Origin of the sequence: Burkholderia sp. Bp9142 (assembly GCF_003853415.1) — a bacterium.
In the GTDB taxonomy this organism is placed as follows: Bacteria; Pseudomonadota; Gammaproteobacteria; order Burkholderiales; family Burkholderiaceae; genus Burkholderia.
Window position 1 is genome coordinate 167304 of the sequence record NZ_QTPP01000009.1, and the last position, 55312, is coordinate 222615.

Genomic DNA, 55312 nt, shown 5'->3' on the forward strand with positions numbered 1-55312 from the left:
CCTCGTCGCGCCGCATCCCGTGCAGGTCGATCTGCGCCTGCACGATCCACGCGCCGCTGCGCAGCTTGCGCACGACGTCGCGGCTGATGCCGGGGCGGTGGTAGTACAGCGAGTCGTCGCTGTCGAGCAGCGTTTCGGGATCGAATTCGTCGGACAGCGTCGCGTTCAGCACGGCTTCCTCGTCGCGCTGCGTCTGCTTCGGCACCGGGTCGGGCGGCGTGCGGCCGGCCGCCGCGCGCGGCGGTGCATTGAGCGGCTGGATCGCGCCGATCTCGTTGCGGAACAGGTTCGCGTCGGCTTCCGCCTTGCGCTCGGCCTTGGCCGTTTCGATGCGCTCGCGTTCGCGGCGATCGGCTTCGCCTTGCAGCGACTTGCGCAACGCGCCGAGGCCCGCGAGCCCCTGGCCGCGCAACACGGCGGGATCGGGGGCGGGCGCCGGCGCGGCGGGCGCCGGGTTCGCGGGACGGGCGGCGATCTGCCGCTTCGCGGGATCGCTCGGATGGGGCTGGTTCTTCGCCATGATTCGGTAACCGGGCAGGCGCGTTCGGACGCGCGGGCACAAAAAAAGCCGCTGCGCGGCGGCAGCGGCTTTCCGGTCAAGCCCGCTTCGCGGCAGCGGACGCCATTGTAGCGCCCGGCGCGCGAAGGCTTGACGCTTACTTCTTGTCGTGCAGGCTTTCGAGGTAGCGCTGCGCGTCGAGCGCGGCCATGCAGCCCGTGCCGGCGCTCGTGATCGCCTGGCGGTACACGTTGTCCTGCACGTCGCCCGCGGCGAACACGCCCGGCACGCTGGTCGACGTCGCGTTGCCGTGCAGGCCGCTCTTCGTCAGGATGTAGCCGTCCTTCATCTCGAGCTGGCCCTGGAACAGGTCGGTGTTCGGCTTGTGGCCGATCGCGACGAATACGCCCTGCACGTTAAGGTCCTGCTTCTCGCCGGTCTTCACGTTCTTGATGCGCAGGCCCGTGACGCCCGACTCCTCGCCCGTCACTTCGTCGAGCACGTGATCCCACTTGATGTCGACGACGCCTTCCTTTTCCTTCTCGAGCAGGCGGTCGATCAGGATCGGCTCGGCGCGGAACTTGTCGCGGCGGTGGATCACCGTGACCTTCTTCGCGATGCCCGTCAGGTAGAGCGCTTCCTCGACGGCCGTGTTGCCGCCGCCGATCACCGCGACTTCCTGGTTGCGATAGAAGAAGCCGTCGCAGGTCGCGCAGGCCGACACGCCCTTGCCCATGAACGCTTCCTCGGAAGCCAGGCCGAGATACTGCGCGGACGCGCCGGTCGCGATGATCAGCGAGTCGCACGTGTATTCGCCCGAATCGCCGATCAGCCGGATCGGCTGTTCGTGCAGCTTCGCGGTGTGGATGTGGTCGAATACGATTTCGGTGTTGAAGCGCTCGGCGTGCTCCTGGAAGCGCGTCATCAGTTCCGGGCCTTGCACGCCCCTCGCGTCCGCCGGCCAGTTTTCGACGTCGGTCGTGGTCATCAGCTGGCCGCCCTGCGCGATGCCGGTGATCAGCACCGGGGACAGGTTGGCGCGTGCCGCGTAGACGGCAGCCGTGTAGCCGGCGGGGCCGGAACCGAGAATCAGGACTTTGGCGTGTTTGGGCGTGGGCATGTGCGAATCCGTAAAAGGCGGCCGCGGCGGGCGGGGTAAGGCTCGCCGGACGATCCGGGTTGACCGGGATGCCGTCATAGATGGGTATCAGACGCGCATTATAAAGGCCCCGTTGCTGCGCTGCCGAACGAGAGTTTCAATCGTGGCGATAGCGTTCCCCGGTGGCCGGCCCGCGGCGGCGGGGCGGGCAGGGCGGGCGAGGCACGGCGGCCGCCGCCCGTGGCGGCGCATTGCCGCAGCCGGGCGCCGCGCGCCTGTCGGCGATACGCGTCGCATGTGCGGTGTGCGCGCCAGGCACCCCGGCCCTGTTATGTAACCGTCATTTACACTTGACGCCCCGGTGCAGCGTTTACAATAAGCGCGATCGAACGACAGGCGGGCGCGCGGCCCGTCCTCTTTATACGGATTCATGGCAAAAGCTCCTTATTCCGCCCAGGCACAGGCGTTGCCGCACCGGATGTCGAAGCTCCTCACGGAGATCCGCTGGATTCTCCAGGTCGCGCTCTGCGCTTTTCTGGTGATGGCCCTGTTGAGCTACAGCCGGCGCGATCCGAGCTGGACGCACGCCGCGCAGGTGGACCACATCTCGAACTGGGCCGGCCGCGTCGGCGCGTGGACGGCCGACATCATCTTGCTGCTGTTCGGCCTGTCGGCCTACTGGCTGATCGTGCCGCTCGGGCGGCGCATCGCGGTCAACTACCGGCGCATCACGCGTCACGAGGCGGCCGTCGACGAACCCGAGCGGCCGATCGGCTGGCTCACCGAGATCCTCGCGTTCGTGCTCGTCGTGCTCGCGTGCGACGGCATCGAGGCGCTGCGGATGTGGTCGCTGAAGGTGCAGTTGCCGCGTGCGCCGGGCGGTGTGATCGGCGAGGCCGTGGCGGGTGCGATGTCGCACGCGTTCGGCTTCACGGGCGGCACGCTGCTGCTCCTGATCGCACTCGCGATCGGCCTGTCGCTGTACTTCCGCTTCTCGTGGCTGTCGGTCGCCGAGCGCGTCGGCGGCGCGATCCTGTCCGCCGTCAACGTCGCGAAGCTGCGCCGCGAGGCCGAGCGCGACCGCAGGCTCGGCGAGGCCGCGGCCGTGCGCCGCGAAGGCAAGGTCGAGGAGGAGCGCGTGCGCATCGAGGATCACGAGCCCGTGACGATCGTGCCGCCGGTCGTCACGCCGGCGAAGTCCGAGCGCGTCGAGCGCGAGCGCCAGGTGCCGCTCTTCACCGACCTGCCGGGCGATTCGACGCTGCCGCCGGTGTCGTTGCTCGATCCCGCGCCGAAGACGCAGGAAGCGATTTCCGCCGATACGCTCGAATTCACGTCGCGCCTGATCGAGAAGAAGCTGAAGGACTTCGGCGTCGAGGCGAGCGTTGTCGCCGCGTATCCGGGCCCGGTCGTCACGCGCTACGAGATCGAGCCGGCCACCGGCGTGAAGGGCAGCCAGATCGTCAACCTCGCGAAGGATCTCGCGCGTTCGCTGTCGCTCGTGTCGATCCGCGTGGTCGAGACGATCCCCGGCAAGAACTACATGGCGCTCGAGCTGCCGAACCAGCGCCGCCAGACGGTGCACCTGTCCGAGATCATCGGCTCGGAGGTCTATGCGGCGGCGTCGTCGGCGCTGACCCTGAGCCTCGGCAAGGACATCGGCGGCAAGCCGGTGTGCGCGGATCTCGCGAAGATGCCGCACCTGCTGGTCGCCGGCACGACCGGTTCGGGCAAGTCGGTCGGGATCAACGCGATGATCCTGTCGCTGCTGTACAAGGCGACCGCCGAGCAGGTGCGCCTGATCCTGATCGATCCGAAGATGCTCGAAATGAGCGTCTACGAAGGCATTCCGCACCTGCTGTGCCCGGTCGTCACCGACATGCGCCAGGCCGGCCATGCGCTGAACTGGACGGTCGCGGAGATGGAGCGCCGCTACAAGCTGATGAGCAAGCTCGGCGTGCGCAACCTCGCCGGCTACAACAACAAGATCGACGACGCGGCGAAACGCGAGGAAAAGATTCCGAATCCGTTCAGCCTGACGCCGGACGATCCCGAACCGCTCGGCCGCCTGCCGAACATCGTCGTCGTGATCGACGAACTGGCCGACCTGATGATGGTCGTCGGCAAGAAGGTCGAGGAGCTGATCGCGCGGATCGCGCAGAAGGCGCGTGCGGCCGGCATCCACCTGATCCTCGCGACGCAGCGCCCGTCCGTCGACGTGATCACCGGCCTGATCAAGGCGAACGTGCCGACGCGGATCGCGTTCCAGGTGTCGTCGAAGATCGACTCGCGCACGATTCTCGACCAGATGGGCGCCGAATCGCTGCTCGGGATGGGCGACATGCTGTACCTGCCGCCGGGCACCGGGCTGCCCGTGCGCGTGCACGGCGCGTTCGTCGCCGACGACGAAGTGCATCGCGTCGTCGAGAAGCTCAAGGAGCACGGCGAGCCGAACTACGTCGAAGGGCTGCTCGAGGGCGGCACCGCCGACGGCGACGAGGGTTCGGCCGGTGCGGGAACCGGCGAAGGCGGCGGCGAGTCTGATCCGCTGTATGACCAGGCAGTCGAGATCGTCATCAAGAATCGCCGCGCATCGATTTCGCTCGTGCAGCGCCATCTGCGGATCGGCTATAACCGCGCGGCGCGGCTGCTCGAACAGATGGAACAGTCGGGGCTCGTGTCGGCGATGTCGTCGAGCGGCAACCGCGAAATTCTTGTGCCGGCGCGCGACGCGGAATGAGTCCGCGGCGCCCGCGGCGCCGGCCACCCAGGGAGAAAACCGCATCATGCAGCAACTTTCGTTCGTTCCTTCCCTTCGTTCGACGCGGCGCTGGCTCGGCGCGGCGTTCGCCGGCGCATCGCTGATGCTCGCGGCGACGCACGCGTTCGCGGGCGGCACCGAACAACTGAAGGCCTTCGTGTCGCAGGTGCGTTCGGCGAAAGGCGACTTCACGCAGCAGATCGTCAAGGCCCCGGCCAAGGGCGCGAGCGCTGCGCAGGCCGCGCCGAAGCCGAACGACAATTCGAGCGGCACGTTCGTGTTCTCGCGTCCGGGCAAGTTCATCTGGACGTACCAGAAACCGTACCAGCAGGTGCTGCAGGCCGACGGCGACAAGCTCTACGTGTACGACCGCGACCTGAACCAGGTCACCGAGCGCAAGCTGAACGGCGCGCTGGGCGCGAGCCCGGCCGCGATCCTGTTCGGCAGCAACGATCTCGACAAGAACTACACGCTGCGCGATGCCGGCGAGAAGGGCGGCATCGAGTGGCTCGAGATGCTGCCGAAGGCGCAGGACACGCAATTCCAGCGGATCGGCATCGGCTTCCGCAATGGCACGCTCGCCGCGATGGAGCTGCACGACGTGTTCGGCAACGTCACGCTGCTCACGTTCACGAACATCCAGACGAACCCGCCGCTGAAGGGCGATACGTTCAAGTTCGTCGTGCCGAAGGGCGCGGACGTGATCAACGGCTGACCGGCGCCGCACCGTTTTCCCGACACGGGCCTGCCGGCGACGGCAGGCCCGTGTCGTTTCCGGGCGGGCACCGGGCGCGGCGGCGCAGTCGTGCGGCTGTCATAATGTCGGGTCCGGCGGCCGGTTCGGCCGCCATTGTTTGATCGGGAGCGAGGGTTCATGTCCGACCTGTTTCAAGTCGAGCCGCGCCGGCCGCTCGCCGAGGCGCTGCGGCCGAAGACGCTCGCCGAGGTGATCGGCCAGACGCACCTGCTGGGCGAAGGCAAGCCGCTGCGGCTCGCGTTCGAATCCGGCAAGCCGCATTCGATGATCCTGTGGGGGCCGCCCGGCGTCGGCAAGACGACGCTCGCGCGCCTCACCGCGCTCGCGTTCGACTGCGAGTTCATCGCGCTGTCCGCGGTGCTCGGCGGCGTGAAGGACATCCGCGAGTCGATGGAGCAGGCGAAGGACACGCTGAACCGCACCGGCCGCCACACGATCCTGTTCGTCGACGAAATCCACCGCTTCAACAAGGGGCAGCAGGATGCGCTGCTGCCGTTCGTCGAGTCGGGGCTCGTGACCTTCATCGGCGCGACGACCGAGAACCCGAGCTTCGAAGTCAATTCGGCGCTGCTGTCGCGGGCGCAGGTGTACGTGCTGCAGTCGCTGAACGACGACGAGATGCGTCAGCTGCTCAAGCGCGCGCAGGAAATCGCGCTCGACGGCCTCGCGTTCGACGACAAGGCGATCGATACGCTCATCGGTTACGCGGACGGCGACGCGCGGCGCTTCCTGAACCTGCTCGAGCAGGCGCAGACGGCCGCCTCGTCCGCCCGGGTCACGACCATCGATGCCGATTTCGTCAGCAGCGCGATGACGCTGAACGCGCGGCGCTTCGACAAGGGCGGCGACAATTTCTACGACCAGATCTCGGCGCTGCACAAGTCGGTGCGCGGTTCGAGCCCGGACGGCGCGCTGTACTGGTTCTGCCGGATGATCGACGGCGGCGCGGACCCGAAATATCTCGCGCGGCGGATCGTGCGGATGGCGTGGGAAGACATCGGTCTCGCCGATCCACGTGCGCTGCAGGTCGCGAACGACGCGGCCGAGACCTACGAGCGGCTCGGCTCGCCCGAAGGCGAGCTGGCGCTCGGGCAGGCGGTGATCTATCTCGCGTGCGCGGCGAAGAGCAACGCGGGCTACAACGCGTTCAACCAGGCAATGGCGTTCGTGAAGCAGGACAAGTCGCGCGAGGTGCCCGTGCATCTGCGCAATGCGCCGACCAAGCTGATGAAGGAACTCGGCTACGGTCATGCGTATCGCTACGCGCACGACGAGCCGAACGCCTATGCAGCCGGCGAGACCTACCTGCCGGAGGGGATGCGTGAGCCGCGCTGGTACAAGCCGGTGCCGCGCGGGCTCGAATCGAAGATCGCCGACAAGCTCGCGTGGCTGCGCGAACTCGACCGCGAGGCCGGCAAGAAGGACTGACCGGCCAAGCGCGGCCGGGTGGCCGGCGCCGTCTGGAGCGCGTCAGCGCCTGCGGCCCGGCTGCTTCTTCCAGTATTCGAACGGCTCCTCGTGGCATTCGATGTCGAGTTCGGCGACCCGTGCGTGCAGGCGCTCCTGCGCATCGGCGATCGCGAGGTTGTAGATCGCCGGCGCGATTTCCTCGACGAAGAAGTGCAGCAGCGCGCCGGCCTGGATGTTGCCGATCGGCTCGTCCATGTTTTCTGTGAAATAGCGTTGCAGCGACGCGATCGCGCGGTCGCGGACATCCTTGTCCAGTTCGATGGCCATCGGGTTCCCTCGGGTGATGGTGATGCGAAGGCGGGTGCGTTGCCCGCCGCGTTGCGCCCGGCCGGGGCGGCCGTTGCGCGCGGCGCGGCGGCATCGCACGGCGCGCCTCGCCGGGTGCCGACGCGCAGGCCGACAATGCGATACTGCCACGCCCGTCGCGCGTTTGCGGCACTGTCCATCCGGCCAGTGCCGTGGCGGCCCCGCGGTGCGTTAGAATTCCCGTCTTACACAACGATTTTCCAAGTCCTCCCATGCTCGACATCCAGTTGCTGCGCAAAGACCTCGACGGCGTCGCGAAGCGCCTCGCCGATCGCGGCTACACCCTCGACGTCGCCGCGTTTTCCGCACTCGAAGCGGAACGCCGCGCGATCCAGACCCGTACCGAAGAGCTTCAGGCGCGCCGCAACAGCCTGTCGAAGCAGATCGGCGCGATGAAGGGGAAGGGCGAGGACACGTCGGCCGTGATGGCCGAAGTCGGCGGGATCGGTGACGAGATGAAGGCGTCGGAAGCGACGCTCGGCGAGATCCAGGCGCGCCTGTCAGACCTGATGCTGGGCATGCCGAACATCGCGCACGAAAGCGTGCCGGTCGGCAACGACGAGGCCGACAACGTCGAGGTGCGCCGCTGGGGCACGCCGCGCCAGTTCGACTTCGAGGTGAAGGATCACGTCGATGTCGGCACGCCGCTCGGCCTCGATTTCGAAACCGGCGCGAAGCTCGCCGGCGCACGCTTCACGATGCTGCGCGGCGCGATCGCACGCCTGCATCGCGCGCTCGCGCAGTTCATGATCGACACGCACACGCTGCAGCACGGCTACAGCGAGACGTACACGCCGTACATCGTGAACCCCGAGATCCTGTACGGCACGGGCCAGCTGCCGAAGTTCGCGGACGACATGTTCCGTGTCGAGAAGGGCGGCGCCGAGAACACGATCACGCAATACCTGATCTCGACGTCCGAAATTTCGCTGACGAACACCGTGCGCGAGTCGATCGTCGAAGGCGCCGCGCTGCCGATCAAGCTGACCGCGCATTCGCCGTGCTTCCGCTCGGAAGCCGGCTCTTACGGCCGCGACACGCGCGGGATGATCCGCCAGCACCAGTTCGACAAGGTCGAGATGGTCCAGGTCGTCGCGCCCGACGCATCGTACGCGGCGCTCGACGAGATGGTCGGCCACGCTGAAGCGATCCTGCAGAAGCTCGGCCTGCCGTACCGCGTGATCACGCTGTGCACGGGCGACATGGGTTTCTCGGCCGCGAAGACGTTCGACCTCGAAGTGTGGCTGCCCGCGCAGAACACCTATCGCGAGATCTCGAGCTGCTCGAACACCGAGGCGTTCCAGGCGCGCCGGATGCAGGCGCGTTTCCGCAACGCGCAAGGCAAGCCGGAGCTCGTGCATACGCTGAACGGCTCCGGCCTCGCGGTCGGCCGCACGCTCGTCGCGGTGCTCGAGAATTATCAGAATGCCGACGGTTCGGTCACGGTGCCGGAGGCGCTGCGTCCGTACATGGGCGGCATGGAGCGAATCGAAGCGCCTGTACAGGCGTCGTGAGATTGCTCCGCGATCGGTTTTCGAAGGCCTCGCAAAAAATTTGAAAAAAGGGCTTGTGAGGTTCAAAGAGATCGTTCTATAATCTTTTCTTTCCCGGACACGACCAACCGGGAAATGAAGCAGGAAGGAGAGGTGGCAGAGTGGTCGAATGTACCTGACTCGAAATCAGGCGTACGGTTTCCCCGTACCGTGGGTTCGAATCCCACCCTCTCCGCCAAAATACGAAGCCCCGTGATCCGGAAGGATCACGGGGTTTTTCGTTTGGGTCGTGCTGTGGTGAACGTGGCAAGGCGGGGCTGCGTCGATGCCGATGCCCGATAGCACAGGCATGCGCTCCGTCCGGCATTTGCTTGCCGGCGCCCCGCTTCTGATCGTCGCCGGATCATCACTAACATCTCGCTCGCCCACGGGATTCACGCCGCCGCTTTCCCGCTTCAGCCTTCGTTTCGCGCGCCGTTTAACGGTGGGCGTCGACCTCACGCGTGACGTCGACGCGGCCGGCTGCGACGATCTCGCCGACCGGGAGCGCGCTGTCGTGCATCACGACGCGGCCGGATACCGCGCGAGCACGCGCGCGCGGATCGATGGCTTGATGTTCGACTGCGCCATGTTGTCGCCGTAGTGCGCGACGACCCGCGGATTCATCACGCGATACCAGAGCGGCGGCACATAGGCGAACAGGATCATCGTCGCATAGCCGGCCGGCAGTTGCGGCGAGTCGTCGAAGTGGCGCAGCGCCTGGTACGAGCGCGTCGGGTTCGCGTGATGGTCGGCGTGCCGCTGCAACTGGTACAGGAACAGGTTGGTGACGACGTGATTGCTGTTCCACGAATGCTGCGGCGTGCAGCGTTCGTAGCGGCCGCTCGGCAGCTTGCGGCGGCCGAGCCCGTAGTGCTCGACGTAGTTGACGACTTCGAGCAGCGACGCACCGTACACGGCCTGGATCACGAGGAACGGGATCACGACCTTGCCGGCCATGGCGATCGCGATGCCCCACACGACGGCGGTCATCGCCCACGCGTGCAGCACCTCGTTGCGCCAGGTCCACGGCGAATGCCCGAGCCGCTCGAGACGCGTCGTTTCGAGCCGCCACGCCGAGCGGATGCTGCCCGTCACCGTGCGCGGCAGGAAGGCCCAGAACGATTCGCCGTAGCGCGCGCTCGCCGGGTCCTCGGCCGTCGCGACGCGCACGTGATGGCCGCGGTTGTGCTCGACGAAGAAATGCCCGTACGCAACCGGCGCGAGCGTGACTTTCGCGAGCCAGCGCTCGAAGCGGTTGGTCTTGTGCCCGAGTTCGTGCGCGGTGTTGATCGAGATGCCCGTCGCGGCACCGAGCGACAGCGCGAAGCCAGCGTAGTCGTACCACGCGAGCGCATGCGTGCCGACGATCCACGCGCACATGAAGAACGCGATGTATTCGACCAGTGTCGCGAGATAGACGATGTAGCGGTAGTAGCGCACCCGTTCGAGGTGCGGGACGACGGCTTCGGGCGGATTGTCGCGATCGTCGCCGATCAGCGTGTCGAGGACCGGAATCACGCCGAACGCGAACAGCGGGCCGAACCACCAGAACACGTGAAAACCCGTCGACAGCGCGAGCTGGGCCGAGAGGATCGGCAGCGTGATCGTCACCGCGCCGAGCAGCCACAGATAACGTTTGCCATCCGACCAGCCAGGGGCTGATTCGTCGGTCATTGCCATTGTCTCCCTCCTATTGGGGCCGGCGCCTGCGCTTGCGGGCGCGGCGGCCCCGTGTACGCGTTCATCATCGTTCGAATCGTTGTCGGTCCGCGGCACGGCACGCGGCACCGGATCGGTGGTCCGGTTGTGCCAGTTATACGACCGTCGCGCACGCTTTCCAAACTCTGGTGCTAGGCGTGAAGCTCCAAACGGCGGGCCGTGCATGACGCGGGTCGGGAAGGGCCGGAAAGGGGGGGATTGAAACAGGCCGGCAGATGCACGATACGTTCATGCGACCGACGTTCTCGTCAGATGAATGCGTGACGCGACACGCGCGCAACGGGAGGACGGTCTGCAACAAATGTTGCAATGCAATAAGCATGGCGTGACGGCACGCGGCGGCACCGCTCTTTTGCGTGCTGATATGACGGCCGCGGCGACGTAACGCCGGCCCTTCGCCGCATGAATGCCGTGCATGACAAGGCGAGCGGGGCGATGCGTCCGACGTCGCGGTTCTGCGTGCCATGCGTCTTTGCGCTCGCCGCGCCGATGCTGCACCTGCACACCCGCACGTGCGCGGCACCTGCTGCCTTTCGATCCGCGCTGTCATTTGAAAATAACGATTTGACTCATGCCCCGCTTTCGGTTGAAGCTACTAGCTTGCTGTCCGAAGGGGGCTGTGCCTGCATGAGTTCGACCTTGACCGTTCGTCGTATCGCTGCCGACCAGGGCGGTGTGTATCGCGAACTCCGCGCCGCATCGCTGCGTGAGCCCTACGCGCCCGGCGAAGCGCCGGAGGCCGAATTGCTGAACGTCGATTCCGACGCGGCGGCGGCCATCGCCGCGCTGCGTGCCGTGTCCGACGAGTCGACGACTTTCCTGCTGTACACCGAAGGCCATCCGGCCGGCATGATCGGCGCGTATTTCGACAATACGCCCGAACGGCGCGCGTTCGTCAGCGAGCTGTGGGTCGCGCACGCGGTCCGCCACCTGCGCGGCGGCGTGCTGCTGCTCGAAACGGCCACCGCGTGGCTGGCCGAACGCGGTGCGCAGGACGTCTACGCATGGATCGCCGATGCGAACCGCAACGCGATCCGTTTCTACGAACGCGCGGGTTTCGGCAACACGGGCGAGCATGCGCCGATCGTGCGGATGCCCGGCGCGATGAAGTCGTTGTTCGTGTCGCACTTCAACACGCCGTGACGCATGCACGCGCGGGCCGCCCGGCGCGATGAAGGCCCCGCCGCCCGTCCGGCTGCCCGCCTGCCGGTTGCGCGCTCGCCGCGACCGTTGCCACCCGGTTCCCCAAAAATAATGGCCGCACGCGTGGACGCCTGTAAAATACGCAAAAATTTTTTGCAGAGTGTCCATGTCGCTTAAAAAATCGCCATTCTTCGAGCTGCGCAGCGGATCGGTCGATACGTTGCTGTTCACCGTGAAGACGACCGATCTCGATGCGTTGCGTACCGAACTGGTCAAGCGCTTCGAAGCGACTCCCGAGTTTTTCGCCGATGATGTCGTTGCGATCGACGTCCGCCGCCTCGCGGAAGGCGAGCGTGTCGCGCTCGCCGACATCCGCCAGATGCTGAACGACGTGCGGATGCGCCCGGTGGGCGTCGTCGCGCTGGCCGCGCAGGGCTGGGCGGGGGAAGCCGGCCTGCCGTTGCTCGAGGCGCGCGATCGCCGCGTGTCGGCCGCGAAGCCGGCCGACGAAGCGGAGCCGGCGGCTGCCGTTGCTGCAGCCGCTGCCGTAGCAGCCGAACCGGCGCCGGAGCCTGCCCCGACGCCGATTCCGGCGGGCGGCCAGACGCTGGTGATCGACCGGCCGCTGCGTTCGGGACAGCAGATTTACGCGAAAGGAGACCTCGTGGTGCTTGCGCCGGTCAGTCACGGCGCCGAGATCATCGCGGAAGGCAACATCCACATCTACGCGCCGTTGCGCGGCCGCGCACTCGCGGGCGTGCACGGCAATCACGACGCGCGCATTTTCTGCACGTGTCTCGAACCGGAACTGATTTCGATCGCGGGTATCTATCGAACGACCGAGAACCCGTTGCCCGCCGACATCCTGGGCAAATCGGTACAGATCCGGCTCGAAGAGGAAAAACTGATGATCGAACCGCTGCGCCTGACGTGATTCACGCGGCACGCTCCGGATCGATCGGCTCTCATTGACGAACACAGGGTATTGGGTAAATGGCAAAAATCATCGTGGTGACTTCGGGCAAGGGCGGCGTGGGCAAGACGACGACCAGCGCGAGCTTCGCGTCCGGCCTCGCGCTGCGCGGCCACAAGACGGCCGTGATCGACTTCGACGTCGGCCTGCGCAACCTCGATCTCATCATGGGCTGCGAGCGTCGCGTGGTGTATGACCTCGTCAACGTGATCCAGGGCGAAGCGAACCTGAACCAGGCGCTGATCAAGGACAAGAAGTGCGAGAACCTGTTCATCCTGCCGGCGTCGCAGACGCGCGACAAGGACGCGCTCACGCGTGACGGCGTCGAGAAGGTGCTGAACGACCTGGTCACGATGGACTTCGAATACATCGTCTGCGATTCGCCGGCCGGTATCGAGGCGGGCGCGCTGCACGCCATGTACTTCGCGGACGAAGCGCTGATCGTCACGAACCCGGAAGTGTCGTCGGTGCGCGACTCGGACCGCATCCTCGGCATCCTGTCGTCGAAGACGAAGCGCGCGTCCGAAGGCAAGGATCCGATCAAGGAACACCTGCTGATCACGCGTTACAGCCCGAAGCGCGTGAGCGAAGGCGAGATGCTGTCGCTCGAGGACATCAGCGAGATCCTGCGCATCAAGCTGATCGGCGTGGTGCCCGAATCGGAAGCCGTGCTGCACGCATCGAACCAGGGTCTGCCGGCCGTGCATATCGACGGCACCGACGTCGCGGAAGCGTACAAGGACGTCGTCGCCCGCTTCCTCGGCGAGGACAAGCCGCTGCGCTTCACCGATTACCAGAAGCCGGGCCTGCTGCAGCGCCTCTTCGGCAGCAAGTAACGGAGGCCGTCCATGTCCATCCTTTCGTTTCTCCTCGGCGAGAAGAAGAAGTCCGCATCGGTCGCGAAGGAGCGCCTGCAGCTCATCATCGCGCACGAGCGGGTCGGCGGCCGGCCGCCGGCCGATTACCTGCCGGCGCTGCAGAAGGAGCTGGTCGCGGTCATCTCGAAGTACGTCCATATTTCGAACGATGACATTCGCGTGAGCCTCGAGCGTCAGGACGATCTCGAAGTGCTCGAAGTAAAGATCGAGATCCCGCAAGCCTGACCTTTGCTGGTGTCCCTCCGCACGGCGGCGCATGCCGCCGTGCGCGTCTTACGCCCTGTTGCACTTTCGGGCTCGCCGTAACACGGTGTCTGTCGGCCGTTGGTCGACCTCCCGCATTGAACGAAGACGCTCGCGTCAATTGTCAATCAGGAGGTTGTGATGGCTGTCTCTATTGTTCAACGTCGTATCGTCTCGCTCGCGCTGTTCGCCGCGGGCCTGTCAGCCGTCGCCGCGCCGCTCGCCGCACGCGCAGACGAGATCCTCGTCGGCGCGCCGGTGCTGGTGCAGTCGGGCCGGATGGTCGTCGCCGAACCGGTGGCCGCGCCCGCCGAGGAAATCGTCGTCGTCGCGCCGAACGCGCCGCCGCCCGTGCGCTACGAGGTCGTGCCCGATGCACGCGTCGGCTATGCGTGGGAGCGCGGTCACTGGCGCTGGGATCATGGTCGCTACGTCTGGATCGGCGGCCACTGGGAAACCGAGCGTATCGGCATGCACTGGGTGCCGGGCCACTGGGATCAGCGCGGCCCGAACTGGTTCTGGACCCGCGGCCACTGGGCTTGACGGAGGCGTGCGATGAAACGAACCGCCATTGCCATCGCGCTCGTCGCGATCACGCTTGCCGGCTGTATCGTCGTGCCGGCGCGGCCTGTCTACTATCGGCCGGCGCCGGTGGTGATCTACTGAGCTACTGGGCGTCGCGCGGGCCGCCCTGCGCGTGCCGCTCGCCGTCGCCTTCCTCGCGCAGCGTGTCGAGCGGATCGGCGGGTGCGGCAGCCGCATCCTGCGGCTCGGTGACGCCAGTCGAAGCCGCCGGCGCCGCAGCGGCTGCAGCCGCAGTTTCCGCAGCGGCGGCGGGCGGCGCGAGATAGCGCTGCGCGAGCGTCTCGTAGAGCGGCGGCGCGAAGAAGCGCGCCATGCGGCTCGACACCAGCGCGGTCGCCATCAGCGAAATCACGAGCGCATGGCCGTTGATCATCTCCATCACGATCACGAACGACGTGATCGGCGACTGCGTGACCGCCGCGAGGTAGCCGACCATCGCGAGCGCGATCAGCATCGGCAGGCTCATGTCGCCGAACGCGATGTGCAGCAGGTTGCCGAACCCGGCGCCGATCGACAGCGACGGCGCGAAGATCCCGCCCGGGATGCCCGGCAGGTACGACGCGACCATCGACACCATCTTCAGGAACGGATAGAACACCGACAGCTGTTCATGGCCGTCGAGCAGGCCGCGCGCCTCGGCATAGCCGCTGCCGAACGTCGTGCCGCCCGACACGAGGCCGACGACGGCGATCACGAAGCCGCACAGCGCGGCGAACGCGATCGGGCGCTCGCGATACAGGCCGAGCAGGCGCGCGGGCAGCCAGCGCCCGGTATTGAGCAGCAGCCAGCTGAAGAGGCCGCCCGCGATGCCGGTCACGATCGCGGTGACGAGCACGGCGACGGCGAGCATTTTCGGAAAATGCTGGCCGGCGTCGATCGTGCCGAAGTACGTGTAGTTGCCGTTCAGGCCGAGTGCGACCACGCCCGCGAGAATGATCGCGGTGATCAGCACGCCGCTGGCACGGGCGGAGAAGCTGCGGGTCAGTTCCTCGATCGCGAACACGATCCCGGCGAGCGGCGTATTGAACGCGGCCGACAGGCCGGCCGCCGCGCCGGCGAGCACGAGCTGCCGTTCGATCTGCGCGTTCGAGCGCGGGTAGAAGCGCCGCAGGTTGAACATCAGCGCCGCGCCGACCTGCACGGTCGGCCCTTCGCGGCCGATCGTGAAGCCGCCGAGGATGCCCATGAACGAGATCAGCACCTTGCCGAACAGGATGCGCAGCGTCAGCAGCCGAGCGCCGAATGCGCCCGGGCTCGCATGCAGCGTCGCGATGACCTGCGGGATCCCGCTGCCCTCGGCGCCCCGGAAGAAGCGGCGCGTGACCCACGCCGATGCCGCTGCGATCGACGGCGTGAGCAGCAGCGGCAGCCACGCGGCGTGGTCGCGCATCGTGCGGAAGGTGTCGTAGCCCCAGTCGATCAGCCGCGCATACAGGACGGCCGCGAGGCCCACGGCAATCGCGCCGAGCCAGAACACGCCGTACTGGCGCCAGATCCGCAGCGAGCGGCGGGTGAGGGCGGGAAACAGGGCTGGAAGCGCGAGGCGTTGCATCGGCAGCGGGCCGGGAGGGCAAAGAACGCATTATAAAAAGAACCGGATGCGCCGGGGGCTCGACAAACTTTCACAAAAGCGATGCACTTTGTTGCAAATGTAATGATGGTGTAATGTGCGCGCACGACAACCGTCGTTAGCATGACGCATGGCCTGCCATTCCCCACAGGAAACGTGAAACGCATCCTTATCGTGAAAGTGACGTCGCTCGGCGACGTCGTCCAGACGCTGCCGGTCGTCGCGGACCTCCATCGTGCATTTCCGGGCGTGACGGTCGATTGGGCCGTGGACGAGTCGTGCGCCGAGGTGGTGCGCTGGCACCCGGGTGTGAGCGCGGTGCTCTGCGCGCCACTGCGGCGGTTCAAGAAGCTCCGGAACGGCGGCGACCTGAAGGCGATTTCCGCGTCGATCGGCGCGCTGCGCGCGCACCGCTACGACGCCGTCATCGACCTGCACGGCGTCTACAAGAGCGCGATCATCTCGGCACTCGCGCGCGCCGCGCGCCGCGTCGGCTACCAGACGCAGGATCTCGGCGAGACGGGCGCCCGTTTCGCATACTCGCATCGCTTCGGCCCCAGGCCGGACTGCGACGCGTGGCATGGCATGCGCGTGAGCGCCGGCGAGGCGCTGGGCTATGTCCCCGAAGGCATCGCCGCGTACGGGATCGTCGCGCCGCAGGATGTGACACTGCCGGCCGCCGTGACCGACGGTGCGCCGTTCATGCTGCTGTTTCACGCGACCTCCAATCCTGACAAGCAATGGCCGGCCGACCACTGGGCCGCGCTGGCCACGCAGATGATGGCGCGCGGCGTGCGCGTGCTGCTGCCTTGGGGATCGGCGGCCGAACATGACGATGCGCAGGACATTGCCGCGCGCGCGCCGGGCGCGATCGTGCTGCCGGCGATGTCGGTGCGGGAACTGGGCGCGGCGATCGGCCGGGCCGCGCTCGTGGTGGGCGTCGATACAGGATTCGTGCACATGGCGCATGCCCTGAAGCGCCCGACCGTGATGATTTTCGTCGCGACGTCGCGCCACCATTGCGGCATCGGCGGCGCGCCGAATGCGCTGTCGATCGGCGAGCCGGGCGTGCCGCCGTCGGTTGAACAGGCCCTCGACGCGATCGATGCGGTCGGCCCGGTCTATGGCGCGTTGCGTGATCGGCTGACGGCCTAGGGTCTGCGCAAGCCGCTATTCACGTGAACCGGCCCCGGGGAAGCGGGGCCGGGCGTTCAGGCGAGCAGCGCTTCGACCGTGATCACCGCGGCGATGGCTGCCAGGTTGGCGAGCAGCGCCTCGAACAGCAAACCGCGCCAGGTTTTCGGCCGAAAGCGTGCCGCGAGCAGCAGAGCACCGCCCGGCGCGAGCGCCAGGATCAGGACGAGGTCGGCGTTGTCGAGAAGGATGGTCATCGCGGCGGCTCCTTCAGGGACGGATCCCGGGGGGCGCGCGGCGGCGCACCCGGGATCGAGCATAGGCAGCGCCCCTCGTCGCACAACCCGGGTCGTCCCGCAGGCTCAGACGAGCGAGGCGTCGCGGGTTTCGCGCATCAGCAGCACGCCGCTCAGGCTGATCGCCGCCGCCACCGACACGTATCCGCCGACCCACGACAGGCCGCCGTGCGCGGCGAGCAACTGAGCGATGTACGGCGCGATCGACGCACCGAGGATCCCGCCGAGGTTGTACGCGACGCCCGCGCCCGTATAGCGGACGTTGGTCGGGAACAGCTCGGGCAGCAACGCACCCATCGGCGCGAACGTCACGCCCATCAGGAACAGCTCGAGCGTCAGGAACAAGGCGACGAGCGGCATCGAACCGCTGCCGAGCAGCGGTTCCATCGCGAAGCCGGACAGCAGTGCGGCGATCGCGCCCACGACCAGCACCGGCTTGCGGCCGAAGCGATCCGAGGCCCACGCCGAAAGCGGCGTCGCGAGCCCCATGAACACCACCGCGAAGCACAGCAGGCCGAGGAAACCCTGGCGTGGAATATGCAGCGTCGACACGCCGTACGACAGCGAGAACACCGTCGAGATATAGAACAGCGTGTAGCAGACCACCATCGCGAGCGCGCCGAGCAGCGTCGGCCGCCAGTGTTGCGAGACGAGCGTCGCGACCGGCACGCGCACGCGCTCGTTGCGGTCGAGCGCGGCCTGGAACGCCGGCGTCTCGGTGATCTTCAGCCGCACGTACAGGCCGAGTGCGACGAGCACCGCGCTCACGAGGAACGGGATGCGCCAGCCCCAGCTGCGGAACTGTTCGTCGGACAGCGACAGCGCGAGCGCGAAGAACAGCCCGTTCGACATCAGAAAGCCGACCGACGGCCCAAGTTGCGGGAACATCCCGAACCAGCCGCGCTTGCCTTGCGGCGCGTGCTCGGTCGCGAGCAGCGCCGCGCCGCCCCATTCGCCGCCGAGGCCGATCCCCTGGCCGAAGCGCAGCACGCACAGCAGCACCGGCGCGAGCGCGCCGATCGTGTCGTAGCCGGGCACGAAACCGATCGCGGTGGTGGACACGCCCATGACCAGCAGCGATGCGACGAGCGTCGATTTGCGGCCGATGCGGTCGCCGAAATGGCCGAACAGGAACGAACCGATCGGCCGTGCGATGAAGGCGATGCCGAACGTGACGAATGCAGACAGCGCCTGTGCGGTCGCGGAGCCGTGCGGGAAGAACACGGGACCGATGACGAGTGCCGCGGCGGTCGCGTACACGTAGAAGTCGTAGAACTCGATCGCGGTGCCGATGAAGCTTGCGAACACGATGCGCCGGTGGCTGACGGCGCCGGCCGAACCGGTTGCGTGTGCAACGGCCGGGGGAGATGCGGACATGGATGTCTCCGTTTTTTCATTGGGGCGGTCGGCTGAGCGTGTGCTCGGGCAGGCGGACGCCTGCCGGGAGCAGCCGAGCGGACGATGCAGCAGCGGGGTGGACGCGCGCCGTGGCGCGGACGTCATCCGCCGGTCGACGATGGAGACGGATAGGTCGCCGCCGCCCGGTGCCGGCGTAGTCGCATGCCGGGTGCGGCGCGCGAACGCATGCGCGGGAGGGTGGCCGCGCGATTGCGGAAAATTATAGCCAGCGCCGCGACGTAGCGGCAATTGCACGCGGCGCGAGGTCAGTCGAGCGATTGCGCCTGCGCCGACGCGGTGCTTTGCAACTGGAAGTGGCCGTCATCGTTGAACAGCCAGCCTTCCATCATCTCGACCCGACCATTGCCGTCGAGCAGCTTCGATGGCGGTGGCGGCAGCGGTGCCGAGCGGCGCAGCGACGCGAGCGCGAGCGCTTCCGCTTCGCTGTCGCCGTTGCTGCGATAGACGGATGCGTTGACGAGGCGGCCGGTGCGATCGACGGTGAACGCGACAACGACGAGCGAACGCAGCATCGCCTGCGGCGTCCCGTGCGATACGCCGGACGGATTGTGCTCGGCGACGCATTGCGCGACTTCCACGCGGTACTGGTCGCGATTTGCGCTGCGGATGACCGACGGAATCGTCAGGACCGAGCGCAGCGACGGGGGCGGTGTGATCGTGCAGGCAGCAAGCAGCAAGGCGGCGACCAGCGCGGCGATACGCAGCCGGTCGACGCCCGGGCGGGGAAGAGGGGGCATGGGAGGTGAACCGGAGGGTGACTATAAAAAAATGATAGGCGCCCGGGCGCGATGCGTTATCGGGAGAAACGCATAACGCGCGATTGCGGATGATGACCAGGGCAGGCACGACGTATGCGCATGCGATTCATGCGCCGACGCGCAGCGTAGCCCAGGGCGGCGCGCGATGCGAATTGAAATGCGGCATGAGCGATTCGCGTGCGGCGGCGGCCGCGCGGCCGGCCCGCTCAGTAGCCGTGTGTCACGAGCGACAGAACCGACAGATCGGGATGCGTGCCGTCGATGATGCTCTTGCCGATGTGCACGGCTTCATGAACCGCTTCGTCGATGCTCGCGAAGCTTTCCTCGCCGTCCGCGTGGAATGGCACGGCATGATCGGGCAGCGCGGGATTCGCGCCCGGATGGCATACGTAGCCGGTATAGGTGTAGCGCGCGTCGGTACCGGGGACGAGGCCCGGCACCACATGGATCTCGAAGCCTTCGTAATCGACGTGATCCGTCGCTGTCGACAGTTCGGTCATGGCGGTCTCCGTGTGCCGCACGCATGGATGGCGCGGGCGGCATCGAGTCGCGGCGGCGGTCGTGTCGCCGTGCTGATCGAATTCTAGGCGATGGCGGCCCGGGCCGGGAGGCTTCCCCGTATCGCCCGCGGCAACGTCGAGCGTGCCTTGTCGCGCGTTACCGCGTGCAGCGCGCGTCCTTGCGCTGCACGACGAGGATCACGGGATACTTCTGGCCGTGCTCGAGTTCCACCGGCGCGACGACCGTCAGCGTCGCCGGGTCGGAATCGTCGTACACGCTGACCTGCTCGTTGCGGATATACGTCACGCCGGTGCAGTTCGACGCGCGCCCGTCATCCGACACCTTGCACTGGATCTCGTTTTCCTTCAGGTAGTTGTACGGCGTCGGGCTCGCGAGATATTCGCGCAGGCTGCGCGGCGAGCCGCCGACGCCCTTCACGTACGCGATCGCGCACGACGGCGTTGGCGCGTCGGTGCCGGACGCGGAATCGGCGGCCGCAGCGTGCGTGCTGACGGCGGCCAGCAGGGCGACGAGCGACGAGGCGATGAAGGGCTTCATGACGTGGGTTTCCCGTTTCGCGAATCGGAGCGCCGGATTGTAACGGCATCCGGCGGGACGCGTCGGCCTGCGGGGCGGGCACCGCGCGCTGCGTGCGGCGGGCAAACAAAAACCCCGTCATTCGATGAATGGACGGGGTTTGGCGAACTTCCTGGCGGAAGCGGTGAGATTCGAACTCACGGACAGTTTCCCGTCGCCGGTTTTCAAGACCGGTGCCTTAAACCGCTCGGCCACGCTTCCACACGAGGCGGCATTGTAACCGAAATGCCGCCTCGTTCCGCTTCAATCGTCGCGCAGGAACAATTCCTGCAGGTCGTTGAGGAAACGCTGGCCGAGCGGCGTCGGCGCGATCTGCGCAAAATCGCGCGTGATCAGCCCGCGCCGCTCCGCTTCCTTGAGTGCCGGCTCGATCGTGCCGATCGGCAGGCCGGTGCGTTCGACGAAGCTGTGCACGGGGAAGCCCTCGACGAGCCGCAGCGTGTTCAGCATGAACTCGAACGGCAGGTCGCGCGCGCCGACTTCACGCTCTTCCTGTATCGGCGTGCCGGCCATCGCCTGTTCGATGAAGGTCGCCGGATGCTTGTAGCGCGCCTGCCGCAGGATCCGGTTCGGGAACGACAGCTTCGTGTGCGCGCCCGCGCCGATCCCGAGATAGTCGCCGAAGCGCCAGTAGTTCAGGTTGTGCTTGCACTGATGATTCGGCTTCGCGTACGCGGACACTTCGTAGCGTCCGTAACCGGCCTCGGCCGTGCGTTCGTGAATCCATTCCTGCATGTCGGCCGACGCATCGTCGTCGGGTACCGCGGGCGGAAACTTCGCGAACATCGTGTTCGGTTCGAGCGTCAGGTGATACAGCGACAGATGCGGCGGTGCGAACGACAGCGCGGTCTCGATGTCGGTCCGGCATTCGTCGAGCGTCTGGTTCGGCAGCGCGAACATCAGGTCGAGGTTGAAGTTGTCGAACGTCTTCGCGGCGATTTCGACGGCCGCGCGCGCCTGTGCGGTGTCGTGAATGCGCCCGAGTGCTTTCAGATGGCCTTCGTTGAAGCTCTGGATGCCGACCGACAGGCGGTTCACGCCGCTCGCGCGGAACTGCGCGAACTTCGCGGCCTCGAACGTGCCCGGGTTTGCCTCGAGCGTGATCTCGGCATCGGCATCGAGCGGCAGCAGCGCGCGCACGTCGGACAGCAGCCGGTCGAGGCCGGCCGCGGACAGCAGGCTCGGCGTGCCGCCGCCGATGAACACCGTATGCACCTGCCGGCCCCAGACGAGCGGCAGCGCCTGCTCGAGATCGGCACGCAGCGCGTCGAGATATTCCGTTTCCGGAAACCGCTCGCCCTTCCATTCGTGCGAGTTGAAATCGCAGTACGGGCACTTGCGCACGCACCACGGAAAATGCACGTACAGCGCGAGCGGCGGCAGCGACGTGAGCCGCACCTGCCCGGGCGACGTGAACGTCGCGACGACGCGCGCGCCGGTTTCCGCTGCCTGGCTCATGCGTCCTCCGGCTGCGAATGCGTGACGAAGACGATCATGCGGGTTCCTCTGCAAGCCGCGCGAGCAGCGCTTTCAGCGCGAGCGCGCGATGGCTGTGCGTGTTCTTCACGGCCGGCTCGAGTTCGGCCGCCGTCGCGCCGAGCGACGGCAGGTGGAAATACGGGTCGTAGCCGAATCCGTGCTCGCCGCGCGGCGTGTCGACGATCTCGCCGATCCAGCGACCTTCGGCGAACAGCGGCTCGGGATCGTCCGCGTGGCGCACCAGCGCGAGCACGCAGCAATAGTATGCGCGCCGGTCCTCGACGCCGCGCAACTGCTCGACGAGGTACGCATTGTTCGCCGCGTCGCCCCTGGCGCCGCCCGCGCGCTGCGCGTAGCGCGCCGAATAGACGCCCGGCGCGCCGCGCAGCGCGCGCACGCACAGGCCCGAATCGTCGGCGATCGCCGGCAGGGCGGTGAGCCGCGACGCATGCCGCGCTTTCGTCAGCGCATTCTCGATGAACGTGCCGAACGGCTCTTCCGCCTCGGGCACGGCCAGGTCACCCTGCGGCACGATCTCGATGCCGAGCGTCGAGAACAGCGCGGTGAATTCGCGCAGCTTGCCGGCGTTGTTCGACGCGAGCACGATGCGCGACAGCGGCGCGAGGGTGCGATCAGACATGGCCGGCGCCCAGCACGTCCTTCTGCAGTTGCACGAGCTGGCCGATCCCGTTTTGCGCGAGGTCGAGCAGCGCGTTCATCTCGGCGCGCGAGAACGGCACGCCTTCGGCGGTGCCCTGGACTTCGACGAAGCCGCCGGCGCCCGTCATCACGACGTTCATGTCGGTGTCGCAGCGCGAATCTTCCGCGTAGTCGAGGTCGAGCACGGGCGCGCCTTCGTACACGCCGACCGAGATCGCGGCGACGTGGTCGGTGATCGGCGAACGCGCGAGCTTGCCGGCCGCGATCAGCTTCGATACGGCGTCGTGCGCGGCGACGAAGGCGCCGGTGATGCTCGCCGTGCGCGTGCCGCCGTCGGCCTGGATCACGTCGCAGTCGATGTGGATCGTGCGCGCGCCGAGCGCCTCGAGATCGAACACCGCGCGCAGCGCGCGGCCGATCAGGCGCTGAATTTCCTGCGTGCGGCCCGTCTGCTTGCCGCGTGCGGCTTCACGGTCGCTGCGCGTGTGCGTCGCACGCGGCAGCATCCCGTATTCGGCCGTCAGCCAGCCCTGGCCGCGATCGCGCAGGAATTCGGGCACGCGTTCTGCGACGCTCGCGGTGCAGATCACCTTGGTATCGCCGAATTCGACGAGCACCGAGCCTTCGGCGTGTTTCGTGTAGTGGCGCGTGAGGGCGACCTTGCGCAGTTCGTCGGCGCGACGGCCGCTCGGGCGGGACAGGGAAGACGTCATGGGGGAATCGTGGACGGAAGAGGAAACCTCGATTTTAGCGCCGAACGGCAGCCTTGCCCGGCGGGGTGGGGCGCAAAAATGGGATAATGCGCGCTTCCCGCCCCGCGCCTTGCAATGCGCCGGGCGCCTCGACATATTCCGCCCCGAGAAGGGCACCCAGACGGCGAGACGAACCATGATCTACAGCATGACGGGCTATGCGAGCGCGACGCGCGAACTCGCGACGGCCACCGGCAACGGCGGCACCAGCGTGTCGGTCGAACTGCGCACCGTGAACTCGCGCTTCCTCGACCTGAATTTCCGCATGCCGGACGACGTGCGCGCGTGCGAACCCGCGCTGCGCGAAATGCTGATGAACAAGCTGTCGCGCGGCAAGGTCGACGTGCGCATCAACCTGCAGCGCGGCGAGCAGAGCATCGGCGCGGGCGCGCTGAACCAGTCCGCGCTCGGCCAGCTCGCCGAGCTCGAGCGCTCGGTGCTGGATTCGTTCCCGGGTGTCGGCCGCCTGCGCGCGGGCGAGATCCTGCGCTGGCCGGGCGTGCTGGCCGAGAGCGGCGTGTCGGCGGAAGCGATTCGTGACGCGGTGCTCGCGTGCGGCAAGGAAGCGATCGGCGAGCTCGTCGTCGTGCGTTCGCGCGAAGGCGCACAGCTGGCGACCATGCTGCTGTCGAACGTCACCGAAATGGAAGCGATCGTCGCGCGCATCACGCCGCTCGTGCCGGAGCTGATCGCGAAGCATCAGCAGAAGATCGTCGAGCGGCTGCAGGAAGCGCTCGGCATCGCGGCGCCCGAAGGCAGCGCGGCGATCGTCACGCGCGAGGAAGCCGCGGAACGCATTCGTCAGGAAGTGACGATGTACGGGATCCGGATCGACATCGCGGAAGAGCTGTCGCGACTCACCGCGCACCTGAACGAAACGCGTCACGTGATCGAGAAGGGCGGCCGCGTCGGCAAGCGTCTCGACTTCATGATGCAGGAACTGAATCGCGAGGCGAACACGCTCGGCTCGAAGGCGGCGGCGAAGGAACTGGCCGACGCATCGATGGCGCTCAAGCTGTTGATCGAGCAGATGCGCGAGCAAGTGCAAAACCTGGAGTAAAGCAACATGACCGAATCCCATCGCGACGGCCACGCGTCGCATTCGCTGCACGGTGGCGTCTATCCCGGCAACCTGTTCATGGTCGTCGCGCCGTCGGGCGCCGGCAAATCGACGCTCGTGAATGCGCTTCTGTCGAAGGACAGCGACATCTGCCTGTCGATCTCGTATACGACGCGCAAGCCGCGCCCGGGCGAACAGGACGGCCAGCACTACCACTTCACGACCGTCGAGGATTTCCGCGGGCGTCACGCGGCGCACGAATTCCTCGAGAGCGCGGAAGTGCACGGCAACTACTACGGCACGTCGCGCGTCTGGATCGAGGAGCAGATGAAGAACGGCCACGACGTGCTGCTCGAAATCGACTGGCAGGGCGCGTTGCAGGTGAAGAAGCAGTTCCGCAACGCGGTCGGCATCTTCATCCTGCCGCCGTCGCTCGACGCGCTCGAGGAGCGCCTGAAGAAGCGCGGGCAGGACGAGCCGAACGTGATCACGCGGCGCCTGCTGGCCGCCGGCAGCGAGATCGCGCACGCGTCGGAAGCGGAATACGTGGTGATCAACGAGAATTTCGAGCGTGCGCTCGCGGAGCTCGAATGCATCGTCGCGGCGACGCGCCTGCGCTTTGCTTCGCAGTACGCGCGACATGCGGAGCTGTTCATCGAGCTCGGTATCCATCTGCCCCACGCGGAATGACGCGGGGGTAGAGGGACATAAGGTAGAATAAGCACTATATTCAGAAGGAATTACCAACATGGCTCGCATTACCGTCGAAGACTGCCTGAAGCAAATCCCCAACCGCTTCGAACTGGCGCTCGCCGCCACCTACCGCGCGCGGCAGCTCGCGCAAGGCCATACGCCGAAGATCGAGAGCCGCGACAAGCCGACCGTCGTCGCGCTGCGCGAGATCGCTGCCGGGCAGGTCGGCGTCGAGATGCTGAAGAAGGTGCCGGTTTAACGCGCATCCGGCCCGTTCCAGCCATGTAGTCCACGCGCGCAACGACTCGACCTGGAGGCGAATATGAGCACCACCCCATCGTCCGCCTCCGCGGATTCGACCACCGAAGCCACGGCCCAGTCGCCTGCGCGCCAGTACATCGACGCGGTCCTCGAACAGTCCTTCCGGCACCTGTTCGGGCCGACCGCCACTCCGGAGCAGCCGCGCAAGCACGGCGTCGTTTCGATCGCGAAACTGACCGCCGCGCTTGCCGAGTATCTCGCTCCGGATGAAATCAAAGAGGTCAAGGCGGCGTTCCACTTCAGCGACGAAGCCCACCTCGGTCAATATCGCCAGAGCGGCGAACCCTACATCACCCATCCCGTCGCCGTCGCGGAAATCTGCGCCGGCTGGAAGCTCGACGCGCAAGCCGTGATGGCGGCGCTCCTGCACGACGTGATGGAAGACCAGGGCGTGACCAAGAGCGAGCTGGCCGAGCGCTTCGGCCCGAAGGTCGCCGAACTGGTCGACGGCCTGTCGAAGCTCGACAAGATGGAGTTCCGCAGCCGCGAGGAAGCGCAGGCGGAAAACTTCCGCAAGATGCTGCTCGCGATGGCGCGCGACGTGCGCGTCATCCTCGTCAAGCTCGCCGACCGTCTGCACAACATGCGCACGCTTGGCGCGGTGCCGATGGAAAAGCGCCGCCGCGTCGCGCGCGAGACGCTCGACATCTATGCGCCGATCGCGCACCGCCTCGGGTTGAACAACACGTATCGCGAGCTGCAGGACATGAGCTTCGCGAATTTCAACCCGCATCGCTACGCGACGCTCGAGAAGGCCGTGAAGGCCGCGCGCGGCAACCGCCGCGAAGTGATCAGCAAGATCCTCGAGGCCGCGCAGCGCGCGATGGCCGACGCGAAGATCGACGCCGAGATCACCGGCCGCGAAAAGACGATCTACAGCATCTACCGCAAGATGCGCGACAAGCAGCTGTCGTTCTCGCAGGTGCTCGACGTGTACGGCTTTCGCGTCGTCGTCGAGAGCCCGCTCGACTGCTACACGTGCATCGGCGCGCTGCACGCGCTGTACAAGCCCGTGCCCGGCAAGTTCAAGGACTACATCGCGATCCCGAAGATCAACGGCTATCAGTCGCTGCACACGACGCTCGTCGGCCCGTTCGGCGCGCCGATCGAGTTCCAGGTGCGCACGCGCAAGATGCACGAGATCGCCGAGGCCGGCGTGGCCGCGCACTGGCTGTACAAGAACGGCGGCGCGGATCTGAACGACGTGCAGAAGCGCGCGCACCAGTGGCTGAAGTCGCTGCTCGACATCCAGAGCGAAGCCGGCGATTCGAGCGAATTCCTCGAGCACGTGAAGATCGACCTGTTCCCGGATGCGGTCTACGTGTTCACGCCGAAGTCGAAGATCATGGCGCTGCCGCGCGGCGCGACGGCACTCGATTTCGCGTATTCGATCCACAGCGACCTCGGCAACCAGTGCGTGGCCGTGAAGATCAACAACGAGCTGCTGCCGCTGCGTACCGAGCTGAAGAGCGGCGACATCGTCGAGGTGATCACCGCGCCGTATTCGAAGCCGAACCCCGCGTGGCTCGGTTTCGTGCGCACCGGCAAGGCGCGCTCGGCGATTCGTCACTACCTGAAGACGATGCGCCTGAACGAGTCGGTGCAGCTCGGCGAGCGGCTCGTCGACCAGAGCCTGAAGGGTTACGGGCTCGCGCTGGCCGACGTGACGCCGGAAGTGTGGGAAAAGCTCGTGCAGTGGACGGGCAACAAGAGTCGCCAGGAAATCTTCGCGGACATCGGCCTCGGCCGCCGCGTCGCCGCGGTGATGGCCAAGCGCATCGAGGTGCTGATGAGCGGCCGCGATGCGGACGACGATCTGCCGAAGTCCGAGCGACATCCCGCGCACAATGCGCCGCCGGTCGTGATTACCGGCACCGAAGGGATGTCCGTGCAGCTGTCCGCGTGCTGCCGGCCGATTCCGGGCGATGCGATCATGGGCTATATCGGCATCGGCCTCGGGATGGCGATTCATACGACCGATTGTCGTGTCGCGCAGCGCATCCATCGCCGCGATCCGGGCCGCTGGATCGACGTCGAATGGGCGCCGCAGCCGGGACGTCTCTTCGACGTCGCGGTGAAGGCACTCGTGAAGAACACGAAGGGCATCTTCGCGCGCGTCGCGGCGGACATCACGTCGGCCGACGCGAACATCGTCCACATCGCGATGGACGAGGACCTGACGCACGAATCGACGGTGTTGCGCTTCGTGATCCAGGTCAGCGATCGCGTGCATCTTGCGAACGTGATGCGGCGCGTGCGGACCAATCCGGACGTGATGCGGATCATGCGCGAGCGCTCGACCGACGACAGTGTGCATGCGCGTCACGATGGCGGCATGCGCATCGAGCGCGAGCGGCAGGATTACTGACCTGCGCGTTGCCTGGGCGGGATACGACGGCGGCCGCGGGCCGCCGTTTTCGATTGTGACGCGGGCCCGGCGGCGTTGCGCGGTGACAGCGCGGCTCGAGTCGAGCGAGCAGTGATCGTCGGGAAGGGGGGGGCGGAAAAGAAAAAAGGGCCTTCCCGGAGGAAGGCCCTTCTGAGGTGGCGCGGCTGGCAGGATTCGAACCCACGACCCCTTGGTTCGTAGCCAAGTACTCTATCCAACTGAGCTACAGCCGCACGCAAAGCGGTACTACTTCAACTGTCGGAACCTTCTGCGATGGGAAGGCCCCCAAAAAGGTGGCGCGGCTGGCAGGATTCGAACCCACGACCCCTTGGTTCGTAGCCAAGTACTCTATCCAACTGAGCTACAGCCGCACGCAAAGCGGTACTACTTCAACTGTCGGAACCTTCTGCGATGGGAAGGCCCCGAAAAAGGTGGCGCGGCTGGCAGGATTCGAACCCACGACCCCTTGGTTCGTAGCCAAGTACTCTATCCAACTGAGCTACAGCCGCACGCAGAAGCGGAAGTATAGCAGAGTCGCATAAAAAGGGAAGCCTTATTCGCAAAATATGTCGCACGATCTTGCGCGGCCGCCTTCGTGTACCCTTGGAGCATCAGTCATCCAGGTATTGAATCCGCATCATGAACAAGGCGTTTGTCAAAGAGTCGGACGGCGACGACGACGATCTCGACCCCGGTCAACCGGCGATTCCGGCGGGCACGAAGAACTACATCACGCCGGCCGGCCACAAGCGGCTCAGGGACGAACTCCTGAACCTGATCGACGTCGAGCGTCCCGAGGTCGTGCGCCTCGTGTCGTGGGCCGCGTCGAATGGCGACCGGTCGGAGAACGGCGACTACATCTACGGCAAGCGGCGGCTGCGCGAGATCGATCGCCGGATCCGCTTCCTGACGAAACGGCTCGATCTCGCCGAAGTCGTCGACGCGAGCCGGCAGGAGAACGTCGACCAGGTGTTCTTCGGCGCGACCGTCGATTACGCGACGCCGGACGGCGAGGATCACACCGTCACGATCGTCGGGATCGACGAGGTCGATCTCGATCGCGGTTGCGTCAGCTGGATCTCGCCGGTCGCGCGGGCGCTCATCAAGGCGAAGATCGGCGATACCGTCACGCTGATGACACCCGCCGGTCCGCAGCCGATCGACGTGCTCGACGTTCACTATCCGGCATCGGGCAGCGCATGAGCATGGCGCGACGCATCCGCGCAACGGCGCGCTGAGGCGAACAGGCGTCCCGGGCGGGGCGCTTCGTCACGACGGTCCGGGCGAGTGCCCGGGGCCGATCGTCTCGCTCAGAAGCGGTGGCGCATGCCGGCCGTGACGGCGATCTGCTTGTTCGTCGACGACGCGGTGCCCAGCCCGTTGATGTTCGCGCCGATCGCCAGGCCGTCCGCATTGACCCGCTGGTATTCGCCCTGCAGGTACAGGTCGGTGCGCTTCGACAGCGCATAGTCGGCCTGCAGGTTGAACTGGTGCCAGCTCGGCGTCTGGCCGTCGAGACGGCTGTCGGTATACGTGTACGAGCCAGCGAGCGAGAACGCCGGTGTCAGCGCGTAGCGGCCGTTCACTTCGTAATTGTTGAAGCGCGTGCCGCCGACGAGCGGGATGCCGCCCGACACACCGGACTGCCCGGCGCTGACCCTGGCCGAATCGGTCAGGCGCGTCTGCGTGAACACGAAGCCGGCCGTCGCGGGCCCGAACGTGTAGTTGAGGCCCGCGCCCCAGGTGCGCTGCCGGCTGGCCGCGAACGTCCAGTCGCCGGCCACCGCGCCGGGATCGCTGGCCGCGAGTGCGAGCGAGTTGATGTTGTTGTTGAGCTGCATGTAAGCGGCCGCGACGTTGAAGCCCAGGTAGCTGTACGACGCGCCCACGCTGTACGCGCGGTTGTTCGAGAAATTGCTGGAATTCGAGAAGCCGTACAGCGCGCCGAACTTCAGGCCGCCGTAGTTCGCGCTCTGGTACTTGACCGAGTTGTTGATCCGGAACGAGTTGTTCAGGTTGTCGTTGTCGAACGGGTGCGCGAACTGCGTGCCGCCGTACTGGGTGCCGGTCAGCGACAGCGGACCGAGGAAATCGACGACGCTGTCGTACTGGCGGCCGAGCGTGACCGAGCCGTAGCGGTCGTGCGCGATCCCGACAAACGCCTGGCGGCCGAATTCGCGGCCGTTCTGCTTCAGCGAACCGTTGTTGATGCCGAAGCCGTTCTCCAGCGTGAAGATCGCCTTCAGTCCGCCGCCGAGATCCTCGGTGCCGCGCAGGCCCCAGCGGCTGCCGTTGATCGAGCCGCTCGTTTCCTGCCACGCGCTGTGGCCGCCCTGGTTGTTCGTATAGGTGATGCCGGCATCGATCAGGCCGTACAGCGTGACGCTGCTTTGCGCATGGGCGGCGGTGGCCGCCACGCTCGCCAATGCGGCGACGATCAGGGACTTTTTCATGATCTGTCTCCAAACAGGATGATGTCGATCGAACCTGCTGCGGGCATCGGCGGTGTCGCGGGTCGGCGACGCCGTGCGCGTGGGGCGCGGCACCCTCGTCGGAATCCATTTGCAGTGTAAGGATCGGTCCGGGCGCAGGGGAAAATCGCTTCCGGCAATACTGTATTTTGAATCGCGCAAGAATGAGAATGGGCGCCGAGAGCCGCGGCCATCAAGGCGTTGCGGCGGCGCAGCAGGGGGGAAGCTGATCGGGACTGCCGTCAGGCGCGTTGCGCGATCGCGACAGGCGATCAGTGGCGGGCGAGGGTAGCGCCAGCGCGATTATTGACACAACGGCAATAGAGGTTTGTGTGTAGCATGGATAATGAAAGGATGTTATCTCGCTATACTGCGATCTCTGCTTTCCGAAGCAGACTTTTTCGTTGACGGAAAAGATCTCCAAACCTTTGTCGGCGCGACTTCCCAGTCGCGCTTTTTTTTGCCCGTCTTCCCGATCCCTATTGCGCGTGCGAGCGCCGCTTGCGCTTGCCTGTCGGCTGCGCGTCGTCGGCTTCGGCCGGCGGCGGCGTGTACGTCCAGTCTTCCATCACGTAGTGACGGGCGTCCAGCGGTGACGCCAGCAGGTTCTGCCAATGATCGCCGTGCCAGGTCGGATCGAACTCGGTATCGCACGGCGCTTCACGGGACTCGGCCAGCGCGCGGGACTTGCGGCGTACGCGTGCGAGCCGGCTCGCAAGGCGCTTGATTCCGTCCAGCCACATGACCTTCTCCTTCCATTGCCTGGCACCAGCATCGCAATGTCCTCCGTTGTCCGCAATCCGGAAAAAACCCGAGGATTTTACCGGCTTGATTTGTCCCCGGTAGGTTTTTCGCGGTCCCGATTATCGGCGACATGATCCCGGTAACATTGACAGGTTTTTGATGCGAATCAATTAATAAAAGACGATGGTGTACCGATTCCAGTGGTATTGACGCCTTTTTGATAAAGAAGGCGCTAAAAATTCCCTTGACGCACCCGGATTGTCCAATTTATAAAGTCAGCACTCCGTCCCCGGGCGGGGCGCTGCGGGTGAGTGTCGGCGTGCTGTTGCGGGATTTCGGGAAGCGGCTATAAACAGTAGCTTTTTTGATCTAAACGAGTGGGGAACGAAGGTATGGATACCGGTATCGTAAAATGGTTTAACGATGCTAAGGGTTTCGGTTTTATTACGTCCGACAATGGCGGCGAAGATTTGTTTGCGCACTTTTCCGAAATCCGGATGGACGGCTTCAAAACGCTGAAGGAAAACCAGCGCGTTTCCTTCGACGTGAAAGTCGGGCCGAAAGGCAAGCAGGCAGCGAATATCCAGGCGGTCTGACGCGCCACGCATTGCCGATCACGTCCGGCCCCCGCATCGCGGGGGCTTTTTGCTTTTCGGGGGCACGAAAACTGGCAGCCGCCGAATCGATTCCGGTTCGGACTGGTCGCGAACATGCATGCCGGTGCATACTCACGAAAGCATCGTTTCCCTGTCTTTTCATGTCCGATTCCCGTCCGTCCGATCCCGCCTGCGAACTGCCGCTTGTCTTCGTCGACCTTGAAACCACCGGTGGCTCGTCCGCCGAGCACCGCATCACCGAAATCGGCGTGGTGGAAATCGGCCCGCTCGGCGTATCGACGTGGACGACGCTGGTCAATCCGGGACAGTCGATTCCGCCGTTCATCCAGCAACTGACGGGTATTTCGGACGAGATGGTGCGCGATGCGCCGTCCTTCGCATCGCTCGCGCCCGCGCTGTTCGAGCGGCTCGACGGCAAGCTGTTCGTCGCGCATAACGCGAGCTTCGACCGTGGCTTCCTGCGTGCCGAATTCGAACGTGCCGGCATCGCGTTCAATCCGGACGTGTTGTGCACGGTGCGGCTGTCGCGCGCGCTGTTTCCGCGCGAGGCGCGGCACGGACTCGATGCGCTGATCGAGCGTCATGGCCTCATCCCCGCCGCCCGCCACCGGGCGCTCGCGGATGCCGATCTCCTTTGGCAGTTCTGGCGGCAATTGCACGAGATCGTGCCGCTCGAGCGGCTGCGCGACCAGATCGCGCGCACGACGCGCCACTTCCGTCTCGGGGGGAACCTGACCGAAGCGTGGCTCGATACCGCGCCCGCCGGATGCGGCGCGTACGCGCTGTTCGGGGAGGGCGACGAAGCACTTTACGTCGGGCGCAGCGTGCGCGTGCGGCAGCGCTTGCGCGCGCTGCTGACCGGCGAGCGGCGCTCGTCGAAGGAAATGCGGCTTGCGCAGCAGGTGCGGCGTGTCGAATGGCGGGAAACCGGCAACGAGTTGGGCGCGATGCTCGCCGAAGCGCAATGGATCGCACACCTGCGTCCGTCGTACAACCGGCGTCCCGCGGCCGACAACGCTCGTGCAGGCAAGGCGCCCTGGCCGTTCGACGGCGCGGTCGCGTTCGAAGCGTGCGGCGAGCGCCGCCTGTTTCACGTGATCGACGGGTGGCGCTATCTCGGTGCGGCCGAATCGCTCGACGCGGCCGTGCGCCTCGTGACCGATGGCGTGGACGGCGCGTTCGAACCCCATACCCATCGCCTGCTGCAGACCCATCTCGCACGCGGCCTGCAACTGATTCCGCTCGCGGCGCTTACCCCTGCCGATTGAGCACCGCTTGCTGCCGCGCGCGATGGCCGTGCGCGCTCAGCCGATCGCGCTGGCGCCGCCGGCGGAGCAGACGTGCGACAGCGCGGTGCCGAGCGCCTGCGTCCGGGTGGCGTCGTAGCGGGTGAGCGTCTTCCAGTTCGCGATGCTGCGTGCGAGCCGCGCCTGGCAATCGGGCGCGTCGCGCAGCGGCGCGACCCGGGCGAGGCCGGTCAGCATCTTTTGCGTGAGCTGGTCGAGCGCCGGCCGCGTGCTGGTCGCGAGGTCGGGCGGCGTGCCTTCGGGCGGTCGCGTCGCGCGCCAGGTGGCAAAGAGCGCATTCTGCACGTCCTTGCTCGCGGCGATCTGATCCTCGAAGAACGTGCGCGCGAATGCCGGATCCACGCCGGCCTGTGCGGCGCGCTTCTCCATCGATGCGAGCAATGCCGCTTCGCGGGGCCGGTCTTCGATCGCCTTGTGGTTCGCCCATTTCCATCGTGCGACGGGTTCGGCAAGCGCGAGCCGCTGCGATGCGAGCGCGACGAGATTGGTGAGCGCGGTGTCGTCGCCGTCCGCGCGCGCGATCTGCGGTGACGAAAAGAGGGCGACGCCGAGCGCGGCGACAGCGACGCTGGCACGAATGGCTTGTTTCATCGGAACGATCGGGAAAGCCGGGCGGGCCGGAGGTGGAAAACCAGAAGGATAGACGAAGACAGTCGCGCGGCGGAACGACGCGACAGAAGAATCAGCGGACGCGCTGACCCGGCACCGTCAGGCCGTTGCAGCCCGGGTGCGAAGCGATCTGCGCCGAAAACGCAGCGATGAACCGCACGATCTCGATTGACACGTGGCGGTTACAGAACGGAATGCGGGTTCACTTCGGCGAGTACAGCTTGTGCTGCTCGTCGAAGAATGCCCGGACGTGCTCGGGCAATTCGGCGAGGAATTCCACGCCGACAGGTTCCGGATCCGGGCTCATCACTTGCTCGGGCGGGGGCATGCGGGTTGGTCTTTCGTCCATGGTCGTTTCTCCAGCAGGTTCAATAATTATCAACCTCGTGCTCGGATTTATGCCAGTGGCGAATCGTTAGATTTTGTCTCTGTTGTATTAACGGCACATGCGCTGCTGCGCGCCGTGCGATGCCGACTATTGCACCCTGCACGATCGGCAACGATTGAGTCGCTTGCTATACTTGCGCGCACTTTTTCCTGGACCGCGATGAAACGAACGACGCGATGGATCGGCCTCGTCTGGCTGGCGCTGGTACTGAACGTACTGTCGCCCGTCGTCGGCTATGCGCGTCTCGCGTCGAGCGGTTCCGGCGAGCTCACGCTCGAATTGTGCAGTGCGGCAGGCGCCCGCCAGGTCGTCCTCGCGCAGCCCGGCGACGACCGCGGTGCGGCGTCGTTCGACCATGCGGACGTGCCGCACTGCGTGTACTGTCCCGGCTTCGCGGCGAACGTCGCGCTCGGCACGAGCCTGCCCGCGTTGCCGGGCTTCGTGCGCGCGTTCGCGTACCGGGCGGCCGCCCCGGCCGTTCCCGATTTTCCCCGCCAGGGCATCCGTCTCGCGCAGCCGCGCGGTCCGCCTGAAAACGTCCCGATCTGATTGATATCGTCCGCGCGCCCCGGTGGCGCGCGTGCCGCCCGCGGTCCGGTCCGCGCGCCGCGCCGTGTGCGCGCGGCGCGTCGGCTCGCGTCCGGTGGCGGCCCCCGGTCACGTTTTCAGGAATTCATCCATGTCGTTCACTTTCGCCGCGCGGCCGTCGCGCGGTCGGCTCGCGCTCGCCTGCGCGGCCGCTTTTGCCTGGCAGACCGCGCAAGCGGCTCCGACCGATGGTGCACCCGCCGATCCGGTGCCAACCGGCCCGGACAACCGGGCCGGCCGCGCCGCATCGATTGCCGTGCCCGGGCCCGCGCCGACGGGCGACACGCTGACCGCCGTCAGCGTCACCGCCCAGCGGCAACCCGTCGATCCCGATACGCCGGCCGTCGTCGAGTCGATCACGCGCGAGCAGATCGACGCGCACACCAACGTCACCACCGAGGACGCGCTGAAGTACGCGCCCAACCTGATGGTCCGCAAGCGCTACATCGGCGACCGCAACAGCGTGTTCGCCGGTCGCGACTTCAACGAACTGCAGAGCGCGCGCGGGCTCGTGTATGCCGATGGCCTGCTGCTGTCGAACCTGCTCGGCTCGAGCTATGCGTACCCGCCGCGCTGGTCGCTGATCGCCCCCGACGATATCGCGCGCGTCGATGTGCTGTATGGCCCCTTTTCCGCGCTGTATCCGGGCAATGCGATCGGCTCGACCGTGCTGCTGACGACGCGGCGCCCCGACAAACTCGAGGCGTCGCTATCGACGCAGTTCTTCACGCAGCGCTATCACGACGGCTACGGGTTCGCGGATAGCTTCGGCGGCAATCACCAGACCGCGCGGATCGCGAACCGCGTCGGCAAGTTCTGGTTTTCGCTGTCGCTCGACCGGCTGGAGAACGACGGTCAGCCGATGCAGTATGCGAGCCCCAATTCCGCCTACAACCCGCGGCTCGGCGCCGCGGTGCCCGTGACGGGCGCGGCCACCGACATCGGACCCAACGGCAAGCCGCGCACGATCGTCGGCACGCAGAACATCGAGCGGACCGAGCAGCTCAACGAGACGGTGCGGATGGGCTATGCGTTCACGGACCGCGTCGACGCGACGCTGACGCTCGGGCACTGGGAGAACCATTACCGGCAGCATGGCGAAACCTTCCTGCGCGACGCGGCCGGCAATCCCGTCTACGGCGGCAACGTGTCGATCGGCGGCCGGAACATGACCGTCGCGCCGAGCGCGTTCGCGCCGCAGCGCGGCGACCAGGAGAACTGGCTGTATGCGCTCGGCCTGAACAGCCGGCTCGATTCGGGCTGGCGGCTGTCGGGCATCGTGTCCGCGTACGACGTGTCGCGCGACGTGCTGCGCGCGGCATCGACCGCGCAGGGCGGGGCGGGCACGCTGTTCCAGGGCGACGGCACGGGCTGGCGTACGCTCGACCTGAAGGCCGAGGCGCCGCAGGTGAAGGGCCACACGTTCACGTTCGGCTATCACTACGACAACTATTTCCTGCGCAACGTCACGTACAACACGGCCGACTGGCTGGCCGGGCCGACCACGTCGCTCGCGAGCGTCTACCAGGGCGACACGCGCACGCAGGCGCTGTACGCGCAGGACGCGTGGCGTTTCGCGCCCGGCTGGCTCGCGACCCTCGGCCTGCGCTACGAGCGCTGGGATGCGTACGGCGGCGCGCTCGGCAACGCGAACGGCACGCTCGGCTACGCGGACCGCAGCGCGAATGCGCTGTCGCCGAAAGTCGCGCTGCAATGGGACGCGACGGACGTCTGGCGCTTCCGGCTGTCATTCGCGACGGGCACGCGCTTCCCGACGGTCGGCGAACTGTTCCAGGGCACGATCTCGAACAACGCGATCGTCAACAACAACCCGAACCTGCGGCCGGAAAAGGCGATCGACTGGGATTTCACGGCCGAGCGCGACGTCGGCGTCGGTGTCGTGCGCGCGAGCGTATTCCAGAGCGATCTGCGCGACTCGATCTACAGCCAGACGACGGTGTCGGGCGCGTCGACCGTCACCAACATCTCGAACGTCGATCGCGTGCGCGTGCGCGGCGTCGAACTCGGATTCAGCGGCCGGAACGTCGGGCTGCGCGGGCTCGACATCGACGCGAACGTGTCGGCGAGCAATGCGCAGATCCTCGCCGATACCGCGAATCCCGCGTACGTCGGCTCGCGCTTTCCGCGCGTCCCGCGCATGCGCGCGAACCTGCTCGCGTCGTACCGCTTCGACGAGCACTGGCTCGCGAGCGTCGGCGTCCGCTACTCGGGCCGCCAGTTCAACACGCTCGACAACAGCGACGTGAATCCGGACGTGTACGGCGGCACGAGCATCTTCACGGTCGTCGACCTGAAGGCGCGCTACCGGTTCGACCGTCACTGGACCGCGTCGGTCGGCATCGACAACCTGACGGACCGCCGCTACTACGTGTTCCACCCGTATCCGGGCCGCACTTTCTTTGGAGAACTGAAATGGTCGCTGTGAAATCGCTCGCGGCAGGCTGCGCGCTGTGGCTCGCGGCGCTGTCGCCCGCCCGCGCGCACGACGCACCGAAAGCCGCCGATCCGCATGCGGCGCACATGAGCATGCAGGCCGCGCCGGCGCAACAGAAGCAGCCGCTCGCGACCGGCGCCGCGTTCGACGCGCGGCACCGGCTGTGGGTCGCATGGGTCGAAGGCGCGCACGTCGTCGTCGCGCACTCGGACGACGCGGGCCGGACGCTATCCGCGCCCGTGACCGTCAACGCGATGCCCGAGCCGATCTACACGAGCGCGGAGAATCGGCCGAAGATTGCGACGAGTCCCGACGGTCGCGCGGCGTACGTGTCGTGGTCGATGCCGCTCGATGCGCCGTACACCGGCATGGTGCGCTTCTCGCGCTCGCTCGACGGTGGTGCGACCTGGAGCGTGCCCGTCACCGTCCATCGCGACCGGCAGGCGATCACGCACCGCTTCGACATGATGGCCGTCGACCCGGCCGGCAACATCGCGATCGCGTGGATCGACAAGCGCGATCTCGCTGCGGCGAAGGCGGCGGGGCAGGCGTACGACGGTGCGGCCGTCTACTACGCGGTGTCGCGCGACGGCGGCGTGTCGTTCGAGCCCGAGCGCAAGGTGACCGACCACACATGCGAATGCTGTCGCATCGCGATGGCGATCGATCCGGCCGGACACATCGAGGCCGTGTGGCGCAACGTGTTCCCGGGGCAGATCCGCGACCATGCGCTCGCGGTGTTGCCCGTACCGGCGTCGGAGCCCGTCGTGCCGATCCGTGCGACGTTCTCGAACTGGCATGTCGAGGCCTGCCCCGAGCACGGGCCGGCGCTTGCGATCACGCCCGACGGTACGCGTCATATTGCGTGGTTCGGTGTCGTCGACGGCCGCGCCGACGTGTTCTATTCGCGCATCGGCGCCGACGGCCGGCCGCGCGGCACGCCGTGGGCATTCGGCGCGAATCCGGCGGTGCCGGCCGAGCAGGCATCGCATGCGGCGCTCGTCGCGCGCGGCGACGTCGTCTGGCTTGCATGGAAGGCGTTCGATGGCGACGCGATGCAGATCAAGCTGCGCCGCTCGGACGATCGCGGCGAGCACTGGTCGGCGCCGCGCGTGATCGCGTCGACGTCGGGCGCGAGCGACAATCCGCAACTGCTCGACGATGCGGGGCGCATCTACCTGTCGTGGCGCACGCGTAACGACGGCTACCGGCTGATTCCCGTCGAGGGCGCGCAATGAAACGGCTGATGATCCTGATCGGCGCCGTGCTCGCGAGCCTGCCGGCGTGGGCCGGCGAACTGCAACCGCTGCGCGCGGCCGAGGTCGCGAAGTTGTATGCGACGGCGCACGATCGACCGCTCGCGGTCGAGATCTGGTCGCTCGATTGCGGATACTGCCGCGAGAACGCCGCGCATCTCGTCGCGTGGCAGTGCCGGCATCCGGACGTGCAGCTCGCAATGGTCGCGATGGACGCTTATGACGACAACGGTGCGGCGATCGCGCAGGTGCTCGCGCAAATGAACCTGCCGCCGCAGGTCGCGCAGTATGCGAACGCGGAGCCGATGCCCGAGCGTCTGCGGGCGGCGCTCGATGCGGGATGGCGGGGAGAGATGCCGCGTACGGTGTGGATCGGACGCGATGGCGCACGCGAAGCGCGCAGCGGATTGCTGACGACCGGCGTGCTCGACGGCTGGTTGCAGCGCGGCAAGCGCCGCTGAAACGGAAGGCGGCGCGCGCGCAATGCAGCGCGCCGCTTCGATGCAAGAACGAAACGAAAGCGCGCCCGAAGGCGCGCAAGAAGAGCGTCAGGCCGCGCGCCTGAATAGCCGGATCACGAACAGCAGGATCACGGCGCCGATGACCGCGACGATCACCGAGCCGATGAAGCCGCTGCCGAGGCTGATGCCGAGCAGCCCGGCCAGCCAGCCGCCGATCACCGCGCCGACGATACCGACGATGATGTCGACGATCAGCCCGAACCCGCCGCCCTTGACGAGCAGCCCGGCCAGCCAGCCGGCGATCGCACCGATGATGAGCCACATAATCAAGCCATGAGTCATGGTGATCCTCTCCTTGTGTTGAGTCGAAATGACCGGACGTCGGCTGTTTCGCCGCAAGCAGCCTGTAGGCGGCATGCGACCTGCCGCGCCGCCCACGCAATGTAACGCGATAGACGGGTCGGAATCGTTAAGTAATGTTATGCACCCTTAACGGGTTTTTCCAGAGGATTCGTCTGCCTACGGCGCGGTGCATACGCAGACGATGCGTGGCGAAATGAAGATGTAAGGAAAGGATGGCGACCGCGCGGCGGTGCGTCGTGCGTCATTGTCCGTGCGACGGCGCCGGTGCGCGCGTATCTGGCAGGCCGTCGCCGGCGTCGGCAATCAGGCGGCCGACGGTCTGCGCATCGCCGATCGTCTCGATCGCCAGCAGCGCGAAGCGCGCGAGAAAGAGCGGGGCATCGGCTTCGCCGATACGGGTCATCGTGCGGCACAGATCGGTGTAGAGGGCGTCGCGTTCGGTGTCGGTCATCATGCGTTCTCCTGAAGATCGGCTGACGTGCGCGGGTGGAGCGCGCGTTCGAGTGCGGTGCTCAGGTCGGCGGCGCGTGCGTCGCGCCAGCGGCCGAGCACGTGTCCGTCCGGACGCACGAGGTAGACGGTGCCGTCGCGCGCACCGTACAGGTCGAATAACCGGCCGTCTGCATCGTAGCCGCCGCATCCCGTCTGTTGCGGTGCCGCGTGCCGCGCGAGCGTAACCAGCGTGAACGGTATGCCGGCGTCGTGCAGGCGCCGCGCGAGATCGGCGAACGACGGATCGGGTGCGCCGTCGCGCGTGAAGCGGAATGCCGTGAAGCACGGGCCGACGAGATCGGTCAGGTGGCCGCGACGCGCGCCGTCGGCGTTGCCGATGTCGCGCGACGTCTGCAGCATCAGTGGACATTCCGCGAGTACCGTGCCGGGCGCCGGCCCGGCCGAAAATGCATCGCGCTCGGGTGTATTGAGCGGCGACGCCGTGTACGCGATCGCCGACGTCTGGCGCGGATTGATCAGCGAACGCAACGCCGGATGCCGGACCGCGAGCGTGAGCACGGCCTTGCGCATCAGGTCGAACGCGAACGACGGCGGCGCCATGAACTCGGTGCTCTTGGTGCCGTAGCGCAGGTTCTCGTGCGTCGCGAACACGCGTTCGTCCGAATAGCTGTCGAGCAGCGCGTCCGACGCGAGGCCGTGCATCACGTACGCCAGTTTCCACGCGACATTGTCGGCGTCGTCGATGCCCGAATTCGCGCCGCGCACGCCGAAGATCGGCACGAGGTGCGCGGCGTCGCCGCAGAACAACACGCGGCCGTGACGGTAGCGTTCGAGCGTCAGCGCGTTCGCCTTGTAGATCGTGATCCAGATCGGCGACCAGTCGCCGCGCTCGCCCATCATGTCGAGCAGGTTCTGTACGCGCGGGAGCACGTTCTCGGGCTTCACGGCCGCTTCGGGATCCTCGTCGTCGCGCAGCTGGTAGTCGATCCGCCATACGTTGTCGGGCTGCTTGTGGACGAGCACCGTCGAGCCGGGGTTCGACGCCGGGTCGAAATACGCGAGCCGTTCGGTCGGACGGTCGCTGTCGAGCGCGATGTCGACGATCACGTAGCGGCCTTCGTAGCGGGTTCCTTGCAGCGACAGGCCGAGCGCATCGCGCATCGTGCTGCGCCCGCCGTCGCTCGCGACGATCCAGTCGGCATCGAGTGCGTAGCCGCCGAGCGGCGTATCGACGTCCAGCCGCACGCTGTCCGGGTGCCGCGTGACGCCGGCGACTTTCGTCTGCCAGCGGATCTCGATGAGCCCGGGGCGGCGCAGCGCGGCATCGAGCAGGAACTGCTCGATGTGATACTGCGCGAGGTTCACCATCGGCGGCAGCTTCTGGTTCTCGTCCTGCGGCATCGTGAAATGCAGCACTTCGTCGCGACGATGGAAGCTGCGTCCGCCGCTCCACGGCAGCCCGACGCGCATGAAGCTGTCGAGCGCGCCGAGCCGCTCGATGATCTCGAGGCTGCGTCGCGAGATGCAGATCGCGCGGCTGCCGTGGCAGACCGAATCGTCTGCTTCGAGCAGCACGCTGCGGATGCCGTGGTTGGCGAGGCCGAGTGCGACGGCGAGGCCCACCGGCCCGCCGCCGACGATCGCGACGCGGTGCCGCTGCGTATCGACACCGTCGCCGCAGGTCGGCAGGTGCGCGGGATGACGCGCGGCGACGAAAGGATATGGCTTGAACTCGATGCCCATCGTTGGCTTCCAGGTTGCACTGATCGGACGCGCACGCTCGACGACGCGATGCGTGCGGGCAGGTTGGATGCAGTATGGAAGCCGCGCCGGACACCGCTGTCCCCATTCCGGGTACAGCGAACGGCTGGCGGCGGGCCGGGATTTACCCCGACGCGTTCAGGATCGGCCAGCGCCGTTCACGGCTGCAGGCACAGCGCAAACAGCTGGCGCTGGCTCGAGATGCCGAGACGCCGGAACGCGCGCTTCTGGTAGGTGACGACGCTCGATGCCTTCACGCCGATCGTGTCGCCGATCTCCTGCGCGGTCTGGCCTTCGAGCACGCCGCGCAGCACGTCGAGTTCGCGCTTGGACAGGGTCGGGCATGCGCCGCGCAGCCGCGCGAGCATCAGTTGCGGGATGCCGATCTGCGTCGAGCCCGCGAGCGCGTAGTGATGCTGCGCAGCCTGCGTGATCAGCGGCGCGAGCGTTTCGATGGCCGCGATTTCGCGCGGCTGGAATGCGCCGCTGCGATGCGCGCGATACAGGTTGATCGACAGCCAGGTCGAGTCGTTCGGCTGCATCAGCAGCGCGAGCCGATCGGATACGTCGGGGCCGCGGTAGCAGGCCGCGCGATACGCGTCATGACCGATCTCGTCGCCGGTCTGCTGATGCAGCAGCACGTCGCGGCGCTGTGTGCCGCGACCGGCGGCCGAGACGATCTTCTGGTTGCCGTCGAGCGCATAGAAATGTCGCGCGTAGGTGTCGGCGACATCGCGCAGGTAGCGGCCGCCGCGATGATCGGCGACCGACACGGTGCGCGGCCGGTTGCCGAACTCGTACGCGAAGATCGTGCACTGCGTGACGGACAGCGCATCGTCGAACAGCTTCAGGATTTCCGCGGCGAACGCGTTCGGCTCGCTGCCGCCGATCGCGGCGACGAGACCGGTCGCGCGGGACACGTCCAGTTGTCCGCCGAGGTTCGGTCGATCGAGACGCCAGGTGCGCATGATGCAGGGGGAGGGCAGGGTGGTCCGGCGATTGTAGTCGGCGGCGCGCGGCGCGGGAGTCGGGAGATGCCCGCAAGTGAAAACGACGGGGCGGGCGCACGATTTCGTGTATCGGAAAGCGTGGAGAAACGTGGCCGGAAAAGAGAAAAGGCCTGGCAAGCGATGCTTGTCAGGCCTTTATATCTTGGTGCCGGAGATAGGAGTCGAACCTACGACCTTCGCATTACGAATGCGCTGCTCTACCAACTGAGCTACACCGGCAGCAGAGAAATGAAATTATATGGTGAAATCCGAGATCTTGGCAATAGGTTTTGCGAATTTTTTTCAGCTTCCTGCTGCTGCTTCGCGAACCCTCGATCCGGCGGACTTCCCGCTTTCACTTCACTGCGATGCGGCCTGTCAGGGCCACATCGCGAAGGCGCGATTGTACTGACGTCTCGCACCTCCGTCCAGTGCTGCAGTGCAAATTTATTGGCCTTCGTTGTGATAGCCGGTCACGCGCTCGACTTCGTTCTTCGAACCGAGGAACACCGGCACGCGCTGGTGCAGGCCGGTCGGCTGCACTTCCATGATGCGCTGCGTGCCCGTGGTCGCGGCGCCGCCCGCCTGTTCGACGATGAACGACATCGGGTTCGCTTCGTACATCAGGCGCAGCTTGCCCGGACGATCGGGCGTGCGCTTGTCGGCCGGGTACATGAAGATGCCGCCGCGGTTCAGGATCCGGTGCACGTCGGCCACCATCGACGCGATCCAGCGCATGTTGAAGTTGTCGCCGCGCGGGCCTTCCTTGCCGGAGTTCAGCTCGTCGACATAGCGCTGGACCGGCTCGTACCAGTGGCGGGCGTTCGATGCGTTGATCGCGTATTCGCGCGTATCGGCCGGGATCTGCATGTTGCTTTGCGTGAGCACCCACGAGCCGACTTCGCGGTCGAGCGTGAAGCAGTTCACGCCGTTGCCGGTCGTCAGCACGAACACGGTCTGCGGGCCGTACACCGCGTAGCCGGCCGCGACCTGCTCCGTGCCCGGCTGCAGGAACGATTCCTCGGTGGCCTGCTTGCCGTCCGGGCAGCGCAGCACCGAGAAGATCGTGCCGATCGACACGTTCACGTCGATGTTCGACGAGCCGTCGAGCGGGTCGAACACGAGCAGGTATTCGCCGCGCGGATAGTTCGCGGGGATCGGGAAGAACGTTTCCATTTCCTCCGACGCCATCGCGGCGAGGTTGCCGCCCCATTCGTTCGCGTCGAGCAGGATCTCGTTCGACAGGATGTCGAGCTTCTTCTGCACTTCGCCCTGGACGTTCTCGCTGCCGGCGGTACCGAGTGCATCGCCGAGCGCGCCCTTCGACACGTTGTAGCTGATCGCCTTGCACGCGCGGGCGACGACTTCGATCAGCAGGCGGAGGTCGGCGGGGAGGTTGTTGGTCTCACGCTGCTGCTCGATCAGGAACTTGGACAGCGTGGTGCGGCGGGCAATGGACATGACAGACTCCGAAAGGCCAAAGAATCCTTGAATTGCCGCAATTTTACCCGGCGCGCCTGCCGGCCCGCCGCCTTTTTTCGTCCGGTTACATGGCCGGGCGGCCGATTCGGCCGGGTTGCGGCGTGCGCCGCAGCCGGGATTTGTGCCGTCGCGGCCGGAAATCACGGCGTCCGAGCTGCTGTCGGGCCCTGACCCCGACCGCGCTTGCGGCAACAAAAAAAGCCGGCGCCGCAACGGGGCGGCGCCGGCTTCGTTGCGCGCGAGCGCGAGGCGAAGCGCGTGCGTGACGTTACGCGAGCGCCTTCTCGACAATCTCGCGCACGTCGCGCGATTTCGCGCCGGCCGCGACCTGCTCGAGCGCTTCGCGCATCCGGTCGCGCAGCGCCGGCGTGAAGCGGCGCCACAGTTCGAGCGAGCGGGCGAGGCGTGCGGCGACCTGCGGGTTGATCGCGTCGAGCGCGAGCACCTGCTCGGCCCAGAACGCGTAGCCCGAACCGTCCGCCGCGTGGAATTGCGCCGGGTTCGCCGCGCAGAAGCTGAAGATCAGCGAGCGTGCGCGGTTCGGGTTCTTGAGGTTGAACGCGGGGTGGGCCATCAGCGTGCGGACCTTCGCGAGCGTCGGCTGGGCGGACGTGCCGCGCTGCGCGGCCTGCATCGCGAACCACTTGTCGATCACGAGCGCTTCCTTCTCGAAGCGACGGTAGAAGTCGTCGAGCGCACGCGTGGCCGCGTCGTTCGCGCCCGAGGCCGCGGCGGACAGCAGTGCGCCGAGCGCGGCGGCGCGATCGGTCATGTTGTTCGCCGCGTCGTACTGCGCGGTCGCGATGCGCACGGCGTCGGCCGGATCCTCGAGTTCGGCGAGATACGCGAGCGCGAGGTTCTTCAGCGCGCGGCGGCCGGACGCTTCGGGCGTCGGCTCGTACGCGCCCGGCGTCTGGTGCTGCTCGTACGCGGCGAGCCACTCGGCGCGCAGCGCGGCCGCAAGCCGGCGGCGCACGAACTGGCGTGCGCGATGCACGGCGGCCGGATCGGCTTCCGCCATCTGGTCGGCCAGGTAGGTTTCCGACGGCAGCGTCAGCGCGAGTTCGCGGAACGCGGGCGACAGGTTTTCGTCGGTCAGCACGCGGCGGAACGCGGCGACGAAGTGCTCGCCGAGCGTGAGCGGTTCGTTCGCGGCGGCGCGCGTGGCGAGCGTCAGCAGCGCGCGCGTCGCGAGCCGCTGGCCGGCTTCCCAGCGGTTGAACGGGTCGCTGTCGTGCGCGAGCAGGAATGCGAGATCGTCTTCACTGTAGTCGTACTCGACGATCACCGGTGCCGAGAAATTGCGCAGCAGCGACGGCAGAGGCTGTTCCGGCACGTCGACGAACGTGAAGGTCTGTTCGGTGTCGGTGAAGTCGAGCACGCGCGTCGTGCCCGACGCGGCGGCTTCGCCGTCGAGGCGCAACGGCAGGTCGCGGCCGTCGCGGCCAATCAGGCCGATCGCGAACGGGATCAGCAGCGGCCCCTGTTGCGTCTCGCGCGCCGCCGGCGACGCGTCGCCGTAGCTCTGCGCGAGCGTGACCGTGTAGCGGCGCGCATCCGCGTCGTACGCGGTGCGCACCGACACGCGCGGCGTGCCGGCCTGGCTGTACCAGCGCTCGAACTGCGCGAGATCGCGTCCGTTCGCGTCGGCCATCGCGTGACGGAAGTCGTCGCACGTCACCGCGTGACCGTCGTGGCGCTTGAAGTACAGGTCCATCCCCTTGCGGAACCCGTCGCGGCCGAACAGCGTCTGGTACATCCGCACGACTTCCGAGCCTTTCTCGTACACGGTCATCGTGTAGAAGTTGTTGATCTCGACGTAGCTTTCCGGACGTACCGGATGCGCCATCGGGCCCGCGTCCTCGGCGAACTGCAACTGGCGCAGCACGCGCACGTCCTCGATGCGCTTGACCGCGCGCGCCGCCGATGCGACGTCGTCGCCCGCGGCCATGTCGGCCGAGAACTCCTGGTCGCGGAACACCGTCAGGCCTTCCTTCAGGCTCAGCTGGAACCAGTCGCGGCAGGTCACGCGGTTGCCGGTCCAGTTGTGGAAGTACTCGTGGCCGACCACCGACTCGATGTTCGCGAAGTCGGTGTCGGTCGCGGTCTCGGGGTTCGCCAGCACGTACTTCGTGTTGAAGATGTTGAGCCCCTTGTTCTCCATCGCGCCCATGTTGAAGTCGCCGACCGCGACGATCATGAAGCGGTCGAGATCGAGCTCGAGACCGAAGCGCTTCTCGTCCCATCGGATCGAGTGGACCAGCGAATCCATCGCGTGACGGGTCTTGTCGAGATCGGCCGGTTCGACCCACACCTGCAGCAGCTTTTCCTTGCCGGAGCCGGACGTGATCTTCTCCTCGATCGCGACGAGCTTGCCCGCGACGAGCGCGAACAGGTAGCTCGGCTTGCGGAAAGGGTCTTCCCATTTCGCGAAGTGGCGGCCGTCGGGCAGCTCGCCCGAGTCGACCAGGTTGCCGTTCGACAGCAGCACCGGATACGCGGCCAGGTCGGCGCGCAGCGTGACGGTGTACGACGCCATCACGTCGGGGCGGTCGAGGAAGTAGGTAATGCGGCGAAAGCCTTCGGCCTCGCACTGCGTGAAGAAGTTGCCGCTCGATACGTAGAGGCCCGACAGCGTCGTGTTCTGGTCCGGCGTGCACGCGCTGTCGAGCGTGAGTTCGAACGCGTCGGGCACGTTTTCGACGGTCAGCCCGTGTTCGTGTGCGCGCACCGCACCGTACGGCGCGCCGTCGAGCTGCGCGCCGAGGAATTCGAGCGCTTCGCCCATCAGCTCCAGATGCGGGGTGGGCACCGCATCCGGATTGCGGCGCACGCGCATCGTATTCCTGACGATCGTGCGGGCCGGCGCGAGATCGAATTCGAGTGCGACGGAATCGATGAGGAAGGCCGGCGGCGTATAGTCGGCGCGGCGGATCACGGTGGAGGAGGCGTTGTCGGACATGGTCGTCGAGATCGGTGGAGTGGGGATCGGGCCCGCTGCGCGGGCCGGGTGAACCGGGCCATTGTACAAAGGCTTGCGGCCGCGTGCCGGGCGAACTTTTTACCGGTTCCGGCAGTCCGCGTATTATCGGCATCCCGTGCGGTTCGCGTGGTGCGACGAACGGGTGACGGATCGACGAGGATCGACATGAAACGTGAATGGATTCAACGCGGTGCGGGCTGGACGGCGGTGCTGTGCGTGGCGCTGCTGACGGGCTGCACCAGCTACGTGACGACGCAGGTCACGGCCTTCTCCGACTGGAGCGGCAGCGACGCGACACGCACTTACGCTTTCACGCGCACGGATGCGCAGAAGCACAGCATCGAGCAGTCGACCTACGAGCCGATCGTCTCGAACGAGCTGTCCGCGTATGCGTTCCGGCAGGTGCCGGCCACGCAGGCGCGCTATCTGGTCGGGCTGGCCTACGGGGTCGGCAGCGATCTGGTGACGGTGCCGCAGCCGGTCTACTACGATCCGTGGTTCATGGGGCCGGGGCCGTACTGGCGGGGCGGGCCGTGGGGCCCGTGGGGGCCCTGGGGGCCGATGCCGGCCGGCTACGTCGCGCAGACCTATCAGGTCTTCGACTACACGCTCGGCATCCGGATTACCGAGCGCGCGACCGGCAAGGAGGTCTATAACGTGACCGCGCGCACTACCGGCGACAACGGCGCGCTGCTTTATGCGATGCCGTTCCTCGCACGCAGCGCGCTCGCCGATTTCCCGTTGGCGAACGGCGCGATCCGCACGGTGCGGCTGCCGGTCGACAAGCGCGGCGGGCCGGCTGCGCCGCCGGCCGCCAACGAGCGAGCGGTGCCGGCCGTGCCGGCATCGGGCGCGGCGGTCGCGAAGTAACGCGCCATCTCGTCACCGGCGCGGCCGTCTGGCCGCGCCGCCTGTTGCCTGCCTGCGTCAGGCCCCGACGCCCAGCAGCGCCAGCGCGCCCAGCACGACGAACAGCGCGGCCGCGATGCCGTGCACCAGCTTCGTCGGCAGGCAGTGCGCGAAACGGTCGCCCAGCAGGATCGCGGGCACGTTCGCGAGCATCATCCCGAAGGTCGTGCCGGCCACCACGCCGATGTAGTCCTGGAAGCGCGCGGCGAGCGCGACGGTCGCGATCTGCGTCTTGTCGCCCATTTCCGCGAGGAAGAACGCGACGAGCGTCGCGCCGAACACGCCGAGCCGCGAGCGGTTCGTGTTGGCTTCGTCGGCATCGAGCTTGTCCGGTACGAGGATCCACAACCCCATCGCGATGAACGAGAACGCGAGCGCCCAGCGCATGATCGACGGCGTGACGAGTACCCCCAGCCATTCGCCGAGCGCACCGGCGAGGCCATGGTTCACGAGCGTCGCGACGAGCACGCCGAGAATGATCGGCATGGGCTTGCGATAGCGCGCGGCCAGCACGAGGGACAGCAGTTGGGTCTTGTCGCCGATTTCAGCGAGGGCGACGGCGCCGGTGGAGATCAGGAAGGCTTGGGACACGTACGGGGTTCCACGGGCCGGTGTTGTGCGTGCGAGCGACGATCCGCCGCGCGCCGGGCCCTGATGCGGCGCGCAGTGAACCATCGGTCTCGCCAGGCCTCGGTGGCTGCGTCCGCCATGGCCGAACGGCCAAGTCTGTTGACGGACGCCCCCGTCACGATGCGCGCCGGGGGCGCGGGACATCGAGCGGAGCGGCTACTCCCCAATGAGCGGCGAATTCTAGCACGGCGCGTGCCGTGCGCGGTGCGGATTCGGCGGCCCGGCATGCGCTGCAGCGCACGCCGGAGCAGGGTGAGGCAAACGCGCGTGAGTTACGCGGCGGCGCGGCGTGCGGCGCCGCGCTCGTGCACGAGCCGGCCGGCCGCGTACGTGCGGTACACGGCGCGGTCGTCGCCGAGCAGCGCGAACGCGAACAGCAGTTCCTCGAGCGACTCCGCGCGCTTCGTGCGGCGCGCGAGCAGCGGCGTGGCCTGCGGGTCGAGCACGACGAAGTCGGCTTCGGTGCGCGGCGCGAGCGTGCCGACCGTGTCGGCGAGATCGAGCGCCTGCGCGGCGCCGGCCGTCGCGAGCCAGAACATCCGCGTGGCGGTCAGATGGTGGCCCGACAGCCGCGCGACCTTGTGCGCCTCGTTCATCGTCTGCAGCATCGAGAACGACGTGCCGCCGCCGACGTCGGTCGCGAGCGTGACGGGCACGTCGTATTCGCCGGCCTTGTCGAAGTCGAACAGCCCGCTGCCGAGGAAGAAGTTCGACGTCGGGCAGTGCGCGACGACAGTGCGCGTCTCGGCCATCCGGCGGCGGTCCTCGTCGTCGAGGTGGATGCAGTGGCCGTATACCGCGCGCGGCCGCAGCAGCCCGTAGTGATCGTAGATGTCGAGATAGCTGCGGTGCCCGGGGAACAGCTCGGCCACCCATTTCACTTCATCGACGTTTTCCGCGACGTGGCTTTGCACGAACACGTCCGGATGGCGGCGCGCGAGTTCGCTGCACGCCTCGAGCTGCGCCTCGGTGGACGTCGGCGCGAAGCGCGGCGTGAGCGCGTACATCTGCCGGCCGTTGCCGTGCCAGCGGTCGATCAGCTCGGCGCTGTCGTCATAGCCCGATTGCGCGGTGTCGCGCAGGAACTCGGGGCAGTTGCGGTCCATCAGCACCTTGCCCGCGATCATCCGCAGGTCGCGCGCGTCGCTCGCCGCGAACAGCGCGTCGGCCGACTGCTTGTGCACGGTGCAGTAGACGAGCGCGCTCGTCGTGCCGCAGGCGAGCAGTTCGTCGACGAAGAAGTCGGCGACCTCGCGCGCATGCTCCGGATCGCCGAACTGGCGCTCGGTCGGGAACGTGTACTTGTCGAGCCACGGCAGCAGGCCGGGGGCCGGCGACGCGATCATGTCCGTCTGCGGATAGTGGATGTGCGTGTCGATGAAGCCGGGCACGATCAGCTTGTCGCGCAGGTCGTGGACGACCGCGTCGCGCGCGAGCGTCGCGGCGAGCCGCGCATGCGGGCCGGCCGCGACGACCTTGCCGTCGTCGACGATCAGGAGGCCGTCGGTCTCGTGGATCGCGGCCTGGCTCGACTGTGCCGGGTCGCCGTTGAAGGTCAGCAGCTGGGAACGGAAAGCGGTTTGCGTCATGACGAATGGTCCTGCATCAAGGTGAGGCGAACAGAAGAAAACGGTCGGCGCCGCGCGGGCGACGGCATGGAGGGCGCTGCCCGCGCATGCTCGATGGCGGGGGCGCCGCGAAGGCGGGGGCGCCACGAACTGCGATTGCGCACGCAAGCGAAGCGGCCGCCATCGCCGGGTTGCCGGCGGACAGCGCAGCGATTGCGATGGCAATCGCGACGGTCGGCGCTGTGGCGAACTGCATGACGAGCCGCAACGACGGGCTTCGGCGTGCGACGACGCACGACGCGGTCGCCATGCGGGCGACGGACGCGATGCCGGCATGCGTGCACGGTGCGCGCATGCGGCCGGCACGGCGCAGGGCCGAACCGGTCGTCGCGAAGCGGATGTCGTTGCGGTGTTTCATCTGTCTAGCGAACCTCGATGCCGGCCGTCACGCGGCCTGCCAGTACGTATCGAGACGCGCGATCAGCGCATCGCGCTGCGCCGCGTCGACGAACGACGCCTCGAAGCCGTTGCGGATCACCGCGTGCACTTCGGCGTCCGTCAGTTGCAGTCCGTCGACCGTCGCGAAGTAGTTGTCGTTGACGTAGCCGCCGAAGTAGGCCGGATCGTCGGAGTTGATCGTTACCGCGACACCGCGATCGAGCAGCGCCTTCAGCGTGTGCTTCGCCATGTCGTCGAACACGCACAGCTTCAGGTTCGACAGCGGGCACACGGTCAGCGCCGTGCGCGTGCGCGCGAGGCGTTCGACGAGCGCCGCGTCCTCGATGCTGCGCACGCCGTGGTCGATCCGGTCGACCTTCAGCACGTCGAGCGCTTCGTGGATGTAGGCCGGCGGGCCTTCCTCGCCGGCATGCGCGACGAGCTTCAGCCCGAGCGCGCGCGCCTTCTCGAACACGCGCGCGAACTTCGTCGGCGGATGGCCGAGCTCGGACGAGTCGAGGCCGACGCCGATCAGCCGATGGCGATAGCGTTCGAACAGCGGCAACGCGGATTCGAACGTCGCGAGCGCGTCCTCTTCGGACAGGTGGCGCAGGAAACACAGGATCAGCTTGCTCGACAGCCCGCGCTGCTCGGCATCGGCGAGCGCGCGGTCGATGCCGGCCACCACCGTTTCGATCGGCACGCCGCGTTCGGTGTGCGTCTGCGGGTCGAAGAACAGTTCAGTGTGGACGACGTTGTCGGCGAGCGCGCGCTCGCAGTACGCGGCCGTCATGTCGTAGAAATCCTGCTCGGTCAGCAGCACGCTCGCGCCGGCGTAGTAGATGTCGAGGAACGACTGCAGGTCGGTGAACGCGTAAGCGGCGCGCAGCGCGTCGATCGACTCGTACGCGAGCTTCACGCCGTTGCGCTGCGCGAGCGCGAAAATCAGTTCGGGCTCGAGCGAGCCTTCGATATGGATGTGCAGCTCCGCTTTCGGAGCGCGGGCAATCTTGTCCTTGAATGTCGGGGTCATGGCGTTGTTCTTGGTCGGTCAGAATGTTGGGGAAGCCTGCGCGGACGCGTTTGCCTCGACGGCCTGCAGCAATTGCGCAGCCACCGAGATTGCGATCACTTCGGGCGCCTTGTCGATGATGCCTTCGACGCCGATCGGGCAGCACATCCGCGCGACCTGGGCCGGGTCGATGCCGATCGCTGCCAGCCGATGATCGAACTGCACGCGTTTGGTGTGCGAGCCGGTCATCCCGAAGTACGCATAGTCGCCGCGCCGCAGGATGCGCTCGGCCAGCACGAAGTCGAGCGTGTGATCGTGCGTCATCACGACGAAGTACGCGTGCGGCGGCGCCGTGTCGACGGCATCGGCCGGGCTGGCGACCGCGTCGATCGCGAGATTGCCGATCCCGGCGAGTGCCTCGGCCGGCGGGAACACCGCATCGGGCCCGTCGATCCAGCGCACGTGGCACGGTAGCGTCGCCAGGATCTTCACGAGCGCGGTGCCGATGTGTCCGGCGCCGAACAGCACGACCGGGAACGCATACGGCGCGATCGTTTCGGTCATCAGCGACACGCCGCCGGTTTCCCACAGCAGGCAATCGGCACGCGCGGCGGGCGATTCGGGCTCGCTCAGCAACGGCACACCCGGCGAGGGGCCGAATGATACGCTACGCACGGTCGCGGCGCCGGCCGCGACGCGCTTCGCGAGCGACATGATCCAGCCGAGGTCGCCGACGTCGAGCCGCTCGAACGCGAGCACGACCGCGCCGCCGCAGCACTGGCCGAGGCTCGGGCCGAGCGCGAGCCGTTCGAGCCTGCGCGCGTGGGGCACGTGCGCGCCGTCCTTCAGCAGGTGCCGCGCGATCTCGATCGCCTTCCATTCCAGGTGACCGCCGCCGATCGTATGGCGGGCCGTGTCGCGCGTGACCAGCATCTTGGTGCCGGCCTCGCGCGGCGCGGAGCCGTCGGTATGCGCGACCGTCACGAGCACGGCCGCTTCGCCGTGCGCGAGCAGTTGCTGCAGATCGCCGAGCCAGGCTTCCATCAGCAGGCTCCGTTCGGGACGACGTGGCACGACGCGCGGCGCGGGCGGGCGGGCGTGGCGGCAGCGAGGACGGATGGGAGCGAGGCGGGCCTGCCGCACGACTGATGCCGTGCGGTGGCCGTGCGCCGAAGGCGCGCGCGAACGACGCCGCGGGATGCGCGGACGCCATGAGGGTGACGGATGCGGATGGTTTGCGTTGTCATGATGAATCCAGTCGACATTGCGGATCGGGCGCGCGTTACGCTGGAGGTGAGACCGCCTGGCCTCGCGCACGTAGATCGCCATCCAGTCGCGAAGATAGCACCGCAAAGCGACGGGAACATTGCCGGGCGGTGATCCGGGCTATCAGACAGCGATCATGTCGATCATAGGCCCGCCGCGCGGGATCGGGGCGCCGATGCGCACGCATCGGGCCGAAACGCTTGCGCGGCGGGGCGTGCGCGCGGATGTCGCGCGATGCGCGTTCGCCCGGAAATCCGGGCTGCGGCGGCGGTAGGTGTTTACGCGCGGCCGGCAGGGTGCGGCCGCGCGGGGACGTTGCCGGCGCAGGCGGGCGGTGCGGCTTCGCGGCCTCGACCGGTCGGCCGGACCGCGTGGCGCGGCCGGTCAGCCTGCCAGCTTGCGGCGATGGCGCCAGAGGCTCGAGACGACGGCAACCAGGATCACGGCGAAGCCGATCAGCGCCCAGCCGGGCAGCAGGATGCCGAAAATCGGCGGGTAGACCGTCTCGCACAGGCCGGCGACCTTGAACATGCCGGGGAACCACTGGGCGGGCGGCAGGCTGTCGACGATCGGCTGCAGCGTGTCGAAGCCGCAGCTGAAGCCCGGATTCATCTGGATCGACAGATGGCGCGCCGCCGTGCCGACGCCGCCGGCCGCGGCGATCGCGATCAGCAGTTCGAGCACCCAGATGCCGCGCCAGTTGCGCATTCCGGCGGCGAGGAACGCGAAGATGCCGATCGCCGCGAAGAAGTAGCGCTGGATGATGCACAGCGGGCATGGGTCCTCGTTCTTCACGTACTGCAGGTACAGCGCGCCGGCCAGCAGGGCGATGCACACCCAGCCGAGCAGCATCAGCAGGCGGCGTTCACGGCGGAGGGCGAGCGTGGTGTCGTTCATGTCGGCGGGATTCCTGTCGTTGGTCGGTCCGAGAAACAATCGCGCGATTTTAGCGCGAACGATCTGGCACGAAACTGACAGCGCGCGTGCGGCACCACGCCGCAGCCGCTTCGTCCGCTCCATCGCCCGCCGTCATTGCGCGGGTGCGCTCAGCGGATCGTGTTCAGCACGGCCTCGACTGCCTGGCCGATCGCGAGCAGCGCGTCGTCGCGTTGCGGCGCGGCCGCGAGCATCAGGCCGACCGGCGCCGCGTCGCGCGGATGGCAGGGCAGCGACAGCGCACATGCGTCGAGGAAGTTGAACGCGCTCGGGTTGCGCAGGATCAGCGCATTGGTGCGCGTGAACACGGCGTCGTCCGCTTCGAGTTCCGCGATGCGCGGCGGCACGACGGGCACGGTCGGCGCGACGAGCGCGTCGAAGCGCGCCCAGACCGTGTGCGCCGCTTCGTCCAGCATCGCGTGGCGGGCGGCGAGCAGGTCGAGATAGTCGGCCGCGCTCGCCGGCTCGCCCTTCAGGATGCGCGACAGCACGCGCGGGTCGTATTGGTCGCGGTGCTGCGCGAGCAGCGGGCGATGCCACGCGTACGCCTCGATCGGCGAGAAGCCGAAGCGGTTGATGTCCGGCAGCCGGTCGAGCGCGGAAAAGCGTACTTCCTTGACGATCGCGCCGGCGGCTTCGAGATGCTTCAGCGATGCGTCGAGCGCGGCGGCGACGTCCGCGTCGACGCCGTCCGTCACATAGTTGGTCAGCACGCCGAGCCGCACGCCTTCGAGCGGCCGCGTTGCAGGCACGTGCGGCTCGAGGCCCGCGAGCATCCGGTCGACGAGCGCGCAGCACGCAACCGTCAGGCCGATCGGGCCGAACGAGTCGAGCGTCGTCGACAGCGGCACGCCGCCTTGCGTCGGAATCCGGCTCGCGGTCGGCTTGAAGCCCGTGAGCCCGCACAGCGCGGCCGGAATCCGGATCGAGCCGCCGGTGTCGGTGCCGAGCGCAACGGCCGCCATCCCGTCGGCGACGGACGCGGCCGCGCCGGACGACGAGCCGCCGGCAATCCGCGCGTCGCCCGGTACGTCGCGGCGGTATGGCGAGCGCGGCGTGCCGAAGTGCGGATTCAGGCCGAGCCCCGAGAACGCGAACTCGCTCATGTTGGTGCGGCCGACCAGCACCGCGCCCGCACGCTTGAGCCGCGCCACGGCGACCGCATCCGCCTGCGCGGGCGGCGAGCCGTCGAGCACGCGCGAACCGGCGCGCGTCACCTGGCCCGCGACGTCGAACAGGTCCTTCACCGACACGGGGATGCCCGCGAGCGGCGACAGCACGGTGCCCGCGGCACGCAGGCGATCGTGCGCGTCGGCGGCTGCGCGCGCGTTGTCGGCGTCGACTTCGGTGAAGACGGCCGCGCCCTGGCCCGACGGATCGGCGATTCGTTCGAGCGCGACGTCGACGAGCGCGCGGCTCGTGGTCCGGCCGGCGGAGAGGTCGGCGGCGAGCTGGGCGAGCGGGGGGAAGGGCGTGAAAGTGGTCATGGGCGGCTCAGGGGCGAAGCTGTTGGACAAGGGTGGCGCGAAACGAATCGATATGGCGTTCGACGGCCGCGCGCGCGCCGGCGGCGTCGCGCGCGGACAGCCGCTCGAACAGTTCGCGGTGTTCGCGCTGGACGTCGGACAGGTGGTGCGGTTCGGACAGCGTGACGAACCAGAAGCGCAGCGAGCGTTCGTGCAGCGCGCGCAGGATCTCCGCGAGCACCGTATTGCGCGCCGCCGCGGCGATCGCCTGATGAAGCGCGCGGTCGAGTTCCATCATGCCCTCGACGTCGTGCGTGTCGACGCACGACTGCCCGTCGTCGAGCAGCACGGCGATGCGGGCGAGATCGTCGGGCGTCGCGTGGCGGGCGGCGAGTTCGACGCAGTGCGCTTCGTTGATGCGCCGCACCTCGATCACCGCGACGATGTCGTCGAGCGACAGCGGCTGCACCAGCAGCCCCTTGCGCGGCATCACGGACAGCAGCCCTTCGAGCACCAGCCGGTGCACGGCCTGATGGACGGGCGTGCGGCCGATGCCGGTGCGT

The 55312-nt window shown here is 67.2% G+C and carries 53 protein-coding genes, 6 tRNA genes and 1 riboswitch (2 of these 60 only partly in view); of the genes, 23 read left to right on the forward strand and 36 right to left on the reverse strand.

The features are described from left to right. Together DIE22_RS13030 and trxB are read right to left on the reverse strand one after the other, a co-directional pair. Positions 1-520, reverse strand: the 5' portion of a protein-coding gene (locus DIE22_RS13030; protein ID WP_124496823.1) for a Smr/MutS family protein. 260 nt of this gene lie to the left of the window's left edge; only the first 520 of its 780 coding nucleotides appear in the window; it begins with the start codon at positions 518-520; its stop codon lies beyond the left edge, outside the window. 136 nt (positions 521-656) lie between these two features. After that, positions 657-1619 carry a thioredoxin-disulfide reductase gene (trxB, locus tag DIE22_RS13035; RefSeq protein WP_124496822.1) on the reverse strand — a complete coding sequence of 321 codons (963 nt, stop codon included), beginning with the start codon at positions 1617-1619 and terminating at the stop codon, positions 657-659. A gap of 409 nt (positions 1620-2028) precedes the next feature. Between trxB and DIE22_RS13040 the strand changes: the two genes are divergently transcribed. From DIE22_RS13040 to DIE22_RS13050, 3 genes are all read left to right on the forward strand, one after another. Beyond that, a complete protein-coding gene (locus DIE22_RS13040) occupies positions 2029-4338 on the forward strand; it encodes a DNA translocase FtsK (RefSeq protein ID WP_124496821.1) in 2310 nt (769 codons plus the stop codon). Between the two features lie 46 nt (positions 4339-4384). Further along, on the forward strand, positions 4385-5074 hold the full coding sequence (gene lolA / locus DIE22_RS13045) for an outer membrane lipoprotein chaperone LolA (protein ID WP_124496820.1): 690 nt from the start codon (positions 4385-4387) through the stop codon (positions 5072-5074). Between the two features lie 159 nt (positions 5075-5233). Beyond that, the gene (locus DIE22_RS13050) at positions 5234-6544 is read left to right on the forward strand and encodes a replication-associated recombination protein A (protein WP_124496819.1); all 1311 of its coding nucleotides are present in this window, start codon (positions 5234-5236) and stop codon (positions 6542-6544) included. 42 nt (positions 6545-6586) lie between these two features. Here DIE22_RS13050 and DIE22_RS13055 read toward each other — a convergent pair whose 3' ends face one another. Continuing rightward, positions 6587-6853: a DUF2164 domain-containing protein gene (locus DIE22_RS13055; RefSeq protein ID WP_124496818.1), complete on the reverse strand. Its 267-nt coding sequence runs from the start codon at positions 6851-6853 to the stop codon at positions 6587-6589. A 251-nt stretch (positions 6854-7104) separates the two neighbouring features. Here DIE22_RS13055 and serS point away from each other — a divergent pair, with 251 nt between their 5' ends. Together serS and DIE22_RS13065 are read left to right on the forward strand one after the other, a co-directional pair. Further along, positions 7105-8406 carry a serine--tRNA ligase gene (gene serS, locus DIE22_RS13060; RefSeq protein ID WP_124496817.1) on the forward strand — a complete coding sequence of 434 codons (1302 nt, stop codon included), beginning with the start codon at positions 7105-7107 and terminating at the stop codon, positions 8404-8406. Between the two features lie 126 nt (positions 8407-8532). Then, a tRNA-Ser gene (locus tag DIE22_RS13065) sits at positions 8533-8623 on the forward strand. A gap of 323 nt (positions 8624-8946) precedes the next feature. Here the strand turns inward: DIE22_RS13065 and DIE22_RS13070 are convergent. Next, positions 8947-10107: an alkane 1-monooxygenase gene (locus tag DIE22_RS13070; protein ID WP_124496816.1), complete on the reverse strand. Its 1161-nt coding sequence runs from the start codon at positions 10105-10107 to the stop codon at positions 8947-8949. Positions 10108-10635: 528 nt separating this feature from the next. Here DIE22_RS13070 and DIE22_RS13075 point away from each other — a divergent pair. From DIE22_RS13075 to DIE22_RS13095, 5 genes are all read left to right on the forward strand, one after another. Beyond that, positions 10636-11289: a GNAT family N-acetyltransferase gene (locus DIE22_RS13075; RefSeq protein ID WP_260426661.1), complete on the forward strand. Its 654-nt coding sequence runs from the start codon at positions 10636-10638 to the stop codon at positions 11287-11289. A gap of 166 nt (positions 11290-11455) precedes the next feature. Then, positions 11456-12223, forward strand: a complete 768-nt coding sequence (gene minC / locus DIE22_RS13080) for a septum site-determining protein MinC (protein ID WP_124605250.1) — start codon at positions 11456-11458, stop codon at positions 12221-12223. A 59-nt stretch (positions 12224-12282) separates the two neighbouring features. Beyond that, entirely contained in the window at positions 12283-13098 is an 816-nt protein-coding gene (gene minD / locus DIE22_RS13085) for a septum site-determining protein MinD (protein WP_124496814.1), read from the forward strand. Between the two features lie 12 nt (positions 13099-13110). Next, positions 13111-13365, forward strand: a complete 255-nt coding sequence (gene minE / locus DIE22_RS13090; RefSeq protein ID WP_006486661.1) for a cell division topological specificity factor MinE — start codon at positions 13111-13113, stop codon at positions 13363-13365. A 159-nt stretch (positions 13366-13524) separates the two neighbouring features. Further along, positions 13525-13926 (forward strand): YXWGXW repeat-containing protein, encoded by a 402-nt coding sequence (locus DIE22_RS13095; protein ID WP_124605251.1) that lies wholly within the window; start codon positions 13525-13527, stop codon positions 13924-13926. A gap of 124 nt (positions 13927-14050) precedes the next feature. Here DIE22_RS13095 and DIE22_RS13100 read toward each other — a convergent pair whose 3' ends face one another. Then, on the reverse strand, positions 14051-15520 hold the full coding sequence (locus DIE22_RS13100) for a chloride channel protein (protein WP_124496812.1): 1470 nt from the start codon (positions 15518-15520) through the stop codon (positions 14051-14053). Positions 15521-15694: 174 nt separating this feature from the next. Between DIE22_RS13100 and waaC the strand changes: the two genes are divergently transcribed. Beyond that, positions 15695-16693, forward strand: coding sequence for a lipopolysaccharide heptosyltransferase I (gene waaC / locus DIE22_RS13105; RefSeq protein WP_124496811.1), 999 nt, complete (start codon positions 15695-15697; stop codon positions 16691-16693). A 56-nt stretch (positions 16694-16749) separates the two neighbouring features. Here the strand turns inward: waaC and DIE22_RS13110 are convergent, their stop codons facing one another. The 9 genes from DIE22_RS13110 to rph all read right to left on the reverse strand — a co-directional run bounded on the left by DIE22_RS13110 (position 16750) and on the right by rph (position 23095). Then, a complete protein-coding gene (locus DIE22_RS13110; RefSeq protein WP_124496810.1) occupies positions 16750-16929 on the reverse strand; it encodes a hypothetical protein in 180 nt (59 codons plus the stop codon). A 105-nt stretch (positions 16930-17034) separates the two neighbouring features. Next, a complete protein-coding gene (locus tag DIE22_RS13115) occupies positions 17035-18345 on the reverse strand; it encodes an MFS transporter (protein ID WP_124496809.1) in 1311 nt (436 codons plus the stop codon). Positions 18346-18632: 287 nt separating this feature from the next. Further along, on the reverse strand, positions 18633-19124 hold the full coding sequence (locus tag DIE22_RS13125) for an energy transducer TonB (RefSeq protein WP_124496808.1): 492 nt from the start codon (positions 19122-19124) through the stop codon (positions 18633-18635). Between the two features lie 227 nt (positions 19125-19351). Next, positions 19352-19645 carry a hypothetical protein gene (locus tag DIE22_RS13130; protein ID WP_124496807.1) on the reverse strand — a complete coding sequence of 98 codons (294 nt, stop codon included), beginning with the start codon at positions 19643-19645 and terminating at the stop codon, positions 19352-19354. Between the two features lie 157 nt (positions 19646-19802). Then, a complete protein-coding gene (locus DIE22_RS13135; RefSeq protein WP_124496806.1) occupies positions 19803-20204 on the reverse strand; it encodes a hypothetical protein in 402 nt (133 codons plus the stop codon). Positions 20205-20356: 152 nt separating this feature from the next. Beyond that, positions 20357-20444: transfer RNA gene (locus DIE22_RS13140), tRNA-Ser, on the reverse strand. 42 nt (positions 20445-20486) lie between these two features. After that, on the reverse strand, positions 20487-21701 hold the full coding sequence (hemW, locus tag DIE22_RS13145; RefSeq protein ID WP_124496805.1) for a radical SAM family heme chaperone HemW: 1215 nt from the start codon (positions 21699-21701) through the stop codon (positions 20487-20489). A 34-nt stretch (positions 21702-21735) separates the two neighbouring features. Beyond that, entirely contained in the window at positions 21736-22362 is a 627-nt protein-coding gene (rdgB, locus tag DIE22_RS13150; RefSeq protein WP_124496804.1) for an RdgB/HAM1 family non-canonical purine NTP pyrophosphatase, read from the reverse strand. Continuing rightward, complete coding sequence (rph, locus tag DIE22_RS13155; protein WP_124496803.1) at positions 22355-23095, reverse strand: ribonuclease PH; 741 nt, start codon at positions 23093-23095, stop codon at positions 22355-22357. Before rph ends, rdgB begins: the two co-directional genes overlap by 8 nt. Before the next feature lie 175 nt (positions 23096-23270). Between rph and DIE22_RS13160 the strand changes: the two genes are divergently transcribed. The 4 genes from DIE22_RS13160 (at position 23271) to DIE22_RS13175 (ending at position 27576) form a co-directional block, all read left to right on the forward strand. Beyond that, on the forward strand, positions 23271-24194 hold the full coding sequence (locus DIE22_RS13160) for a YicC/YloC family endoribonuclease (protein WP_124496802.1): 924 nt from the start codon (positions 23271-23273) through the stop codon (positions 24192-24194). A 6-nt stretch (positions 24195-24200) separates the two neighbouring features. Beyond that, on the forward strand, positions 24201-24884 hold the full coding sequence (gene gmk / locus DIE22_RS13165; protein WP_124496801.1) for a guanylate kinase: 684 nt from the start codon (positions 24201-24203) through the stop codon (positions 24882-24884). Between the two features lie 58 nt (positions 24885-24942). Further along, positions 24943-25146 carry a DNA-directed RNA polymerase subunit omega gene (gene rpoZ, locus DIE22_RS13170; protein WP_006025620.1) on the forward strand — a complete coding sequence of 68 codons (204 nt, stop codon included), beginning with the start codon at positions 24943-24945 and terminating at the stop codon, positions 25144-25146. 63 nt (positions 25147-25209) lie between these two features. Next, entirely contained in the window at positions 25210-27576 is a 2367-nt protein-coding gene (locus DIE22_RS13175; RefSeq protein WP_124496800.1) for a RelA/SpoT family protein, read from the forward strand. 177 nt (positions 27577-27753) lie between these two features. On the opposite strand, the gene DIE22_RS13180 is transcribed toward DIE22_RS13175, so the two are convergent. The 3 genes from DIE22_RS13180 to DIE22_RS13190 form a co-directional block, all read right to left on the reverse strand. Further along, positions 27754-27830 (reverse strand) — tRNA-Arg (locus DIE22_RS13180). Positions 27831-27891: 61 nt separating this feature from the next. Next, positions 27892-27968: transfer RNA gene (locus DIE22_RS13185), tRNA-Arg, on the reverse strand. A gap of 61 nt (positions 27969-28029) precedes the next feature. Further along, positions 28030-28106: transfer RNA gene (locus DIE22_RS13190), tRNA-Arg, on the reverse strand. 130 nt (positions 28107-28236) lie between these two features. Here DIE22_RS13190 and greB point away from each other — a divergent pair. Continuing rightward, positions 28237-28800 carry a transcription elongation factor GreB gene (greB, locus tag DIE22_RS13195; protein WP_124605252.1) on the forward strand — a complete coding sequence of 188 codons (564 nt, stop codon included), beginning with the start codon at positions 28237-28239 and terminating at the stop codon, positions 28798-28800. 107 nt (positions 28801-28907) lie between these two features. On the opposite strand, the gene DIE22_RS13200 is transcribed toward greB, so the two are convergent. Both DIE22_RS13200 and DIE22_RS13205 read right to left on the reverse strand, forming a co-directional pair. Then, complete coding sequence (locus tag DIE22_RS13200; RefSeq protein WP_124496798.1) at positions 28908-30050, reverse strand: porin; 1143 nt, start codon at positions 30048-30050, stop codon at positions 28908-28910. Positions 30051-30547: 497 nt separating this feature from the next. Further along, positions 30548-30811, reverse strand: coding sequence for a hypothetical protein (locus tag DIE22_RS13205; protein WP_124496797.1), 264 nt, complete (start codon positions 30809-30811; stop codon positions 30548-30550). 393 nt (positions 30812-31204) lie between these two features. Here DIE22_RS13205 and DIE22_RS13210 point away from each other — a divergent pair, with 393 nt between their 5' ends. Both DIE22_RS13210 and DIE22_RS13215 read left to right on the forward strand, forming a co-directional pair. Further along, positions 31205-31408 carry a cold-shock protein gene (locus tag DIE22_RS13210; RefSeq protein ID WP_006476615.1) on the forward strand — a complete coding sequence of 68 codons (204 nt, stop codon included), beginning with the start codon at positions 31205-31207 and terminating at the stop codon, positions 31406-31408. A gap of 161 nt (positions 31409-31569) precedes the next feature. Next, positions 31570-32697 (forward strand): exonuclease domain-containing protein, encoded by a 1128-nt coding sequence (locus DIE22_RS13215; RefSeq protein ID WP_124496796.1) that lies wholly within the window; start codon positions 31570-31572, stop codon positions 32695-32697. Positions 32698-32733: 36 nt separating this feature from the next. On the opposite strand, the gene DIE22_RS13220 is transcribed toward DIE22_RS13215, so the two are convergent. Together DIE22_RS13220 and DIE22_RS38190 are read right to left on the reverse strand one after the other, a co-directional pair. Further along, the gene (locus DIE22_RS13220) at positions 32734-33327 is read right to left on the reverse strand and encodes a chorismate mutase (RefSeq protein ID WP_124605253.1); all 594 of its coding nucleotides are present in this window, start codon (positions 33325-33327) and stop codon (positions 32734-32736) included. A gap of 220 nt (positions 33328-33547) precedes the next feature. Then, positions 33548-33694, reverse strand: a complete 147-nt coding sequence (locus DIE22_RS38190) for a hypothetical protein (protein ID WP_009690993.1) — start codon at positions 33692-33694, stop codon at positions 33548-33550. Between the two features lie 198 nt (positions 33695-33892). On the opposite strand from DIE22_RS38190, the gene DIE22_RS13225 reads away from it, so the two are divergent. From DIE22_RS13225 to DIE22_RS13240, 4 genes are all read left to right on the forward strand, one after another. Further along, a complete protein-coding gene (locus tag DIE22_RS13225; protein ID WP_124496794.1) occupies positions 33893-34282 on the forward strand; it encodes a DUF2946 domain-containing protein in 390 nt (129 codons plus the stop codon). 130 nt (positions 34283-34412) lie between these two features. Further along, positions 34413-36767, forward strand: a complete 2355-nt coding sequence (locus DIE22_RS13230) for a TonB-dependent receptor (protein WP_124605254.1) — start codon at positions 34413-34415, stop codon at positions 36765-36767. After that, positions 36755-38014, forward strand: a complete 1260-nt coding sequence (locus DIE22_RS13235; RefSeq protein ID WP_124605255.1) for a sialidase family protein — start codon at positions 36755-36757, stop codon at positions 38012-38014. The genes DIE22_RS13230 and DIE22_RS13235 overlap by 13 nt, the downstream gene beginning before the upstream one ends. Next, positions 38011-38493, forward strand: coding sequence for a TlpA family protein disulfide reductase (locus DIE22_RS13240; RefSeq protein WP_124605256.1), 483 nt, complete (start codon positions 38011-38013; stop codon positions 38491-38493). Before DIE22_RS13235 ends, DIE22_RS13240 begins: the two co-directional genes overlap by 4 nt. 87 nt (positions 38494-38580) lie before the next feature. On the opposite strand, the gene DIE22_RS13245 is transcribed toward DIE22_RS13240, so the two are convergent. The 7 genes from DIE22_RS13245 to pepN all read right to left on the reverse strand — a co-directional run bounded on the left by DIE22_RS13245 (position 38581) and on the right by pepN (position 46503). Further along, on the reverse strand, positions 38581-38835 hold the full coding sequence (locus tag DIE22_RS13245; RefSeq protein ID WP_057928536.1) for a GlsB/YeaQ/YmgE family stress response membrane protein: 255 nt from the start codon (positions 38833-38835) through the stop codon (positions 38581-38583). A 262-nt stretch (positions 38836-39097) separates the two neighbouring features. After that, on the reverse strand, positions 39098-39310 hold the full coding sequence (locus DIE22_RS13250) for a hypothetical protein (protein WP_124605257.1): 213 nt from the start codon (positions 39308-39310) through the stop codon (positions 39098-39100). Continuing rightward, positions 39307-41052 (reverse strand): FAD-dependent oxidoreductase, encoded by a 1746-nt coding sequence (locus tag DIE22_RS13255; protein WP_124605258.1) that lies wholly within the window; start codon positions 41050-41052, stop codon positions 39307-39309. Before DIE22_RS13255 ends, DIE22_RS13250 begins: the two co-directional genes overlap by 4 nt. 176 nt (positions 41053-41228) lie before the next feature. Continuing rightward, positions 41229-42038 carry a LuxR C-terminal-related transcriptional regulator gene (locus DIE22_RS13260; RefSeq protein WP_124605259.1) on the reverse strand — a complete coding sequence of 270 codons (810 nt, stop codon included), beginning with the start codon at positions 42036-42038 and terminating at the stop codon, positions 41229-41231. Between the two features lie 185 nt (positions 42039-42223). After that, positions 42224-42299 (reverse strand) — tRNA-Thr (locus tag DIE22_RS13265). Between the two features lie 207 nt (positions 42300-42506). Continuing rightward, positions 42507-43520 (reverse strand): class 1 fructose-bisphosphatase, encoded by a 1014-nt coding sequence (locus DIE22_RS13270; protein WP_124605260.1) that lies wholly within the window; start codon positions 43518-43520, stop codon positions 42507-42509. Positions 43521-43809: 289 nt separating this feature from the next. Further along, positions 43810-46503 carry an aminopeptidase N gene (gene pepN / locus DIE22_RS13275; protein ID WP_124605261.1) on the reverse strand — a complete coding sequence of 898 codons (2694 nt, stop codon included), beginning with the start codon at positions 46501-46503 and terminating at the stop codon, positions 43810-43812. 186 nt (positions 46504-46689) lie between these two features. Here pepN and DIE22_RS13280 point away from each other — a divergent pair, with 186 nt between their 5' ends. Then, positions 46690-47394, forward strand: a complete 705-nt coding sequence (locus DIE22_RS13280; protein ID WP_124496785.1) for a DUF4136 domain-containing protein — start codon at positions 46690-46692, stop codon at positions 47392-47394. Positions 47395-47451: 57 nt separating this feature from the next. Here the strand turns inward: DIE22_RS13280 and DIE22_RS13285 are convergent, their stop codons facing one another. The 8 genes from DIE22_RS13285 to DIE22_RS13325 all read right to left on the reverse strand — a co-directional run. Next, the gene (locus DIE22_RS13285; RefSeq protein WP_124496784.1) at positions 47452-48024 is read right to left on the reverse strand and encodes a TMEM165/GDT1 family protein; all 573 of its coding nucleotides are present in this window, start codon (positions 48022-48024) and stop codon (positions 47452-47454) included. A 78-nt stretch (positions 48025-48102) separates the two neighbouring features. Continuing rightward, positions 48103-48240: riboswitch (yybP-ykoY riboswitch) on the reverse strand. Between the two features lie 95 nt (positions 48241-48335). Further along, on the reverse strand, positions 48336-49652 hold the full coding sequence (guaD, locus tag DIE22_RS13295) for a guanine deaminase (protein ID WP_124496783.1): 1317 nt from the start codon (positions 49650-49652) through the stop codon (positions 48336-48338). A 16-nt stretch (positions 49653-49668) separates the two neighbouring features. Continuing rightward, positions 49669-50049, reverse strand: coding sequence for a hypothetical protein (locus DIE22_RS13300; RefSeq protein WP_260426659.1), 381 nt, complete (start codon positions 50047-50049; stop codon positions 49669-49671). A gap of 27 nt (positions 50050-50076) precedes the next feature. Further along, a complete protein-coding gene (locus DIE22_RS13305) occupies positions 50077-51102 on the reverse strand; it encodes an adenosine deaminase (RefSeq protein ID WP_124496782.1) in 1026 nt (341 codons plus the stop codon). Between the two features lie 18 nt (positions 51103-51120). Next, entirely contained in the window at positions 51121-52125 is a 1005-nt protein-coding gene (gene xdhC / locus DIE22_RS13310; RefSeq protein WP_124605262.1) for a xanthine dehydrogenase accessory protein XdhC, read from the reverse strand. A gap of 606 nt (positions 52126-52731) precedes the next feature. After that, a complete protein-coding gene (locus tag DIE22_RS13315; protein WP_124496780.1) occupies positions 52732-53244 on the reverse strand; it encodes a disulfide bond formation protein B in 513 nt (170 codons plus the stop codon). Between the two features lie 149 nt (positions 53245-53393). Further along, complete coding sequence (locus tag DIE22_RS13320; protein WP_124605263.1) at positions 53394-54770, reverse strand: amidase; 1377 nt, start codon at positions 54768-54770, stop codon at positions 53394-53396. A 7-nt stretch (positions 54771-54777) separates the two neighbouring features. Further along, a protein-coding gene (locus tag DIE22_RS13325) for a GntR family transcriptional regulator (RefSeq protein WP_124496778.1) crosses the window boundary here: on the reverse strand, positions 54778-55312 show its 3' portion. Its footprint extends 146 nt past the window's final position; only the last 535 of its 681 coding nucleotides appear in the window; its start codon lies beyond the right edge, outside the window; the stop codon is at positions 54778-54780.

Bases quoted from the DNA above. Each gene is read 5' to 3' on its own strand.
- trxB (WP_124496822.1), bottom strand. From the start codon at position 1,619: ATGCCCACGCCCAAACACGCCAAAGTCCTGATTCTCGGTTCCGGCCCC.
- DIE22_RS13040 (WP_124496821.1), top strand. From the start codon at position 2,029: ATGGCAAAAGCTCCTTATTCCGCCCAGGCACAGGCGTTGCCGCACCGG.
- lolA (WP_124496820.1), top strand. From the start codon at position 4,385: ATGCAGCAACTTTCGTTCGTTCCTTCCCTTCGTTCGACGCGGCGCTGG.
- DIE22_RS13050 (WP_124496819.1), top strand. From the start codon at position 5,234: ATGTCCGACCTGTTTCAAGTCGAGCCGCGCCGGCCGCTCGCCGAGGCG.
- DIE22_RS13055 (WP_124496818.1), bottom strand. From the start codon at position 6,853: ATGGCCATCGAACTGGACAAGGATGTCCGCGACCGCGCGATCGCGTCG.
- serS (WP_124496817.1), top strand. From the start codon at position 7,105: ATGCTCGACATCCAGTTGCTGCGCAAAGACCTCGACGGCGTCGCGAAG.
- DIE22_RS13070 (WP_124496816.1), bottom strand. From the start codon at position 10,107: ATGGCAATGACCGACGAATCAGCCCCTGGCTGGTCGGATGGCAAACGT.
- DIE22_RS13075 (WP_260426661.1), top strand. From the start codon at position 10,636: ATGCTGCACCTGCACACCCGCACGTGCGCGGCACCTGCTGCCTTTCGA.
- minC (WP_124605250.1), top strand. From the start codon at position 11,456: ATGTCGCTTAAAAAATCGCCATTCTTCGAGCTGCGCAGCGGATCGGTC.
- minD (WP_124496814.1), top strand. From the start codon at position 12,283: ATGGCAAAAATCATCGTGGTGACTTCGGGCAAGGGCGGCGTGGGCAAG.
- minE (WP_006486661.1), top strand. From the start codon at position 13,111: ATGTCCATCCTTTCGTTTCTCCTCGGCGAGAAGAAGAAGTCCGCATCG.
- DIE22_RS13095 (WP_124605251.1), top strand. From the start codon at position 13,525: ATGGCTGTCTCTATTGTTCAACGTCGTATCGTCTCGCTCGCGCTGTTC.
- DIE22_RS13100 (WP_124496812.1), bottom strand. From the start codon at position 15,520: ATGCAACGCCTCGCGCTTCCAGCCCTGTTTCCCGCCCTCACCCGCCGC.
- DIE22_RS13110 (WP_124496810.1), bottom strand. From the start codon at position 16,929: ATGACCATCCTTCTCGACAACGCCGACCTCGTCCTGATCCTGGCGCTC.
- DIE22_RS13115 (WP_124496809.1), bottom strand. From the start codon at position 18,345: ATGTCCGCATCTCCCCCGGCCGTTGCACACGCAACCGGTTCGGCCGGC.
- DIE22_RS13125 (WP_124496808.1), bottom strand. From the start codon at position 19,124: ATGCCCCCTCTTCCCCGCCCGGGCGTCGACCGGCTGCGTATCGCCGCG.
- DIE22_RS13130 (WP_124496807.1), bottom strand. From the start codon at position 19,645: ATGACCGAACTGTCGACAGCGACGGATCACGTCGATTACGAAGGCTTC.
- DIE22_RS13135 (WP_124496806.1), bottom strand. From the start codon at position 20,204: ATGAAGCCCTTCATCGCCTCGTCGCTCGTCGCCCTGCTGGCCGCCGTC.
- hemW (WP_124496805.1), bottom strand. From the start codon at position 21,701: ATGAGCCAGGCAGCGGAAACCGGCGCGCGCGTCGTCGCGACGTTCACG.
- rdgB (WP_124496804.1), bottom strand. From the start codon at position 22,362: ATGTCTGATCGCACCCTCGCGCCGCTGTCGCGCATCGTGCTCGCGTCG.
- rph (WP_124496803.1), bottom strand. From the start codon at position 23,095: ATGACGTCTTCCCTGTCCCGCCCGAGCGGCCGTCGCGCCGACGAACTG.
- DIE22_RS13160 (WP_124496802.1), top strand. From the start codon at position 23,271: ATGATCTACAGCATGACGGGCTATGCGAGCGCGACGCGCGAACTCGCG.
- gmk (WP_124496801.1), top strand. From the start codon at position 24,201: ATGACCGAATCCCATCGCGACGGCCACGCGTCGCATTCGCTGCACGGT.
- rpoZ (WP_006025620.1), top strand. From the start codon at position 24,943: ATGGCTCGCATTACCGTCGAAGACTGCCTGAAGCAAATCCCCAACCGC.
- DIE22_RS13175 (WP_124496800.1), top strand. From the start codon at position 25,210: ATGAGCACCACCCCATCGTCCGCCTCCGCGGATTCGACCACCGAAGCC.
- greB (WP_124605252.1), top strand. From the start codon at position 28,237: ATGAACAAGGCGTTTGTCAAAGAGTCGGACGGCGACGACGACGATCTC.
- DIE22_RS13200 (WP_124496798.1), bottom strand. From the start codon at position 30,050: ATGAAAAAGTCCCTGATCGTCGCCGCATTGGCGAGCGTGGCGGCCACC.
- DIE22_RS13205 (WP_124496797.1), bottom strand. From the start codon at position 30,811: ATGTGGCTGGACGGAATCAAGCGCCTTGCGAGCCGGCTCGCACGCGTA.
- DIE22_RS13210 (WP_006476615.1), top strand. From the start codon at position 31,205: ATGGATACCGGTATCGTAAAATGGTTTAACGATGCTAAGGGTTTCGGT.
- DIE22_RS13215 (WP_124496796.1), top strand. From the start codon at position 31,570: ATGTCCGATTCCCGTCCGTCCGATCCCGCCTGCGAACTGCCGCTTGTC.
- DIE22_RS13220 (WP_124605253.1), bottom strand. From the start codon at position 33,327: ATGAAACAAGCCATTCGTGCCAGCGTCGCTGTCGCCGCGCTCGGCGTC.
- DIE22_RS38190 (WP_009690993.1), bottom strand. From the start codon at position 33,694: ATGGACGAAAGACCAACCCGCATGCCCCCGCCCGAGCAAGTGATGAGC.
- DIE22_RS13225 (WP_124496794.1), top strand. From the start codon at position 33,893: ATGAAACGAACGACGCGATGGATCGGCCTCGTCTGGCTGGCGCTGGTA.
- DIE22_RS13230 (WP_124605254.1), top strand. From the start codon at position 34,413: ATGTCGTTCACTTTCGCCGCGCGGCCGTCGCGCGGTCGGCTCGCGCTC.
- DIE22_RS13235 (WP_124605255.1), top strand. From the start codon at position 36,755: ATGGTCGCTGTGAAATCGCTCGCGGCAGGCTGCGCGCTGTGGCTCGCG.
- DIE22_RS13240 (WP_124605256.1), top strand. From the start codon at position 38,011: ATGAAACGGCTGATGATCCTGATCGGCGCCGTGCTCGCGAGCCTGCCG.
- DIE22_RS13245 (WP_057928536.1), bottom strand. From the start codon at position 38,835: ATGACTCATGGCTTGATTATGTGGCTCATCATCGGTGCGATCGCCGGC.
- DIE22_RS13250 (WP_124605257.1), bottom strand. From the start codon at position 39,310: ATGATGACCGACACCGAACGCGACGCCCTCTACACCGATCTGTGCCGC.
- DIE22_RS13255 (WP_124605258.1), bottom strand. From the start codon at position 41,052: ATGGGCATCGAGTTCAAGCCATATCCTTTCGTCGCCGCGCGTCATCCC.
- DIE22_RS13260 (WP_124605259.1), bottom strand. From the start codon at position 42,038: ATGCGCACCTGGCGTCTCGATCGACCGAACCTCGGCGGACAACTGGAC.
- DIE22_RS13270 (WP_124605260.1), bottom strand. From the start codon at position 43,520: ATGTCCATTGCCCGCCGCACCACGCTGTCCAAGTTCCTGATCGAGCAG.
- pepN (WP_124605261.1), bottom strand. From the start codon at position 46,503: ATGTCCGACAACGCCTCCTCCACCGTGATCCGCCGCGCCGACTATACG.
- DIE22_RS13280 (WP_124496785.1), top strand. From the start codon at position 46,690: ATGAAACGTGAATGGATTCAACGCGGTGCGGGCTGGACGGCGGTGCTG.
- guaD (WP_124496783.1), bottom strand. From the start codon at position 49,652: ATGACGCAAACCGCTTTCCGTTCCCAGCTGCTGACCTTCAACGGCGAC.
- DIE22_RS13300 (WP_260426659.1), bottom strand. From the start codon at position 50,049: ATGAAACACCGCAACGACATCCGCTTCGCGACGACCGGTTCGGCCCTG.
- DIE22_RS13305 (WP_124496782.1), bottom strand. From the start codon at position 51,102: ATGACCCCGACATTCAAGGACAAGATTGCCCGCGCTCCGAAAGCGGAG.
- xdhC (WP_124605262.1), bottom strand. From the start codon at position 52,125: ATGGAAGCCTGGCTCGGCGATCTGCAGCAACTGCTCGCGCACGGCGAA.
- DIE22_RS13315 (WP_124496780.1), bottom strand. From the start codon at position 53,244: ATGAACGACACCACGCTCGCCCTCCGCCGTGAACGCCGCCTGCTGATG.
- DIE22_RS13320 (WP_124605263.1), bottom strand. From the start codon at position 54,770: ATGACCACTTTCACGCCCTTCCCCCCGCTCGCCCAGCTCGCCGCCGAC.